The sequence below is a fragment of the Candidatus Saccharimonadales bacterium genome, from assembly GCA_035317825.1.
Classification (GTDB): Bacteria; Patescibacteriota; Saccharimonadia; order Saccharimonadales; family Saccharimonadaceae; genus DATHGB01.
On record DATHGB010000012.1, the window covers coordinates 1 to 47,908 of the forward strand.

Consider the following 47,908-nt stretch of genomic DNA (forward strand, 5'->3'; position numbering starts at 1 on the left):
TGAAGACATATGAAAAAACAAAAAATATCTACGAAGCGCCTATTAGGTTATCGATTTCTAGCCTACAGTACAGACTTTGTTATTTTGATGATAATCGTGATGGGAGTTCAATTTGGATTTAGTTATCTGACGGATGGAGTCGTTAATAATAACCTTACGACATCTTGGTCTATTTATGCTTGGGTGCTAGGAACCGTGACTCTACCGGTGTATTTATATTTTATCTTATCTGAATACTCGAAAAAGCACGCCACAATTGGTAAACGTCTGTTCGGGTTAAAAGTGGTATCAGACAAGAATGGTGTTACGCTATGGCAATCTTTTATACGAAACTTCATAAAAGTGATTATTCCATGGGAAGCTACGCATATTGCACTACTTTTTCCAACTCCTATCTTAGCGAACCCGACGAGTAGCGAATTTAGAGTAGCCCTCTTTGCGCCGTATGTTATATTTGCCATTTACGGAACATACCTCCTTATCACCAAGGGTCGAAAAACACTTCACGACGCGGTGGCCGGAACAAATGTCCAGTACAATGTGAAATAGCGTCTATACCATCCAATTGAACCTCGCTTAAACCTTTACCGATTCTAGCCTTTTATCATCAAAAACAACTAAATCGTGAAATTTCGTGATAGCAATATGGTATTTTTCTAGTGCAGAAGTCGTTGTCAGCAGAGTTTGAACAAAATCTGCTCCTCCCGACCATAGAAAAAGTCCGGCATTATACCGGACTTTTTCTATGGTTTTGTTACTGGATTTGCCTTAATCAAGCGTACAAGCGACGTTGGAAAGTCCAAGCGCTGCACCGGTTGCAATGTTGCTACAGTAAACAATGTTGCCAAATTGAACGGCTGTCGATACGACGTTAAATCCGTATCCACTAGCGTTCACATTTGCAGTGTTTGCTTTAAATGCGTTGTTTGCACCCCAGCCAGCATACACACTGTGTACCTGGAAACCATCGACAAGTGTATTTGTACCTATGTTGTTTTCGATTAGGTAGTAGTTGCCTTTGGCATCAATCCAAGAGTCAGCACTGTTTTGTCCAGAAATCGAACTGCCCTCGAATGTATTGCCTGCAATGTATCCGCCAGTTGATCCTTCTTTTAGATCAATGCCTTCAGCTGTGAAGTCTGTAAAAGTATTATTAAGAACGATGTTACGGTCAGATTTGTCAGGCTGGCCACCTGTGTACGTACCCCAGTTAGAGTTGGCGCTTCCGATGTAAACGCCTTCGCCGTACTGCGCTGATTTTTTACCTGTACCTGTGATTTCGCTATCACGGATAACGTTATAACGAGAAAACGCGCGGAAGTGAACCGCTTCTTGACCGACATTACTTACTTTCATATTGTTAAGAAATACATGGTTGCTACCATCAAGGACGATGCCTTTTGAAGCATTAGCAACGGTAAAACCATCAAGGTTCCAGTAGTCTGCGCCGTAAAGGTACAGTCCGTAGCGGCCACCAATACCGTTACCGTCGATGATCGCGTTACGAGAACCTTTTAACGTAATCGGATTTGTTTCCGTGCCATCTACTGTTGCTGCAAATGATCCGGTGTAATTACCTGCGACCATAGAACTTGCATATATACCGTCAGCCATAGTAATCGTGTCGCCAGGCTGCGCGTTAATGATTGCTGCTTTTAGTTCGGTTGAGTTTGTTACCGCAACTTGACGGCCAGTGCTTGGTGTCATTGTTGGGTCTGAGGGAGTTGGCAAACTTTGGTTTGGATCACTTACTGGCGGCGGAAGTGTCGTAGCCACAGGCGTAGGATTAAGTGTCACTGTTGAGCTTGTTTTGAGCGTTGTCACGTCAAAGGTAGCGTTGCTACTCACTGTGCCGACGCCTACTTTAGCTGCAGCCGTATTAGTATCGGCTACCTTCACAAGATACGTGCTATTTAGATATAGTTTCACTTCCCCGCTCTTCTTGCGAACTTCTACCGTATACGTCTGACCGGCATTAACACGATTTGCATATCCTAAGAGTTTAGTAGGTACACCGTTAGACACCTTGTAAACACCGCTTAGGTAGGTCGCGTCAGCAGTTGAGAAATTGGCATAATAGTAGTTTTCAGCATCAGTATATTCAAATACAAGTGAGAAGTTAGCGGGAGTACCATCGCTATTTGCTATAGGAGTAGCATTTGATTTAAGTGTCCACTCACTAGCGGTTACGGATACATTCTGATCGATAGCTGTGTTTGGTCCATTCTGACTAATAGTAAGAGCGGCGGCAGACGCAGGTGCGACAATACCCAAACTAAAAACAAAAGCACTAAATACTGCAATAATGGACGGTAATTTTTTAAATATTTTCTGCACTAAAGAATCTCCTCATACGTTGATATATTAATAATCTCACAGCTGTTACTTGCTGTAAACGCAAACCGTAAGCATTATATTAGTAAATCATTACGACAGGAGATTTGGGATCATTATAAAGGAGTAGTCCTATATGAACTCCCCCTGTTGCAGCGGCCGGGAATGGTGTTGTTGAGACGGTGGACTTGATAATAATAAGATCACCCTGAGCACATTCAACATTCGCCAAGACACTGGCAGTCGTATCGGTCTCAGAGATAGTCGCGGTAAGCACCGTATCGCCTGTTGATTTTCGAATGGTAAATGTCCGCGAAGCACCGAGCCCGGGTGGAGTTATTAATTTTACGTATAAACCCCGGAGCGTACATGGACCAGGCATCATGAAGCGTGCGCTTTCTGTTGCGTTCCAAGCCCCTAACCCAATACCTAATAATTGTTCGAAGTTAGCCACTGTAGTTGACGGAGCACTCGCCGACCCAAATCCCATAAAGTTCTCTCCTGTATTGGTCGGCGTAAAAGCAACCCCGAATGAAGGCGTGACACCGGACGGTGAGCTCGTAGGCACGGCACGTATCGTCAAACTATCTCCAGCAATAACCGAAACAGTATGAGTCGTATCGCTAGCCAGCGTATTACTGTCAGCGAGAATAGCCTGTAAACCTGTAGGTAATCCATTTTTCATCACCGTTAGTTCGTATGAATTGCCCGAACCTGGCGCGCCCGATGCCTTAACGTATAGATTCGAAAGCGTGCCAGACGTAGGGACAATAACCTGCATGTCAGATTCGGTTGCTGACCAGCCAGCCGCGCTGTTGTGACCTGCCAACATACTGCCATACCGGGTAAGAGAGCTGGACATTGATGCTAAACCTGTTAATAACGGTGCCGATTGCCCGCTCGTATCAACTTGAATGTTCCAATACTGATTACTTGGTACGTCAGGAGTCCCAGTAGGCACAGCTCGCAGTGAAACCGTGTCCCCTGGCGCAAACGAAATTGCATGCGTCGTATCTTCGGCTGATGTTGCTGAGTCCGCAATAATTACCTCAAGTGCCGTTGCGATACCATTTTTCATAACCGTAAACGCGTATGACTTGCCTACGCCAGGGGGTGTATCGATCTGAACGTAGAATCGAGATAGATCCATTGCTACAGGTACGACTAACCGACAGAAAAACTCATTCGATGACCAAGAGGATGGGAATATAGAGTTTAATCGGTTAAACTCACCCGTCCCGCTTGCCGACGGCCCGTTATTATCTGCACCGAATAAAAAACATTTCATATTATGGTATAAACTTTAAGATTATCCCGAGTCCCTTTGCGCCAATACCAGCAACATCGACATCAACAGTGACAAGATCACCCGTAGTAACAGTATCGTTATTGGTGTCCACAACAGCAGGTGTAGCAGCTGTATATGACGTATTTTCGTTAGCATCAATAGTAATAGGCGTCGAAAGCATGTCAGCATTTCCGTTTGTTATATTCCTGATCTGGATTGTAGGCGTACCCGATGTAGATACCGAAGTAACATATGCATCAGCATCAGCGAGGTTCATAGCGTTTAACTCTGCAGAAATCGCAAAGGTAAACTTTCCATCGCCGATCGTAAGGATTGTTGCGTCATCCATCAGCTTCACCTGAACCGTTTTATCGCTGCTGCCGCCACCGCTTGGTGCTGCCCATTTAACACCGCTCGCCTGGGTTGAATCGGCCGTAAGCACATGAGTGTCCGTGCCTACTGGAAGCCGGGCTGGGGTACTTGCAGCCGTGGCAACATACAGATCACCTTTTGTCGTTAAGGTAGATGTATCTGTTTTCCCATTCAAAGCCGTCGTCGTAGCCGCACTGACTGGCTTATTCACGTCACTGGTATTGTCAACGTTGTTAAGGATCAGGTCTGTCTTGACTTGGGTTGGGGTACGGTTAGTCCAGACACCAGCTTTTCGTTGCAGGAGGTCGTCGTTCGTGGGGGTAAGGGCTGCTATGGCAGTAAGGTCTGGGTCTATTGGTTGGATGGTCGTGCCGCTTGCGGCGGTAATACGGCCGTCGGCCCGGGTGTCGGCGGCGGCGTTAAAGTCGGAGATAGTTGAGGCGGTTTGCGTCCCCGTGTGGTTAGCTCTGTTTAGGAGGGCGGCGTCGGAGGAGTTGGCGGTAGCGCCAGTAGCAATGCCAGCGAGTTTGGTTTTTTCAGTGGCGGAGTATTGTTTGTTTGTCGTACCATCGGGTATGTCGTCTTGGGTGGCGGCAGTCCCTGCCGTCACAAGCCCTTTGGCGTCGTAGGTGATTTTGGTGTTGGTGGCACCTGTGATGGCACTGTTAGCTGTGACCTTAGTGGCAAGGCCAGGGACGGTAGGTGATCCCGCTGTTCCACCTAAATCACCAGCGAGTTGAAGTTTCCCCTTAGTGGAGGCGTCAGCATCAGGAGTACCAGCCGAAGCGGTGGCATCAACATATGACTTATTGGCCGCCTGCGTAGGGCTGCCAGGCGTAGGGACGATCGGCGATGCGGTAAACGTTTTAATTCCATCAATGGATTCATTGCCAGTGTTATGAACAACGGCTAAGTCAGCCGCTTTGGATACTAGAGCAGCTGGAAGTCCCGCAACTTTGGCTTGAGAAATAGAAGAAACCTGCGTATCACCAATGCTTCCATCTTGAATCGCATTGGCATCGACTGCATCGGCTTTTAACGTTCCGTCGGTATCGTGCGAGATAGACAAATACTCGTTAAGGATACCTCCCCAAACGCTATCATCACCACCTGGACTTGGAAGACGTGCCATGCTGTTTCGTTTATTCCTTATGCTTTATGTCTGTATTATACACTATACGTTATACATAAAACGATCCTAGTAAGTTTTAAATCGCTTAGTTCATTTTCAATATTTGTAGTTAATTTTACTACCATCACTCTTCCTTGTCCTGAGAAAAGAGCAGATAAAATGCTTTTTATATATACGTGATGCTTTCACAAAAATGTTAAAATTAACTTGTAAATTAATGGGAGGGCAAGATTTATGAGAATGAAGAAATCAATTTTGATGCGTGCCATTACGAGCCTGTGTCTTGTGATCGGACTATGCGTAGGGTTAATACCCGCCGGAACAGCATCTGCCGCAGACCGTAACGACTTTACCGGGGTTCGTTTTTGGAACCCACATCTATGTATCCTAGTACACAACGGTGTCTGGGAATCGTGGCCAATCGCTACCGCGGCAGCCTATTTTGACTCTAGTGGCGTCGTAGATATAGTCGTTCGCAAGGAAAGCCAAGGAGGATGCGGCAACTATTGGCCGTTCCAAGTATTACATGTTCGACAGGCCAACCTAGGGAATAATACGTGCGGAACACATGGAGGAACAGGGACACCTTACCCGTCAACTGATCACCCATGGAATCCCTACTATGAGTACGTCTATGGCTACCCGTCAGGTGTCGGTGGGCATGCAACACCTTCCATGACGCTTAATTCGGGTTGGTCCGCATGTTATAACTCGAATATACGACTCGCAAATACTGCTTCACAGAGTATAGGCAACGCACTCGGGCTTAGCCGATTATATGAGGCAAAGTCTACACCAACGGTAATGCTTGACTCTGATTACAATAACGCACGCACGCCTTGGGCAACCGCTTATGATCGAAACAATCTTTACGCTCTTTACTACAGACTATAGTTAATTTGTAGCGTTTCAACTTTAAAATACCTCGCAACTTTAGCGAGGTATTTTAATTGCATTATTTTAATGATATGTTATAATTTATCTGAGAGTTGATTCCAATAAGGAATCTGCGCATCGCACGGAAGGTTTCATCATGACCTTGCATTTGTTCGAACCGCTCCCGATCCAGGATGAGGACTTCGTCCCGGCCGAGACCGGCAACGAGTGGCCCTTCGGCTGCTTCGACGGCTCGGCCAGTGATCCCGGTCCGGACGACGAGCACGGAACCGACGGCAACAGCGGCGAGGACCGGAAGGCCGAGGACGGTCCCGATGGGCCGTACGACCGGACCGGCAACGAGTGGTTCTGCGAGCCCGACGGGCTGCTCGTCGCAGCCTAACCCTCAACAAGACACGCTACGCACCACCCCCGCGTAGCTGCGTCGCCGCATCTTGGTGATGCTAACGCCAACCAAGATGCGAAGAACCCCCGACCGCCACAAGCGGTCGGGGGTTCTCTCATATTCTGCCGTTCTAACCGAAAGGATTCGCACGCACTGATACGCTAGAATAACGAATTCTCCTGGTTCTAAAGAGGAGATATTATCCTTAAAATTGCAATCCTATTCTTATTCCGTCATAGTAAAAAATGAAATAAGGAGGTGTTATGAGTCAGAAAAAAGGTCAAGATATATTTACCCGTTTTACAAGTAATGTCGCTTCAATTTTGGGACATGCATGGGTGTTTGCATCAGCCCTACTTATACTTATCGTGTGGGCAGTGACTGGTCCATTACTTGGGTTTTCGGACACGTGGCAATTAATTATTAACACCGGAACAACGATTATTACTTTTTTGATGGTGTTTATTATTCAAAATACGCAAAATCGGGATAATCTTGCGATGAATCTGAAGATGGATGCACTGATGCAGAAAGCCGGCATCACTGCAAGCGATTTGATGGAAGCCGAAGACAAAAGCGATAAAAAACTTGAACATGAGAGAAAGCGCATGCGACGCAAAGTAAGTAATAAGACTGGGGAAAGTAAGAAGACACGTAAGAAATAGGCCGGCAATTGTGCTCGGTACTACTTATGTATATACTTAGCTAAAAGAACCTAATGACAAACGAGCTGGAAATATGTTGCATATAGACAAGCCACGCCACTTTCCCGTAAAAGGCCTTATAGTGACTATTGTTGCACTTCTTTTTGTGATCGTTGGTGCGTACATTTTACTACTTGTTCTTACACCGAATATACCGTTCCTATATTCCTCGCAGCCGCTTAACGTAAAGGCTATGGGCTCACCTAAAGTAGGGGTGAATAAAATTATGATACCTGGAATTGGCGTCGATATACCGTATGGATCTAATGGACAAGCTTCACTTGACAGTGGTGCTTGGTGGCGCTATCCAGAGCGTGGTGATCCAGCAAAGGGCGGTAATTTTGTTATTGCCGCACACAGATTTAGCATTCAACCAACCCCACGTGAAACAGCTATTAAATCACCCTTTTACCACTTAGATAAAGTAAAAGTGGGCGATCCAATTATTGTTGATTTTCAGGGCAAACGATATGGATACAAAATAAGCAAAGCATACACGGTCAAGCCTAGCCAAACAGAAATCGAAGCACAGACAGATAAGCCTAAAATGACATTATATAGCTGCGAGCTAGGCGGATCTAGTGCTGGACGTACCGTATTTGACGCCGAACCAATGGGCGAAATAACCGTCCAATAGAATTATTTACCTGTGAGCGAACGTGTATTTTCAAGGTATTGTTGAGGATTCAAGCCATCGACAATATCCGCAGCCCTAATAAGGTGTGGGGCGCCTCGACACAATTCCCTAAATTCCTTTGGAGAAACCCATTTTGCTTCGACAATCTCATGCATATCTGGCGTAGCGGTAGCATTAACATTAGTTGCCATAAATAGAAAATGGACAAAGTCCTTCCTGTCATCTTGAGGATGGTGATAGACAACATCTACGAATTTGATTTGACTAGATACGAGAGAGATATTCACCTCTTCTTGAAGTTCGCGTAGAGCTGCCTTTTGCGGCGACTCGCCTTCGTCAACAACTCCGCCAGGAACTGACCAATGGTCTTTGTAAGATGCTTTTACAGCGAGCATCTTGTTTTCCTTATTAACACAAATCATAGCCGCACCACATGGTTTTGCAGGTAAATTATTATGCCAGTTAGCTTTTTCCTCAGTTGTAAAAGGAGTAATAGCCATAGTATTTACCTTCTACTTAGCAAATTCAATTGCGCGGGTTTCGCGGATGACATTTACTTTGATCGTTCCAGGATATTGCATGGTGCTTTCAATCTTGGTTGCAATGTCGCGGGCTAGTTTGATAGCAGATAAATCATCGATTGCCTTTGGACTCACGATAACGCGGATTTCACGACCAGCACTAATAGCGTAGGCTTTGTCAATACCCTTAAAGCTAGTTGCAACATTTTCAAGATCGCGCATACGTTCAACAAAGTTTTCAGCGCTGATGTTCCTAGCACCTGGACGAGCAGCTGAAAGTGCATCACACACACGGACAACTAGCGCTTCTGGAGTAGTTGCTTCAATATCGTCATGGTGAGCTTCGATTGCATGGGCAATGTCTTCACTCATGCCATATTTACGGGCAAGTTCCGCACCGATGTGGTGATGTTTTCCTTCGATTTTATGCGTCACCGCTTTGCCAACATCATGAAGCAATGTCGCGATTTTAGTCACACGAACATTCGCACCAATTTCTTCAGCAATGAGTCCTGCCATATGCGCCATTTCGGTACTGTGCATCAAAACATTTTGACCATAGCTTGTACGGAATTTCAGCTCACCAAGTAGGCGAATCATTTCCTTTGGAATACCAGCAACACCGACTTCGCGGGCTGCATCTTCCCCTGCCCTGGTAATGTCTTTATCAATTTGTTTCCCGGCTTTTTCGACAACTTCTTCGATGCGGCCCGGGTGAATACGGCCGTCTTTCATCAGCATTTCAAGTGTTAACCTAGCAACCTGGCGGCGAATTGGATCAAAGCTAGATAGGATAATCATACCTGGAGTATCGTCAACCAAAATATCGACGCCCGTTGCACGTTGCAGTGCCTGAATATTACGTCCTTCTTTGCCGATAATACGGCCTTTCATTTCATCATCGGTGAGTTTGATTGCAGTCACCGTGCGCTCAGCCGTGACTTCACTAGACATGCGCTCCATAGCCGTTACCAAAATTGTTTGCGCACGTTCTTCAGCATCTTCCATGGCGTCGTGCTGCAATTTTGTCACAAGTCCGACAAGGTCTTCCTTGATGTCACGCTCTGTCATTTGCATTAATTTGTCGGCAGCATCGGCTTTTTTAAGCCCTGCGATCTTTTCAAGTTTTTCTTGCTGGCGGGTACGGATATCCCGAATTTCGTTCTTTAATTCTTCGACTTCGCTTTCGCTAACGCGCAATTTTTCGGCTCGCCTGTCGATTTCATCGAGTTTTTTATCAAGGCTAACTTCTCGGTCCGCCAATCGGTTTTCGGTTTTTTTCCATTCTTTTCGACGTTCGTTTTCAAGCTCTACGGCTTCATCTTTTGCCTTTAAGACAATGTCGCCCGCTTTTGTTTTCGCCTGCGCGATTTCTTTTTCTGCTTTATTTCTGCCATCGGTTAGCCGGCGCTTCTCGTAAACGACTGTTCCGCCTACGCCAAAAACTACCCCTAGAACAGCGGCAATTAATCCCTCTATCATAAATTGTTCCTTTCTCCGAGGACCAATCCTACTTGTAAAGACAAGACGTATCTGTTACTAAATCAAAATGAGGACTAGTCTGGAAATTTCAAAAAGTTTCGTGAGAGCCTAAATCATAGACTTCTTTTATTGTAGCTCTTTTTACCTCAACCAAGCAAGCTTATTTGCGCGGTTTTGTGATATGGGCGTCACTGCCGTACAGAGGAAGAACAATCTGATCGTTTTGGCCAGACTGTAGTTTGATAATAACTTGGTCTCTCCATGTTTCGCCCTCTCCACCTACAATCGGAATTGCCAAACTATCGGCCATGGTATTTAAAACCGTCAGGCCAATTCGAAGACCCGTAAAACTGCCTGGTCCGCGAAATACGCCTATTCCAGAAATATCCGTAAACGTTTTACCATTTTTTTGTAATTGTTCTTGCAAATAGTTAAGCAGACCTCTAGCCAGCGTGCGGTCCGCTTGCCATTCGTCGTTATAATGCCAGTCACTATCGACAAGCATAATTTTACAGACAGGAGTGGACGTATCGAGTAAAAGAATCATACAAGCGCCTTTACGAGCTGGGTACTTTTTTCACCGCCAGCCGACAACATAACCTTGCGAGAGTTTTCGGTTGGAGAAGTAATCTGAATTGTGAGCCTATCGGCCGGTAGTACGCCGCTTACGATCTCGGCCCATTCAATCATCGTAACGGAGTGAGGATCATTAAGTGTTTCGTGCAGCTCGCTCGTCATAATTCCCGCATCATTCAGCCGATAAAAGTCATAGTGTGCTAACTGTAGATTATTTGCCGCCACGTACACCCGGCTAATGGTAAAACTAGGGCTTTGTACGTCTTCGTCAACGCCAAAGCCCTTCGCAATTCCTTTGGCAAGGGTCGTCTTCCCAGCACCGACATCACCAACAAGCTCAATAATTTCCCCACCATTAAGAAGCGCTCCGAGCCGAGCACCAAACTCCTTCATTTCGTCTTCACTTTCGGTAGTGATTGTCATCTTAAACATTATACCCGTTTATAGCGCGTTTCATCTAGCGTTTTGTCATTTTCCCAGGTACAATGGAGCGTAAGCAGTATGCGTATTTCAGATATTACTATCGAAAAGTTGCTCGAGCGCAGCGGCGTGGTCAACGCAGAGCAAATCGCCGTTCTTAAGGAAGAGAGCGCTCGTTCAAGACGCTCTTTGCAAGACCTTGTTATTCAAAATGATCTTATAGACAACAAGACACTCACGAAACAATTTGCCGAATATGCACAAATACCTTTTGTCGAACTCGATCCGGCCCAAATTCCACACGATGTTTTAAATAAAATCCCAGAACGTATTGCCCGGCAATACAACACGGTCCTGTTCAAGATTGATGAAGACGGCACGATGCATCTGGCAATGGACGACCCCGACGATGTTCAGGCTGTCAGTTTTATTCAAAAAGAAATCGGCGAAAACACTAAAATTTATATCGCAACACGCGATAATATTCTTTCTTGTCTTGAAAATTACCGAGGTGATGTCAACCAAGAACTAAACGCAGTTATTAATATTCAACGTGAAGACAAAGGTGACAACCAAACAGTCACTGAAGCCGATGTTGCTGAAGATTCGCCGATTGCCCAAACCGTAAACCTTTTGCTTGAATACGCCATTCGTAGTAATGCCAGCGATATCCATATCGAACCCCGCGAAGAATTTGTTCAGGTCCGCTACCGTATTGACGGGGTACTAAAAGAGGTGAATCGCCTACCCCGAAATGTTATTGGCGCGCTGACGAGTCGCATTAAAATCCTTTCCAACCTTAAAATTGACGAACGTCGCGTACCTCAGGACGGCCGTTTCAAGATTAAAATTGCGGGGAAACAATACGCTCTACGTGTCAGTACACTGCCTGTAGCTGATGGTGAAAAAGTCGTTATGCGTATCTTGGATGAATCAAACCAAGCTATCACGCTCCAGGACCTTGGTTACTGGGGACACTCCCTGGAAGTTATCTCCGAGGCTATCACCGAGCCAAACGGCATGGTTCTCATTACCGGACCGACAGGATCGGGTAAATCTACCAGTCTCTTTAGTGTCCTCACCATGCTTAATACGCCCGACGTTAATATTTCAACGATTGAAGATCCGGTTGAGTACAAAATCCCAGGAGTGAACCAAACACAAACCAACGTAAAGGCAGGTATGACCTTTGCCAGCGGGCTGCGCGCGCTCCTTCGTCAAGATCCGAACGTTATCATGGTTGGTGAGATCCGTGACGGCGAAACTGCCAACTTAGGCGTGCAAGCGGCACTAACCGGACACCTTGTTTTTAGTACGCTGCACACCAATAACGCAGCGACATGTCTGCCTCGACTTCTCGACATGGGGATTGAACCCTTCCTTATCGCCAGCACGGTTAAAGCCGTTGTGGGTCAGCGTCTTGTCCGGCGTTTATGCACAAATTGCCGTCAGACCTACACGCCGACCGCTGATGAGATAAAAGCCATTACTCATCTATTCAACCTCCACGACAATCAGGATTTTGGGCACATTCATGATCTTGAAGAACAAGCGCAGAAACAAGCTGTCGGTGGGGATACGCCCCTTGGCACATCCGAAACAACGATTACAAACCTATGGAAAGCCGCGCCTGAAGGCTGCGACGAATGCAGCCATACGGGATACAGAGGCCGTATTGGTATCTACGAAGTCTTAGGAAACACCGTTCCTGTTCAAAAACTGATCGTCGCTAACGCAACCAGCAATCAGATCCAAGACCTAGCAATTGCCGAGGGAATGGTCACTATGCAAACTGACGGACTCGTCAAAGCACTCCGCGGTAATACAACAGTCGAAGAAGTCCTGAGAGTGACTAAAGAATAGTCATGCCTAAGTTTATTTACATAGCGACAAACAGCCTGAATAAATCAATTACCGGCACACTTGAGGCAGCCGACAAATCAGCCGCTATCGCGGCAATCATCAAACAAGGCATGCGGCCTATCAGCGTCAAACCTGGATCAGGTGGCGCCAAAGCATTTAGCTTTAACGATTTTCTGGGTGGCAATAAGGTAAAATCCGACGACCTTGTTATGTTCACACGCCAGCTCAGTGCCATGGTAAGTGCCGGTGTCCCCCTTCTTCGTGCGCTTAGCTCCCTCCAACAACATAGTGAAAGCCCGGCTCTTAAAAAAGTACTTGCAACAGTCATTAAAGACGTAGAGGGCGGCGCACCTCTGGGTGATGCTTTAACAAAGTACCCTAATACCTTTAGCGATGTTTACGTGAACATGGTCCGTGCCGGTGAAGCCGCAGGTATTCTAGATGAAATTTTAAAGCGACTAGCTTTGCAACAAGAAAAAAACGCGACGATTCGTAAAAAAGTAAAAAGTGCCATGACCTATCCGATGGTTCTGATTTTTATTACCGTTATCGCCTTTTTTGGACTTATGATATTTGTTATTCCACAAATTGGTAAAATCCTCAAAGACCTCGGCGGACCTGATGCGGAGCTGCCGCCGCTAACACAAGGGATGCTGTCGATCAGCGGATTTATAACCAGCTATTGGTATATTGTCTTCCCCGCGCTTATTGCCGGCGTTGTCTTTTTGGTTCGTTACATAAAGACGCCAAAAGGTAAAAACCAATTTCATCATCTTATGTTAAAAATGCCCGGAGTTAACACTATTGTTAAAAAGCTAGCCGTCGCCCGTTTTGCGCGCACCTTCTCGGCATTAATGGGTGCGGGTGTCGCCGTACTTGAAGCCCTGACCGTCACGTCGCGGGCAGTAGGAAATGTCGTCTATGAAAAGGCTCTTCTTGATGCAGCCGAAGCCGTTAAAAATGGATCAACCCTTTCGTCGGTCATTGAAAAGAACCCGCTGTTTCCAGCCATCGTTGCGCAGATGCTTTCTGTGGGTGAAGAAACGGGTCAAACTGATATCGTCCTCGTCAAAGTCGCGGATTTCTACGAAGAAGAGGTCGACGTAGCCATCGAAGGCATCAGTTCGATTATCGAACCGGTCATGATCGTTCTTATGGGTGGAATGATCGGGTTGATCGCAGCGAGCGTCATGGGCCCGATTGCCGGCCTTGCTCAAAACGTCAAATAGGGGTGGAAATACCTGCCAAAACAAAGTGCTCATGGTATACTATTAAGCAGTAATCTTAGTGGGCATCAATGGCAAAATTATTCTATAAAGACAAGCCAATTATCGGACTTGATATCAGCCAAACCGGTATCAAGGTCATGGCTGTGGACCCAAAAAAGTGGTCCGTTTTAGGATACGGTTCGATTGATCTTGACCCGGCCAAGGTACAAGAGTCACTTGATAGTGACGATACGTATCTGAGCGAAAATATCAGTTTGTTACTAGGCGAAAAGCTCATCGGGGAACTACCTAGCAATCATGCGATTATCGGTATCCCTACAAGTCGAACTTTCTCCCGGACGTTTACCGTCCCGGCAAAGGCAGAGAAGACTCTCGCGGATGCCGTCGAAATTGAAGTTGATCAATATATTCCTATCCCTATGAGCGCGCTTTACGTGGATTACGAAATCATCGAGCGTACCAAAGAAAACCTGACTATTATCATGTCCGCCGTTCCAAAAGTATTAGTAGACAGCTGTATGGCCGCATGTCTTGCCGCCAATCTAAGGCCAATCATGATAGAGCCTGGAATCAACTCCGTCGCCCGCGTTCTTGAAACAACCGAGGAAGGACACTTGCCTACCTTGATTGTTGATATTGGCCCAGCAAGTACGGATATTGCCGTCCTTGATGGAGGTGCTATTCGCGTGAGTGGGGGTGTCGGTATTGGTGGAAATACGTTTACGCTCGATATTGCTAAAAAGTTAAATGTTGCGCTTGAAAATGCCCATCAGCTAAAAGTCTTAAACGGACTCAGCACGGGCCCTAGGCAAGCCAAAATAAACGGCGCGTTAGGACCTAGCCTGCAACGAATCGTCACAGAGATCCGTAAGGTTATCCGTTATTACAACGAACGTCTTAACGATGACCGCAAAATCGAACAGGTCCTCGTCGTAGGAGGTGGTAGCAACGTACCCGGTATTGGAGACTACTTCACCAACGAGCTCGTCATGGCTGCGCGAGTCGCAAGCCCTTGGCAGAAACTTGATTTTGGTAAATTACCTCAACCTAGCAAACAATTCCGCCCTCGTTACATAACTGTCGCCGGCCTTGCGAGTGTCAACGAGAAAGAGGTCTGGAAATGATCAACCTTTTACCTCCAGCCAATAAACGTCAGATAAGAGCAGGTCGCAGCAATACGCTGCTTGTCCGCTATAATTTCTTTTTGCTTGGCGCGTTAGGGTTTCTTTTAATCGCAATCGGTTTTGTTTACTTCTACCTCGTCAATACGAAAACAAGTGCCGAAGCGGTAGTCCAAGAAAACCAGACAAAAGTTACCGACTTCCGACAAGTTGAACAAGAGGCAAACGAATTTAAAAACAACCTCGCCGTCGCTAAACAAATTCTTAGCAAGGAAGTTGTCTATACGAAAGTCATCCTCGAAATCGCCGCACTGATACCAAAAGGCGTCGTGCTTGATAACCTTAATCTTGATGCCAAGACATTCGGTACTGAAACAACTCTGACGGCTCGTGCCAAGACTGTTGATGACGCAATTGCTCTTAAAAACTCGTTCCAAAATTCACCATCCTTTTCTAATGTCCATTTTCAAAGTATTGCCACTGCCGAAGCAGGAGGTACATATCCTATTAATGTCAGTTTAAACGTTACTATCAATAAGGATGCAGCCAAGTGAAAAAACGTCAGTTAACCGCTACCGCCCTACGCCTTATCTTAACGACTAGCCTGTTCGCTACTGCAGGAATTGGCATTGCCGTGTTCTCAATAGCCGACAAAACGTTAAAAGGTACCGCGGTAGCAACCAGCCATTCTGTTGCCGACGCCAGTGCAAGCCAAAATAACCTCCAGAACCTACAAAAACTCCAACAAGACCTTATTAATAAAAAAGATGTTGTCACACGAGCAGAAAGTATCGTGGCCGAAAGTCGAAGCTACGAGTATCAAAACCAGATTATAAATGACCTTAACGATTACGCCGCCCGAGCTAAGCTTAGTATTACCAACATCACCTTTAACGCAGCTGCTGCGGCAGGTGGCGCGGCAACAACTCCCGCGACGCCAGCTCCATCAACGACAATCGTTAACGGTGTGAAATCAACGTCCGTATCAATTACCCTTAAAAATCCTGTCGACTACATTAGTATGCTCAAGTTTATTAAATCCATCGAGCAAAACCTTACTAAAATGCAGATATCGAACATTGCCCTTTCACAGAGCACAGACGGCCAACCCGGCATTTCCAGTGATACATTAAACATTGAAGTATATATTAAGTAGGAATTATATGAACATATCTCTTACCAGTATTAAAAAACTCATCCTCGCATTACTTCATCGTTTTCACGCTATTATCTTTGTCGTTGTAGTTGTTGGCGGCTTGGCCGCAGTAGTACTTTTGCTTAACAGTATTATCGTGTCGTCTAGCGAACAAGGCGACTATGTTCCCCCCGGCAGCAATCCGTCGTCATTCGACCAAACGACAATTGACCGTATCGAGCAACTAAAAACCCGTACTGATTCGACAGCACCTCTTGATCTTTCGAAAGGTCGGACTAATCCTTTTGTTGAGTAGTTACACGAAAACGTTTATACTAAAAGTATGTTACTCGCTGGATCTCGACTCATAGACGCACCCGTTTTGGGATTACAGACAGGCAGCGAACTTGCAAGGACTAGCCGCCCTATTATCGACCCTGCTAAACTTGAAATCATCGCCTATGAAGTAAATGGCCCGCTCCTTGACCTTCACCCTTCACTCCTGCGGGTCGCGGACGTACGAGAGTTTAGCGATATTGGTATTATCGTCGATTCAAGTGATGAATTTGTCACGCCTGACGATATTATTAAGCTTGATGAAATATATAAGCTTCATTTCGATATTGTTGGTATGCGTGTCATTGATGAAAAAAGGCGAAAGCTTGGTAAGGTCAGTGCCTACACTATTGATACGACTGGCTTTTTAATTCAACAACTAAGCGTCAAACGACCTCTTCTAAAAAGTTTGAACGACACAGAACTTTTGATTCACCGGTCGCAAATTACCGAGATTAACGATCATGCGATCGTGGTCCATTCACAGGCAAAAATTCCTCAGCCTGCTATACCTTCGGTTCGCACCGCATATGTTAACCCATTTCGTAAAAGCGCGAACGCGGAACAAATTGATCAAAAATAACTTTATTCTTCGCTTTCGGCAAGAGCCTGCTTTATATCGTCATAGCTAAAACCCTGCCTAGCTAAATATTGCATGAGTTTTTGTGCGTCCGGATAGCGCGCGCGCTTCTTGGCAATAACCTTCTGTAATTCGTCTGTATCATTTCTAGGGGATTGGTCAACAAAGTGTTCGATAATTGATGATTCGACACCCTTGCTGCGAAGCTCGGATATAATCTTTCTTTGACTGGCACCTTTTGTAAGATTGCGATTCTCTACCCAAAAACGCGTGAATTTTTCATCATCGACATAGCCTTTTTCGAGCAAACGATCAAAAACTCGATTTGTTAGCTCTACACTGACGCCTTTTTTAATTTGGCCGGTCTTCGTTCTGGCGTCGCGCGTCTTACGATATAGATAGTCACGAACTTCACGCATACTATGAGGCCGCATCAGGCTATATTCGAGTGCTCTTGTGTATAATTTTCCAAATTGGCTCTCGGTCTCTAGTTCCAGTAGTTCTTCGTCGGTATATTCTTTGCCTATGCGAATACCTAGATCGGCCACCTGTAGAATATCCAGACTGAATCGATACTTGCCGTCAACCATCACGTTGACGCGGTCCCTGTCTTTCTGCTGTGCGGTAATGCCAGTGATCTTCATTGTCTCAGTATAGCTGATATACTAAAGGCATGACAAAACCCAAACAAACATCAAAGGCTAGCTGGAAAATGAGTAGCGCCGAACCACCTACGTCTAAATACACGGCTTTTTACCTCATTTTACTTATTCTTACCACAATAAGTGCTATATTTGGCCTCACTGGGTTTAGCGGAATAGGTGATTCCCTACGCTATGTTCACGATGCCCCGATCCTAACCTGCATCACGTTTGGTCAGTATATCACCACTCTATTGATGATAGCCGGGGTTGTATTTCTTTATAAAAAACAAAAGGACGGTTTGTACCTTTTGTTTGGCGCATATGCCTTCACTATCATCACAATGACGGTCCTGCCCTTTGCATCCGATCCAATTATCCTTGAGACAGCCAGACAGCTTACTATCCAAGAAGGTGCTAAGATTAGCATGCAGGACGCCGAAACTTTTGCTCGTATTGCCTTGAATATTATCGCTGTGCTTAACATCATTTCTAGTCTTCTCTTTGCCCTATTGTGGCAGCTTGCCTGGAACAAGCAGGCCAAGAGGGATTCTCTCGTTAAATAAAAACTACGGGTCTCGTTACGAGACCCGTAGTTTTAAAGTGAGCGCACCAAGAGCTTTTTAGGCGGCTTCTTCAGCAACCTTTACGCGAACCTTTTTGTCGATCTCCGCAAGAACTTTAGGGTTTTCTTTCAGATAGACTTTGGTAGCTTCACGGCCTTGGCCAATTTTGGCTTCGTTATAGTCGAACCATGCGCCAGCTTTGCCTACAATGCCATGCTGGACGGCTAGGTCAAGTACGTCACCAGTGCCCGAGATACCTTCGTTATACATGATATCGAATTCGGCAATACGGAATGGAGGGGCAATCTTGTTTTTCACCACCTTCACCTTAGTCCGGTTACCTACTATATCTTCGCCCGATTTAATCTGGCCGGTGCGGCGGATATCCAGTCGGACTGATGCGTAAAATTTAAGCGCATTACCACCCGTGGTCGTTTCGGGGTTGCCAAACATAACACCAATCTTCATACGAATCTGGTTGATGAAGATGACGGTTGTTTTGCTTTTGCTGATAATACCAGTTAGCTTACGGAGCGCCTGGCTCATCAAACGAGCTTGGAGACCCATATGGCTATCGCCCATTTCACCGTCAATTTCAGCCTGAGGAACCAGGGCTGCAACCGAGTCAACGACAACAAGATCAACAGCATTTGAACGAACAAGCGTTTCAGCAATCTCTAGTGCTTGTTCGCCGTTATCCGGCTGTGAAACAAGCAGGTTATCCGTATCAACGCCTAGTCGCTTTGCATAGGCTGGGTCAAGTGCGTGCTCTGCATCGATGAACGCCGCTGTTCCGCCGGCTTTTTGCACTTCAGCAATAGCATGCAGGGTTAACGTTGTCTTACCTGAACTCTCAGGTCCGTAAACCTCAATGATACGGCCTTTTGGATAGCCACCACCAAGGGCCAAGTCAAGGCTCAGTGCGCCCGACGAAATTAATTCGACATCTACTTTGTGCGCTTCACCTAATTTCATAATTGACCCATCACCAAATTGTTTGGTGATTTGATCCATTGCAAGACCAAGTGCTTTTAGTTTGCCTTCATTGGTCGTTGATTTTTCAGCCATTTCTGGTTTTTCAGTCTTTTTAGCCATATTCTCCCTCTCTTATCTATATCTATTATACGCTAGAGTTTGGCAAAATTTGCTATAATGGTGACAATGAAACACTCTAAAGGATTTACCGTTATAGAGCTAATCGTCGTGATTGCCGTAGTTGGCGTCACCGCAGCTCTTTTACTCATACAGAAAAACAACCTAGCCGCAACCGAGCGTGATGATAACCGAAAAATTGCGATCAACGCAATGTATTACAACCTTGAAGAAGTATTTTTCGAAAAAAACGGCTACTACCCTACCACCATCGACAGTAAGGTACTTCGTGCAATGGACCCTGGTCTTTTCACTGATCCAAATGGATTCAAAGTAGGAGACAAAGATTCAAGTTACCGTTATGAACCTACGAACTGCGAAGACAACAAATGTAAGGGTTACTCACTTCGTACAAGTCTTGAAAAAGAAGCAGATTACGTTAAAACGAACCGTTAATCTACGACCGGACGGCCATTCTTGAACGCCTCAACGGCATTATTCAGCGTAGCTATTTCTCGCTTGGGATTAGAGACATAGTTAAAGCGGTAGGTTGTTTCATCACCCTCGGTGCTGAGGCGGATCGAGCCGTAATCCAGCATAGATTGTATCAATCCATTCTGACGATAACTCGCGTCTTCGATATTAGACAAACTAACCGTCTGTTCGTGTTTTGAGAACAGGCTCGTTTGAATCTCTTGAATAACACTTTCGTTCGTAAGGAAGAAGCGGTTGTTTATATATACCCAAACAGCAATATATCCACCAATCAAGAAAAGAAGCGTCAAAAGGCTGCCGCTAAAGAAAATCGAAGCATACGATGGAGGGTTAAGAACTCCTAGTGATTCGACAATCAGTGGGTAATTAATCATGAGCGAAAGAACAAGAGCAACACAAAATACCGTCAAACCCACAGGCAATACCAGTCCGATTGGATGACGACGCACCGCGCTGATAACGAACTCTTCATCGCTAAGGTTAAGCTGCGGGTAGCGACGCATAGAATCTTCATGCCTTGCTTTTACTTCCGGGGTTATTTCAGGCTTTTCAGGAGATACCGCTCGGGTCATATGAACAACTTGTGGTGTTGAGGTAGGAGGCGCGGCATACAGTGGGCGGCCCTCGCTATCATAGGCGACAGGCTCTGGAGTTTGATCACCCGCTACCGGCTTTTGAGGCTGAGGAGGAAGATTGGGCGGAATTGGTGGAGGTGGGTTCTGATCCATACAGTTATTATAGCAATTCTTGCTGGTTTTCGGCTGGTTTTCGGCCGAGGTGAACGTACGCTTTTGCTGTTACTCGACGACCCCGAGGGGTACGCTCAATAAATCCAAGCTGCAAAAGATAGGGTTCGTAGAAATCCTCGATTGTTGTCGCTTCGTCACCGGTTAGGGCCGCGATCGTATTAAGTCCTACGGGATTATTACCATAGTTATCAATGATACTAAGCAGCATATTACGGTCTGCGGGGTCTAGCCCTAATTCATCGATCTCCATCATTTCAAGTGCTTTGGTGGTCGTAATCGTATCGATAATACCGTCGCCATTAACATCCGCGTAGTCACGAACGCGTTTTAGCAAACGGTTAGCGATACGTGGCGTCAAGCGTGCGCGGGTTGAAAGCATCTGGGCAGCTTCTGCGTGAATTTTACTCTCTAGAATTCCTGATGACCTTGCAATAATCTGTGATATTTCCCCAGGGGTATAAAATTCATGACGGTAGATATGGCCAAAGCGGTCTCGGAGAGGAGCGGTCAACGCACCAGTTCTTGTCGTTGCGCCAATCACCGTGAACCTAGGCAAATCAAGGCGCACACTTCGCGCAGCTGGCCCTTTACCGATAACGATATCGAGTTTAAAGTCTTCCATCGCACTATACAGTACTTCTTCGACGGCATGGCTAAGCCTGTGAATCTCGTCAATAAATAACACGTCGCCATCGTCTAAGTTTGTCAATATACTCGCAAGATCGCCTGCTCGCTCAATCGCCGGTCCTGCAGTAACGCGAATATTTGTTCCCATTTCATTAGCGATAACGGTTGCCATTGTGGTCTTGCCTAGTCCTGGAGGGCCATATAAAAGGACGTGATCAATAGGCTCGTTACGTTTTTTGGCCGCGTCTATCGCTAATTTTAGGTTCTTTTTCAGCCGTTCCTGGCCAATGTATTCCGAAAAGTTCTGCGGACGCAGGGTCACTTCAATTTGCTGCTCATCACTATCGTCGTCGTGGACGCTTGTGTCTACAATCCGTTCTACTGCCATAATTCGTGCCTATTCATTATTTACTTCTTAGCGCCTGCGTTACCCGGTCAGCTGTTGAAAGATCAGTCGAGATGCCCTCCAGAGCTCTTGTGGCGTCATTCAGGTTATAGCCGAGTGCCATTAACGCTTCGAGTGCTTCATCGCTATGTGCAAGCTGCTTCGATGCGCCTTCGTTACTCACATTAGTTCGGATCGCTAGGCCGACTTTGTCGGTCAGATCAACGACCACACGCTCTGCAATACGCTTGCCGACACCGCTTGCCTTGGTTATAAACGCGCTATCAGCATTTGCAATCGCATTGCGAACCGTTTCGCTTTCACCTAAACTCAAGATTGAAAGTGCAGCCTTTGGGCCAACACCCTGCACGGTAATAAGCATTTCAAACAGTTTTTTAGCCGCTAAACTTGTAAACCCAAAGAGTTCCTGCGATTGTTCTCGAATATGGTGATGCGTGTAAAACTTCACTGGCTCGTTAAGAAGCGTCTGCTCGAAGTCGCCAAGCGCAACAGCAACTTCATACCCGACACCGTGAACATCAACTATTATCGAAGAATTAAATTTTTCAGAGGCAACCCCAGAGACATGTGCAATCATATCTATTATTATGACATACTACCGCGCTTTACGAAGCATTACGGATTGATAGGTGGAATAACAGGAGTTGTTGGGGTCGTACCTCCCCCGCCAGTTCCCGGATCTATTGGCGTGGTTGGAGTTGTGGGTGTCGTCGGCGTTACTGGTGTCTCTGTTGTCGGTTCTTCTTCTTTAGGTTTTTCTTCTTCCTTCTTTGGAGGTGCTACTGGCGTACATGTCGCTGTTGGCAATCCCCAGGCAAGGAAATACTCGTTATATGTGCCGTTACCGCTACTTGAGGCAAGCCCGCCATTGCTATAGCAGACAGCTCGCTGTACAACTCCAGACGGCGCTGGGAATTTCGTGTCAGCAACCCCCTGCAAACCCTGTTTCATCGTATTCACCCAAATCGGTCCGGCCATTCCCGACCCACCGTTAAGCATGGCATGGTTATCATTATTCCCTACCCATACGCCGACTGCTAGCTGCGGCGTATAGCCGATTGTCCAAGCGTCGCGCTGATCATCTGTTGTCCCCGTTTTAACCGCCGCCGTTTTGCCGCTCACTGTCAAAGACGAACCGAATATCGGGGCACGCGCACTATTATCAGACAAAATATCCGATATTAGGTACGCGCCTTCTTTACTGATAACCGTTTTGGCCTTTTCGTTGGCTTTGAAAATATTATTATCGTACTTATCGTTCACTTGTTTAATGATTGTCGTATCGTACTGCTGACCCTGATTGGCAAATGCCGCATACGCGTTGGTCATTTGCATCAGAGGCACTTCTGCGGTTCCAAGGGCGAGTGCTAGGCCATAGTTTTTATTGCTATCAATTGTTGTAATACCCATTGTTTTGGCTTGTTCGATCGCTGTATCGATACCTACTTTTTGCAGTACTTTTACCGCTGGAATGTTGAGTGATCGTGCCAAAGCGTTCCGTACCGAGACGTTACCGCTAAACGTTCGGCTAGCATTTTGCGGGCTATAGCCGCCAAAATCAGTCTTTACATCTTGCAAGATTGTCGCAGGCGTAATGATATTATCCACGAGCCCGCGACTGTAATAAATAGGCTTAAAGCTAGACCCAGGCTGGCGTGCTGTTGTCGCCATGTTCACCTTACCCCAATCCGTATTGTTCCAGTCTGCGCTACCCACGAGTGCCCGTACCTCACCCGTTGTCGGGTCAACGGCTATCCCGCCTGCATTTGAACCCCCGTTTCGCTGAATATAATTCATGTGATTGGCGATATTATCAGTCAATTGTTTTTGAAGCGTTAAATCAAGGGTTGTCTTTACCTGATACCCTGAACGTGCAACGTTGTCTTCCCCGTACTTTTTATATAGTTCGTCTAATACCATCTGCGTGAAGTGCGGTGCATTGTTATTGGCCGTATCAGTCATCGGTTGGTAGGCTAATACTTCGGCTTTAGTCGTCGCCTTCTCAGCTTCGGTAATATACCCGTTCGTCACCATTCGGGATAGTACGGTATTCTGACGCTCGGTTGCGTATTCAATATTGCCAAGGGTAGGGGAGTAGTTATTTGGTGATGGCAAAATTCCAATGAGCATTGAACTTTGCGCAAGGTCCAGGTCTTTAGCCGACTTTCCAAAGTATGCCTGTGCCGCGTCCTCTATGCCAAATATGTTCCCTCCGAAAAAGGCCGAGTTCAGATACATTTCAAGGATTTGATCTTTACTGTACCGCTGCTCAATAGCAATTGAAATCGTCAGTTCCTGGTATTTTCGCAGGAATGTCTGCTTTGTGGTTAGTAGCGTATTCTTTGCCAGCTGCTGCGTCAAGGTGGATCCCCCACCTGTCACCTGCCCAGCTAAAAGATTGCCGTAGAGAGACCGGAAAATACCCGTGACCGAAAAGCCATCGTGTTTATAAAAGTCTTTATCTTCAGCTGCTACAAGTGCATGCTCGACGTTATCAGATATTTCACTTAGTGGAATCATCTTACGATGCTCGGCGCGACCAGTTTCGTAAAAGACTTTGCCATTTTTGTCCGTTAAAACAATTCCCGTGTTATTTCGGTTCATCAACCGTTCTTGATCGGCAATATCGTTGTAATAAAATGCGTAGGTGAATAGGGGAGTCAGCGCTAGAAATAGAATGACGGGTGCCGCAATAACGGCAATCTTTTTCTTTTTTGACATTTTGCTAAACCAGCGCCAGTGACGCCGGGTTGTTCGTTTTGCTTTTCTGACAGGTGATACCTTTTTGGTATATTTTCCTTGACGGATCATATGATTAGTATACTACTTTCAAGCTTAAAATTGCCCCACCCTGCATCGGTATGACATATCTTCATACTGCTACTTATTATCTCATATCGGTAGATTATTACAATTTCCATACACGAGTATAGTACTGGGATTGACTTTTACCAATAAATATGATAAAATAAATACACTTCTGTTCGCTCCTAGCAAGGAGAAGAGATGGCGTACCTTACTGAAGCAGAGCAACTCGAAATAGTGAGAAAAGTGCTCACAGGTGACTTGCGACGCGATGACTTCGCGACGCGGCCTCTCTGGTCACTTCCCACACTGACCTATGTAGGCGTCGCTATGACGCTTGCTGGGCGGTACAGGATCAACGACGACAATCAGGTCTGCGTACCCCTCCAGAAGATTCTCAATGAAGTCATTCTGATGGGCTTCGAGGAGGTGGAGAAGGAGTACACCAGGGACGAGTACGAGGACTACCAACTACGCGAATCGGTAAGGCGTCTCAAGCTTTGCCGCAGAGCACCTCAGGGTAGTCGTCCCTACCAAGTAGTGCTCGACCCGTCGCCCGCACTTCAATCCCTCATCGCCGAGCACCAAGACAGCCCAAAGATCGAAGACTTCTTCAGAGACATGGCTGAAGGCTTCGCGCGCCATGCAGGCTGGAAGATGAGGCGTGAGATGCAATTTCTCCAGCGAGAGCAAGAGGAGAAGCGGCTACGTCTTCAAGGGCCGATGACCCGTGAGGCGCATCAGCTTGTCGCGCGGTTCAAGGAAAAGTACGGTTTCGACGGCCTTGCTGCTCTACGCGCTCAGCTCGACGAAGCGCAAGAGCAACAGTAAGACGATCATCGTGAACAGAAGAAGCCGCATTCCCTGCACCTGCAGGGGAAGCGGCTTTTTCGCCTTTTAGACTACTGCATTTTAATCATAAACGCGCACATAATTGCGGCGGCAAGTGCATCGGCGCAGTCATCGGGTTTTGGCACGTCTTTTAATCCTAGCTGGATTCGCACCATTTCTTGTACCTGCTTTTTATCAGCCTTGCCATACCCTGTAATTGTTTGTTTGATTTGAAGGGGAGTGTACTCTTCGATTTTTAGCTTTGCCTGCTTGCCTGTTAACATTGCAACGCCACGGGCATGCGACACGCTCATTGCGGTCGTCACGTTTTTAGCAAAAAACAGTTGTTCGATTGCCATAAATTCGGGCTTGGTTTCTTTAATGATGCTGGTAAGCTCTAGGTATATCTCCTCTAGCCTATCCGCAAGGGGAGTGTGTGCGGGTGTCGTAATAACACCCGCTGTCACCAGCGTCGTCCTCCCTGCCTTGGCGTCAATAACGCCAAACCCCAAGATTCCAGTACCCGGGTCAATCCCAATGATTCTCATAGTCTTAGTATACGATAGTTACTTGTTGTCATGCATAACCACAAGCTCTGCTTAAAATACCTGTCATAATTAAATATAGCTGGAAATGAGTTGAGGCTTCTAGCTTATTCTGCAGGTTCGACCGTAATGTCGGCATTAGTGTGAACGTTTACGACGTCGTCTAGCTCATCAAGCGCATCAAGAACTTTAAAGGCTTTTCGCGCTGTCTCTGGATCACTAATTTCAACAGGAGCATTAGGAACGTATTGCAGTTCGGCTTCTTTCACTTCTAGACCTGCGTCAATGAGTGCTGTACGCACTTTGGCTAGATCTTTTTGCTCAGTGTACACGATCACTTCCCCGTCTTCTTCAACGGCATCTTCTGCACCTGCATCGAGAATGGTCAAAAGCGCGTCTTCACCGCTCGCGGCAACGCGAATAACGCCCTTTCGCGTAAATTGAAACGCTACGCTGCCAGGTTCTGCCATGCTTCCGCCATTCTTAGTAAAAGCACTGCGCACTTCTGGGTAAGTTCGGTTTTTGTTGTCAGTCGCTGTTTCAACGATGATACCCATGCCTCCAGGCCCATACCCTTCATATGTTGCCTCTTCCATGACGGCGGCGTTCTTGTCGCTTACACGATCGATGGCACGTTGAATATTATTGTTAGGCATATTCGCCTGTTTAGCCTTCTCAATTGCTAGGGCTAATGCCGAGTTCATTGTCGGGTCGACTCCACTACGAGCCGCAATAGCAATCTGATTACCAATTTTTGTAAATACAGCACCACGCTTGGCGTCTTTTGCACCTTTTTCACGCTTAATTGTTGACCACTTGCTGTGTCCTGACATAAAAAATCTCCGTTAAGACCTGTATCGTTTTCTTTATTATAACAGATGGAGAAAGGTTATTCTACGGAGTTTAAAGACTCCAGAAGCAAATCAATGCCCATATAGGAATATAGGACCTGTAAGACTTCGAGTGGTCTTGATAAAGTTGTTTACGGAATTTTGGAGTTTGGTTATATATTGAATATCTCTTGTATATATTTAGATATAAGAGAAAGAGAAAAGAGATTAACGGTAGTAATTAAAAAAGATAGCTACAATACCGGTATTGTAGCTAATGCGCTTCTAATTTTAGTTAAATCGCAATGCAGCTATCCCGTCTGGGATAGCAAAAACAAAAGAACGAACCTCGAAAATGAGATTCGTTTCACATGATTGACCGAAAAGGCTCGAACCAATGTATTTCTAGACGAAATCAGTAATATGAATCTTAAATACGTGTCATCCGGTAATTACTAATGTTCGCATACGGACTTATTACCGGTGCGGTCGTACAGTTACCGTTGAGCGTGTTCGTCTGCGCACTACCTTCTAATCGATAGACAATCAGATACATCTGGTTAAAGCCCGCTCCGCATGAGGTCGCCGCATTATTAGAAAGGTAAGCGTAATTGTAGCCGACTGGTGTCAAAACGTTGACATTTGACGTACTGGTTGGATCGGATGGCACGTTGTTGTCCATGTATGGCTTCAGTGCAGTCACAAGTGTTTGCCAGCTAGCATCTGCCGTTGTATTCCAAGCATTGCTCATTACCGTTGCGCCGCCACTGGTTGGGTATTTATGATTATCCAAATAATACAGCTCCAGGCCCTTGGCAAGCTCAGCAATATCGTTCTGTCGCCTGCTATCCCGCGCACGCCCTTGGCTGCCGTTATATGCAATGATGCTAATTGACGCCAAAATACTGATGATAACAATAACGACTAAAAGCTCAACCAGAGTGAATCCTTTAGTATGAATCTTTTTTAGGTTGCCCACCTGCATAATACCTACCAGTATACTGTTTTTATAAAAGATATACAAAAGCTCATTAAAAATTCCGGACGTTGATCTAATTCATAAAGAGATACGAAAACAGCGAAGTAATTTACTTAATGCCCAGTAGTAGTTATACAATATCTTTCCAATAGCAAGTGTAGTCACCACCTTTATTAAAGCCGAGCTGTTCATAGCGACTGTCTAGCTCACTTTCGCCAACTGGTGAATAAACTAGTACTTGTGTATGCCCTCTTTCTTTTAATATGCCAAGGGCCTTGTTAATGAGTTCGGCAACAACCGTTTTATCATTACCAGCTACAGCGAAGCGGAATAACCATGCTACGCGTCCATCATCAATTAGCGAAACTGTGCCAATCAGACTGGCATCGTCCTCTGCAAGTAAAATTGCATCTGAGTCAGCTTCGATTTTTTTGCGTAAACGTTCTTCACCGTCACGAGCTTCATCGAATTGTCCTCCATACAGCGAACTATTTTCATATAAGGCTCTCAATGATTTGTAGTCTGATGGCTGATAAGTTCTTATATTCATGGACTCATTATAGCTGTTTATAATTTCTACCCCAATAAAACAAAAACGCCACTATATTAGTGACGCCTAGTCTCATCTTTGAATGATTTCATGGAGGGTCCAGTGGGGCTTGAACCCACGACACCCTGCTTAAAAGGCAGGTGCTCTAACCAGCTGAGCTATGGACCCGAATTGTGAATGCTATTAGCGAGAAGCTAACTTATAAAAGATAGCATTTTAAAGGGTAGTTTGTCAATGTTTGCTAGGTGATTTAGACCGTCCAGGCGTCCTGGTTAAGAAAACATCGACAATGGCGAGTATCAGACCGGCAGTGATAATTAAGGTCCTGTGTTCTACCATGTAGTCATACACAGTTTTACCTACGCCCTCGATCACGAGCGCCGATCCTAATGAATCAAGTAGAAGGGCAGTGGCAAAAAGAGAAAATGCGAGCGCGCCACCTATTCGCTGCGGCAGTGATTTGTACGTTGGCCCGCTTACTAATAAGAGTAATGCGGGTAGTAATGTAATTGCGGCAGCAACAACACTTTGAAGCGGCGGTTTGACTAGGACAAAACCAGCACTGGCAACAACAGGCGTTACGTCCCCTGTCCAGGTTGTAGCTAGCATCGACCCGGCAGCAAGCGCGAGCCCCAATACGCCAAAACGTCGTTTCGTAAAGAAGGTAAGAGCAAATAGGGAAGCGATGACAATTAAAAATACGATAACAAAACTCATAACTTAAAGCCTCCTTCTAGGTGGTTTTCGTCAAAGGCCGCCTGCCCTCCTATTTTAATTGATTTCTTGTCAGCCGTACCGGCCAAAACCTCAACAACGTACCTGGCATCTTCTTTCGATATAAACTTTTCGTACGGGTAGCTTTCGGGTGGGGCGTTTTTAACGATATGGACCACTTTTTTATCTTTATCTAGCCAGACGATATCTATTGGATAGTTCATGTCTTTCATCCATATCGCCCACTTCCCGTCCGTTCCAAATACAAATAGCAACGCCTGGTCGTCGCGTAGTTTAGGAGTCTTTGAAAGTCCCTTTTCTCGTTCATCAGGCGTCCTGGCTACGCTCGTCTTGAATACTCCATCACCCATACGAAGCGTCGTACGGGGTTGCAGCTGCGGCCACAAGATATAAAGTCCAGCCGCACCCACAAGAATGAGGACAAACCCTACAAGCATCCACGAAAGAAGCGGGCTTCTTCGTTTGCTCATTGCCGTATGCCCATGTATACCATAGGCATTATTATATCAGGTAAGTGGCTAGGCGCCGATTTTGTCTTTTTTGTTGCGGCGCTTAGCGTTTAGCTCGATATATTCGATGATTTTTTCGGCGACATTTCGACCCGTAATAAGTTCAGGCGTTTTTAGGCTGGCAGACGAATTAACCTCGAGTACGAGTGGTCCGCGTTCAGAACGCATCATGTCGACACCGCAAATACTGAGCCCCATGGCTTTGGCAGCTTTAACAGCTGTTTTCGTTTCTTCGTCAGTAAGCTTTACTATCTTGCCTACACCACCTTGGTGAGTGTTAGAGCGAAAATCATCATCAAGGCTTTGACGAACAATGCTTGCCACAACTTGGCTACCAACAACAAACGCGCGAATATCCGTACCTGCAGATTCTTTAACAAATTCCTGTACCAAGAAGTTCACACCCTCAACATAGAATGCCTGCATTACGGCTTTGGCCGCTTTTGGAGTTTCGGCAAGTACAACACCATTTCCGTGGGTGCCTCGAGCAACTTTGATGATTAGCGGCGTACCGCCCGCAAGTTCAACAACGTCTTCAAAGTTAGCGGTTTCGCGAGCGAACACGGTTTTTGGGATTCCAACGCCAGCTTTAGCTAAAATCTGATATGCACGCAGTTTGTCGCGTGAACGCACGATCGCAAGTGAGCTAGCGGTTGAATAGGCACCTTGTGATTCGAATTGGCGGACAACAGCAGTCCCGTATTTCGTATAACTTTGCGCGATACGTGGGATAATCGCATCAAACTGACCAAGCGATTCACCTCTATATCGAATAACCGGTTGATCTTTTTCTATAGAGATATAACATTGTGCATAGTTAATAACGCGCACGTCATGTCCGCGCGCTTTAGCTACTTCTTTTAGGCGCTTCGTCGAGTAATTTGCATTACCTTTTGATAAAATTGCGATTTTCATAATATGTATTATCAACCTTTCAGTAATGATTGCAATTGATTAAACCTTGTCTCATCTAAAGCATTCAGCGAACGAGGTCCGTTCTGGACGTCAACGATGAATTTACCTCTCAACGTATTTCTACCGACAAGAATCGGGTAGGCCTGCGTTGATCTATCCGCCAAAGTACAGAATGTCTTGATACGGACGCCTTTAATTTGAACTGTTAGCGGAACCCTATACCTTTTTTGTACATGTCCGTTGGAGCTTGCGACCACTATCTCGGTATAGGTCGGTTCAACGATAACTTTTCCTGTATAAAACGGGCTGCTTTTCCCAAAAAGTATATATTCCAGTCCTGCCTCTGTTTCTTGAACATAACTAGCCCAAATTGAGGACGTTCTTGCTCCAGTGTCTATTCTAGCAGGTACTTTTTTTAATTCGTCGCGCACAAGCCACACATACTCCGCTCGACCGATTTTTTTCTTTTTATCCATAATGTGTTATATTATAACATACCGAGGTATAAAAGTAAATACCTTACATCTTGACTTATACTCTGTTATCACCTATAAATAATATGTGAAAACAATCTTCTACGTAGGAAAACCTTATCTACATCGCGATGCATTACTGCGGTTAAAATCAGCCGGCTATACGCTGGGCATACTGCACGATATATCTCTCGTACTAAAAAACAAAGATATTTTCGATCACATCATTGAGCTCGATTACTCATCCGAGCGCAGTTTTAAAAAGTCACTCGAGGAAGCAGCCGACGTTCCGAAAATTGACGGGTTACTGTGTCCGTACGAGAACTACATTGTCTTTAAAGCAATTGCCGCAGAAACATTATCCCTCCCTTCTTTATCGATAGACTCCGCACGTGCTTGCACCGATAAATACCTGATGAGAAGCCGTTTTTTACGATATAACACCGCAATAACCCCGGAATTTACATTTGTTGACTCCGAGCAGCAGCTGCTTGATTTCGCGGAGAGAGTTGGCTACCCTCTCATTTTGAAACCCACAAATCTGGTTAAAAGCCTACTCGTAACCAAGTGCTCCACTAAAGACGAGCTTTTACTCGCCTATAAAAATACTCTGGAGCAAATTAATGATATTTACATCAAGCTTCATGTGACAAATCGTGCTCCCGGTCTTATCCTAGAAAAATTTATCGAGGGTCGTATGTGCTCAGTGGCGGCATTTGTCGACCAAGATGGTACACCCCATTTTTGTGATGGTATAGTCGATCTCGTCACCGCACAAGACATAGGATATGATGATAACTTTCTGTATGCCCGTAAACTCCTCAATGATTTTGATCCGGTACTCAAGGCAAAGATTTTTAAAGTCGCGAGAGAGGGCATCGCTGCTCTTGATATGCGTTCATCGCCAGCACATGTCGAAATTATTTATAACGACGCTGAAGTTCAGCTCGTAGAAATCGGTGCGCGAACCGGAGGCTACAGGCCATTTTTATATATGCAAAGTTACGGAATCGATATGCTAGAACAAGAAGCGCGCAATGCGGTGGGTGATCAACCTCGTATGAACGGCGTCTTTAAAAATTACGCAGCACTGTATGAACTTTTTCCGCGATCGAGAAGTACTTTCCTAAAACTTGAAAATTTACAGCCAAAGACAAGCTATGCATACCTTCATGAAGTCGCACACCCTGGTGACGAAGTGGGATGCGCAAAAGACGGTTACAAATCACTGGCTATCATTGGCATTGCAGACCCGGATATCGCTTCTTTCACGGCACGTAGTAATGCTATAGAAGATATACAGGTCGTGACCACATGAACATCGCGCATGTCGTTCCGTACAGCATAAAATTTCCACTTGATTCACATAATGGAAGGTACGATTGGGTTTTACAGTTGGCGAGCTTGCAGACGCAACGCGGACATACGGTGACTATCTACTGTAACCCTGGCTCGGCTATTGATAACATACGCACCGTTGGCATTGAGCACGCGACCGAAGACAAAGAACATAATAATCTAGAGACCTTCCGCGCTGCGCTACGCAATAATCACGACATATATCATAGTCATTTTGACGACTTACACTATAAAGTAGCCCACGAGACTACAAAGCAGATTGTATTCACGCAGCACTGGTGGCCCAAAGACAGCGTAATAAAACTGGCAGATTTGAACCCCAAGAATGTTTGGGCGGTTCCACCTACGCAATATATGTATGATTTTGATATCCAATCAGGTATTAGATCAAAAGGTTTTATTCATCATGGCATTGATCTTGAATTGTTTCGCGTCCGTCATGCTCAGAAGAATAACCGTCTTCTGTTTGTCGGCCGCATCTCTCCAGAGAAGAACCTTGAGACCGCACTTGCTGTTTCAAAAAGAAGCGGCATCGGACTCGATATAATTGGAAAGGTCGCCGAGAAAAATCTTCCGTATTGGAATACCTTACAGTCATACATTGACGGAGAGCAGGTTCGCTACTTAGGACAAAAGAACCATCAAGAGCTGGTCGGATACTACGCCTCAGCGCTGGCTGTCATATTTCCGGCGGACATTCGAGAAGCTTTTGGACTCGTCGCGATCGAGTCCCAGGCATGTGGAACGCCGATCATTATGAAAAGAGGCGGCTCTCGCAAGGAACTCGTCGAAGAAGATAAGACTGGTTTTTTATGTGAGACCGAGGATGATTTTACTGCGGCGGTTCAACGTGCGGACACGCTACAGGCTTCTGCTTGCTTTGAGTTTGCGAAGCGATTTGACATACACACAATGGTAGAAAAATATGATAATTTATACAAAGACCTACTGGCTATCTAAAGTTCGTAGGATACTTTCCTTCATTTAGAATATGCCACGCTTTTTGGCATCATCAAATTGCCCTAGCAGATCTTTTTGCTTTTTTGTAAGTTTAGTCGGCGTATCGACAAGAATACTGACAATATGCGCGCCTCGTGAGCTACTGCGCATGTGAGGAACACCGTGATTAGACAGCTTGAAGTCGGTACCGCTCTGTGTACCAGCTGGAATTTTCATTCGAACATTGCCGTCCACTGTCTCAACTTCAATTTCGGTCCCAAGAGCCGCATCAATCATACTAATATGCTCCTCGGATAGAATAATATCGCCTTCGCGGGTGAACTTTTTGTGAGCTTTTACCCGGATATGCACGTAGAGATCACCTCTTGCGCCCCCACCAATTGCTTCGCCGCGCTCTTTTAAGCGAATCGTCGAGCCATCATCAATACCAGCAGGAATTTTAAGCGTTACCGATTGTTTACGACGCTGTGTTCCCTTACCTCTACATACAGTACAGACTTTTTCGGGTACTTTACCTGTTCCCTTACACGTTTCACAGGTAACAGCTTGCTGAATCTGACCAAAGATCGTATTCATGACACGAGTTTGCTGGCCAGCACCTTTACAGGTGGGACATGTTTTCATACTGTGACCAGGCTCGACCGTTGTACCATGGCAGTGTTCACATTCGTCGTCCATATCTAGAACGATTTCTTCTTCAACACCGAATACGGCTTGTTCAAATGTTAGCGTTAAGCTAGTTTCAACATCACGACCGCGTTTTGGTCCGCGTTGTTGCTGGCCACCGCCACCAAAGAACTGTCCGAAAATATCACCCAGGCCACCATCCCCGAAGTCAAAGTTAACGTTTTGGCCGCCAAATCCTTCGAACGGATTGCCACCACTTGCGCCACCACCATTACCGCCAACTCCGGCGTGACCGAACTGATCATAGCGTTGGCGTTTTTGCTGATCTTTTAAAACTTCATATGCTTCGTTGATTTCTTTAAACTTTGCTTCGTCACCACCTTCTTTATCAGGGTGGTGTTGAACAGCAGCCTTTCGGAAGGCTTTTTTAATTTCATCTGCACTGGCGGTTTTTGATACGCCAAGGACTTCGTAATAATCGCGTTTGCTCATCTCTATTTATGATACAAAATTAGCACTTGCATGTCTAGAGTGCTAAGACTTTACCTATGACTAATTCAGCCTTGGTCAAGATAATCACGAAGTCGTTCCATGTGTAAAATATAGCTTCTTCTAGAGTGAGCGATCAGTTTAAGCATCTCTAGTTTTTTGAGCTCGATATTCGTTGTTTCGCGCGTCAGCCCAAGTGAATCAGCGATCTCTTGTTGGGTGACCGAGATCTTTAAGTGGTTGGTAAATTTGTACGATTTTAAAATCCCCCCCAGTTGATCGGCCATGTACAGAAGCGTAAATGCCACTTTATCACTAGCTCTTGATTGTTCGAGGGCATGAATCCTAGATATACTCGAAAGGAGAATTATCGTCATCTTTACTTGGCGGTTATACATACTTTCCGGATTAGCATGGAGATGTTTTGTAAACTTTTGATGGGGCACTAGACGAACGGTGCATTTGGTAAATGCTTCGTAAAAATACTGTGATTCTTCGATTAGTCCAAAAGCAAACCCTACCGGGAAATCTTCATCTTTGCGACCAATTGACACAAGACGTTCGTCACCAGTCTTCGTAATACTATACGTTTTGACGAGACCCGACTCTATGACATAGACGCATTTTGGACGCTCCCCTTTTAGGAGAATCGTTTCGCCTTTCTTGAAGGACTGCTGAGGATAGTGAGAGATAAATTGTTTAAAAGTGTCCATGCCCTTAGACTACTTTCTTGAATTAATGCCTGAAGCGAGCTACAAATATCGCTCCCGAGGGCTTCTTATCTCTTTATACACCCGTTGTAAAGATTACGCAAGTCTACTCCTACGGGTTAGTCCTACTGCCATTGTTGCGAGAATACTAAGGAATAGAACTGTCAATAAAATCGCAAGGAATGGATTCATACCACGCGTAGCTGATGTGGTTTTAGGTACTTGGTTTTGTACAGAATTATCCGTAGTTGTTATTCCAAGTACTTCGGGAGCAGCTTGGGTATCCCCGCTGCTGTCATCTAGTATCGGAGTCTCCGCTGAACTCTGCTGGTTAGATGAAGTTTTGGGCACGAATCCTAAGCTAAATGGTGGTGAAGCCTCCTGTCCGGCATCGGTTGGTACAGGAGGAGCTGATGAAGCTGGTTGATCACCGCTGGCCGTATCGACACCAAAGCTTCCGTCCCAATGACCAAATACGTTGATGAACAATATGCCAAACCAGTCAGAAAGGCCGAAGCTACTCATATTAACGTTTAGGATGTTAGCCGAAGCCGTTGCATTGCCACTCGACGCGTTGCCGGCACTTGTATTGCCCGTCACGCCAGCATTACCCGAGTGTGCCGTAACATCAATATTATTCGTAATCTGACTGTTGTTGTTTGCCGTTATGTCTTGGCCGCCATTACTATCCGTTACGCCGCTACCTAGCATCGCCGCCGTCGCACCAGGGGCGTCCACGATAATCCCCACCCAAGTTCCAAGGACATTCACGAATACCAGTAGACTATTGCTTGCAACTACTTGGTGACCTGAAAGATTAAGGATAGTTAGGTTAGTTGTTGCCGTCCCGGTTGTTGCTTGCCCTGCAGACGTGTTATTGGTAACTTCAGCCGATCCACTCGTCGCGCTCAGTTGTACGTTGTTTACGATAGACTGAGTGTCATTCGACACCACAGAAGCGGATGCATCTTGTGCATTACTAGCAAGTAGTTGAGGAATAAATTCTGGTGATATAAGTATGTCGCCGTTCAGATTACCGTAAATATTAATCGTTCCAATAAATGATTTATTTGCTGCAATAATTGAATTGATAAGGTTTATAACATTTGCAACTGCGTTTGCACTACCTGTTGTTGCGTTCCCGGCACTGGTATTGCGGTTAACGTTAGCATCGCCGCTACCAGCATCGACCGAAACGTTATTTGTTATAGCCGCGGAATTATTAACCGTAGTTGTCGCATCAGCATTTGATTGCTGCGCCGATAAATCGCCAATCGCTGACGATAAAGTAATATCACCCGTTACGTTTCCGTAGATGTCGGATGTAAAATGAGCAACGCCGACCGTGTCACCCCCTACGGTAGAATGTACCGTGCTCACAGTTGTTGTCGTAGCAGCTGCATTACCACTTGTTGCGTTCCCGGCGCTGGCATTCGCTGAAACACCCGCGTCCCCTGACTGCGCTACCGAAGACGTATCGTTTTGAATATTCACACCGGCATTCGATGTACCCGTTGAGGTATCGGTTGTCGATGTCGAAGGTTGTTCATTAGTCGTCTCGGGATCTGAAGGTACAATTTGCGTATTTTCTGGAGGTGGTGCTGGTGTAGATTTAGCCTTGTACGTACCTGATTGGCTATCATATTCCCATGTGGTCGTATTCCAGTGACCCGTTATCGGATCATAGGTATATGTTGGACTCGGCGCAGCATCAAGTGCCATTGCCGTCAAAGGATATCCGCCAGCTATCACTACCACGAGCGCATAAGATATACATACTCGCATGATACGTTTAAACTTTTGCATGGCGGCCTCCTTTTTTAACCAAATAATTTCATCCGTGGACGGGGAGAATATGTAGTCGTATCCTCCCCGAAGCTCAAACACCCTGGAAAATTATCATGTAGACAAATAACCAAGAGTTAGTTTTTAAGGTTCACCGTCACACTTGTTGAGTTAGTGTTCGATACATTGCCAGATGTGGCTGAGCCACCAGTCGTGTTATCCTCAACCTCTGCTTCACCAGACGTAGCCGTTTGGCTTGTAGAGCTTGAGATATTGAAGTTATTGTTGTTTTCAACCTTCAGTTTATTGACCGTCTTAGACTTGACGACATTCGTAGAATCAGGACCGGTTTGCGTAATAGATCCTGAGTCACTGCTGCTGTTCCCGCCACTACCCAAAGCTCCAGTTGTGGCAGAATTATCGACTGTTAAACCAACGCTCATGGCATTTGCCTGCGCTACCGTACCGCTCGTAGCGTCTCCACCAGTCGTATTGCCTTCCGATGAAGCTTCACCAGAAGATCCATTCTGAGACGTTGAGCTGTGAAGATTTAGGTTATTATTATTTTTAACCTTTGCCTTATTGATCGTTTTACTCTTAACGGCATTATAAGAGTCGGGGCCGGTATTCGTAATTGAACCCGTTGCGGCTGATGCGAAACCACTAAGACCAACTACAAGACCCAGTGATAATAACGTGGCACCTACTGATTTTTTGATTTTCATTTTTGACCTCCTTTATTCTTATTGGTAGATTAGTTTTTTCGGGTGTTCGCCCGACCTCAGAAAATGGTGTCATTCCTAGGGTCGTCCGACCACATAGATGAATCTCTATTCAGAATTTTCTATGGTCGTCTCCTGCTCACTACTCATATTTAATTGAACACTCGTGGAAGAATTAGACTGATTATCGGTTGTGGATGAAGTATCAATAGACACGTTTAACTTGGTCTGCCCGTCATCGCTTTGAATTGTTTTATGAATAGAGCCGTTTGGCGGCAACTGTATTGATTGATTGTTGATACGCACAGTAGAAGAAGACCGGCTTTGATCCGGCTGCGCTGAGGTGTTTGTGCTGGTTTCTACGATATCTGACTGGTTGGCTGAGGTTTTTGAATTTGCGGACGGAAGCTTAATGTCAACCGGTTGAACTTTATCATAGGAAGTCTGAGTCGCTTTACTTGAGTGTAAACTTAACGGTGCTACTGTCGCGAACAACGCGAATGCACCTATTGCCCACATCGTTCTGTGCACTTTACTAGCAAAAAGATAAGGAATAGCGATCTTCAAACGAGTGATAGATGATGAATAACTCCACATGTTAACCCCACTTTCTCTCCAATCAAAGAATATCTTTAAAAAAACGAACGGTATGTGAAGATTCTCACATATAGAACGTTTTACATAAGCTATCTAACGGTTAATTAAGAAGTGAGGTTTTTGCAAATAGAAAATTAGTTTAGCCTTAGCACCATTTTTAATTTTAATAAGATGCGTGTGTTGATGCTTAACCGAACGTGTAATACTGCCCATGCCACGAGCGTATACGTTATAGCCTTTTGCTTCATACTCGCCTGCAAGGCTCATCAAGTCCAGCTTCTCTTGATCCGTAAAATCATTTAATGATTCGACATGCCGCTTAGGCACAATCATAAGGTGGTCAAGCACTGCGCGTCCTTCAAACACATCATAGGAAACCCGATTAAAAACAACCTGCATCGTGTCGTTACTTTCAGCCTTTTGTTCGTGAGTTATATTGTGACAGAACGTACACGAAGTACCTTTTTGCTTGTCGTCTTTGTTTTTCTGGGCATATTTCTTGTAGGTTTTTCGGTAATGATACATATTCTTTTAAAAGTGTTTGCGAATATGGCTAAAACTAAAGTCCCAGTTCGCATCAGTCTTTTTATGTGGATTAAAGATATTTTGCGGATCGTAAATATGCTTCATCTCTTTCATATAGCCAAATACAGTCGGTCCGTACATCCGTTCCAGCCATGGACCACGAATAAGTCCGTCGTTGTGTTCGCCCGAGACTGATCCACCGTAGTAAAGTACGCGCTCGTTAACTTCTTTCATGGCAGGTTCTAATTTGGCACGTTCACTTGGCTCTTCAATCTTCATAAGTGGAATAACGTGGAAGTTACCGTCGCCTAGATGCCCAGCGATTGTTGCAAGAAGTTTGTACTTTTTAATTATCTCGCGAAGTTCCGGCAAAAATTCAGTCAGCCTAGCTGGCGGTACGACAAAGTCGTCGATAAAAGGAGCAGTGTGCTTGTCTTTTACCTTTGATCGAAGCAAGTTAAAGCTTTCACGGCGCATCAACCAAAACTTACGTGATTTGGCTTCGGTGCCGTCCTCTTCCATATAGGTGAAATGGAATCGTTCAAGGTCTTTCCTGGCCGTATGAATTTTGTGCTTCACTTCGTCAACGGTGTCACCCGTAAATTCAATCAATAGAATTAGCTTTGGCACACCCTTGAACAACATTAATCCATCAGGGATAAGCTGGAGTGCAAGCTTGATCCAAGACCACAGTCCAAGCCGGGTTAAAAAGGCAAAGAAGAACTTAAAGCTCAGCCACAAAGTATTGTCATCGAAACACTCAAAAGTGGCGGGTTTATGCGACAGAACCGCTGGAATCACGTCACCAAGCTCATCGATTGTGTGCATATAACAAACAAGCGTACCCGAATGCGGTGCTTTTGGTACTAAACGGAACTTGATATCCGTTACGATCCCTAAAGTCCCTTGAGATCCTACAAATAATTTAGTCAAATCAAAAATACCCGTATCGCGTTTCCAAACGTTCCACAGATGATAGCCCGTAGAATCTTTGCTGACTTTAGGAGCAGCTGCCTGAATTTCGTCGTAGTGCGTGTCGAGAAGTTCGAACGTTCGACGATACAAATCGCCCTCGTAGTCGTCCTGTCCCATCTTGGCATTGAGCTCATCACGGTTTAACGGACCGATCGTATATTCATTACCGTCGGCAAGGATTACTTTAAGTTCCGTCACGAAGTTATCGGTTTTGCCATATTCAAGCGACTTTTCACCGCCCGAATTATTGGCAACCATTCCACCAACTGATGCCAATTCACGACTGGCCGGGTAACTAGGCATAAGGCTGCCTTGCTTGAATGTCTCTACCTCGAAATCCTTGTACATCATCCCTGGCTGAACGTGCGCGGCAGTCGCACTCGCCTCGTACAGTTGATTCATGTGCTTACTGACGTCCAGAATGATAGATTCGTTGACTGCGCCGCCCGACATGTCGGTTCCCCGTCCTCGCGGTGTAATATTTAGATCAGGATGTTCAGCCTTGTTGTCGTTGACAAATTTAACGGCTGCTTTAATATCATCGCTACTTGAAGGAAATGCAACGACCTGCGGACGTAATTCAAATAAGCTTGCGTCGTGACTGTAAAATTCCAATGTTTCAGCTGAAGTATCGACCTCACCCTTAAAGATCTTCGAGAGTTCTGTTTTTATATCCATATTCTCCAACTGTAACACTTTTTAAGAGGTAAGCGCAAGCAAAAAGGCTAGGGATCGCTTCGCCGGGACATAATATCCAGGCGAAGCGATTTGGTCTATAGCAGCCTGACGTTTTGCGAAGCCCATTTAAGCGCGTCAACTGCTTGCCGGCGTGCTACGAGCGAATGCTTCGGCGGTCGCTCACCATGCCACCATTGACTCCAAAAAGGGTCGTTCGGGTTGAGACATTCCAGGTTGTCCTGATGCCTTAGCGTCCCATCGATGAAACTAGTGTTTCGCTCGATGTAAACCAGGTCATAGCCAGACTTTTGCAGCGCCTTCAGGCTGGCGACATTCCCCTGGTACACCGCTGACATGATTCTGTGCAGCCCCAGATGCTGGAATGCATACCAGGTACGGGCTTTGTGGATACTGCTCGCGATCCCCTTACCCCAGTACTCGTGGCGGAAGATCATTGAACCGCTGGTTGCTTGGTGGATATGGTTTTTGGTTATGTCAAATAGCGTCGTGTCACCAATAAGGATACGTTCGTCACTCTCGACGACATATATCCCCCACGTTAGGCTCTCTTTCTCTTCCCTGATACGCTCAAACCATTCCTGTTCATCTTCCAGTACGGGTGCAGAGCGGCGGCTGAGATAGCGGGTAACGCTTGCCTGTTGCATGCCGGGGTTGATAAACTCCGGCATGTTGTCTTTTGTAAGCGGCGCAAGTTCGACCTTTAAATCGCCTACTTGTAGCTGCATGATTGGTCCAAATGCCATGATCATGACCTCCTTTTAGTTAATCGGTCTCTTTTGAGACCGGATGAGCCTCCGCCTGGGAAATGAAAAACCTCCGAGACCGGAGGCTTATCTAGTGTCAAAAATAGTATGTGTTAAGAGAAAAGATAAGCCATGCCAAAAGAAATGCCGCCGAACGTGCCGTCCTTATTCATTTCAGATTGGTATGATTTACAAGTGATCATAAGTTATTTATAACACATGATGTTTATGTTAGCAAACAAAATATTGTTTATTCGTCGTTTTTCACGCTATACTGACCATAAGATGAAATTCTTTATTCGAAATATCGGCCGTATTGTTGGAACGCTGCGGGCAGAGAAACGACAACTTGTTAACCGCTATTTTACCAAGATTCCACGGCTAGAAGGTAGCGCTGCCGAAATTTGCCGTCAGATCGTTGAAAAACTATGGGAAGGTGATTTTTATCGTACAAGCCTTGGCCATTTCGATTTTTTCTGGATGCGCGACTTTGGAACGGTGTCCCAGTCACTTGTGAATACTGGCTACAAAAAACATACCCTACATACGCTTAGATGGGCACTGCTGCACTACCGTCGAGCTGGTAGGGTTACGACATGTATCGATAAAGCCGGTAACTGTTTTGAAGCCCCAGGCCATGCCGTCGATTCGCTACCTTGGCTACTACACAGTCTCGTTGTAAGTAACTATGATCTAAACATGTCTGAGCGGAAGTTTCTCGCGGGCGAGCTAGACCGTTACTGCAAAAAATACCTTGATACGGCTGGGTATGTACGGCCAATAAAGTTCGCCGAGATGCGCGATGCGGTTATATATGACCGAAGCGCCTATGCTGTCACGCTAATCGCCCGCATGGCATATTGCGTTGAGGTGCTCCAGCTTCAAGGCTTTCCTTATGAGCTACTGCAATACCAAGAAGAATTACTGAGTCGTTATTGGAACGGGCAATATTTTAATGCAGACCGAAGGACAAACGCGTTCAGCGCGGAATGCGCGCTGTTCCCTTTCTTCCTAGGGGTCATAGACGACGAAGCAATGGCAGGGGTGACATTCGACTACATTAACCAAGAAAAACTGAACGAACCCTTCCCGCTTATATACACAAAACAACCTAAAGCCTTTCAATACCATTGGTGGATGACCAAGCCTTTTATGCCAAACTACCAAGAGGAGACGCTATGGAGCTGGCACGGTGTGTTTTATTTGCATCTTCTAAAACGCTACGGCCGGCCAGAATACAAGCAGCAGCTCGAGAAATTCTCAAAAGGTATGATTGAAAAACATGGCTCTTTCCCCGAGATGCTGAACAAAGACGGCAGTTGGTACTACGCACCGATCTACAAGGGTGACCCTGGCATGGTGTGGGCCGCGCTATATCTTGAGTTAGCGTGAGGCAGGTGGTTTTATCGTAACTATGTTAATTGAGGGGTAAATAACTTTTAAAAAGTTAACGATATTGATAGAAATATCCAACCTTTGAGAAGCTTCATTTAAATCCCAGTAGGCAATATCATCAAACTTCTCAGGTTCAGCGCAAGCTGGAACATCTGATCCAATAATCTCTGCCACGAACCATGTGTAGTTCCAATTAACACCGTCATCCACAAAACGTGCATCCCCGATGTTCTTTAAAACACGCACGGTAAGTCCTGTTTCCTCAAGAGTTTCCCGTCTTGCTGTTTCTTCTAACGTTTCGCCGTCTTCTTGTTTGCCACCCGGTAATTCCCATTGAGTCAAGCGAGGAGTATTTCGGTGAATAAGCAAAAGCTCGCCTTTCTCGTTAAAAATAACAGTTCCGGCGAGCTCTTTCGTTTTCATAAAACGATTAGCCTATTTTTCGTCTTTCTTTTCGTCGACGACTTCACCTTCAACAGGTTCGTCCTTTTTGTCATCTCCAGAGGCAGGTGCTTCCTCTTTTGCTGCAGCTTCGTACATCTTCGCACCGATTGGCATGATGGCGTCATTTAATGCTTTAGCGGCGGCTTCTAGTTCTTCTTTGTCTTCAGACTTTTCGTGCTTTTTAGCCTCTTCGACAGCGTCGGTGATGACTTTTTTGTCGTCATCGCTGATCTTGTCTTTGTATTCATCTGGCATTTTTTGAGCATGGTAGATAGCGTTTTCTAGAGTATTACGAGCATCAACCGCTTCACGCTTTTTCTTATCTTCATCAGCGTGGGCTTCGGCTTCTTTTTGCGCTTTTTCAATGTCGTCTTTGCTCATATTGCCACTGTCTTGGATGGTCACTGAGTTTTCTTTACCAGTTCCCTTGTCTTTAGCGGTAACATTCAAGATACCGTTCGCATCAAGGTTAAAGGTAACTTCAACCTGAGGAACACCACGAGGTGCAGGCGCGATGCCGTCTAAGATAAAGCGACCAAGTGATTTGTTATCAGTAGCCATTTCTCGCTCACCCTGAAGCACGTGGATTTCAACTTGTGGCTGGTTATCAGCAGCAGTACTAAACGTTTCAGATTTACTGGTAGGAATAGTGCTGTTACGTTCGATTAGTTTGGTTGTTACACCGCCCATTGTTTCGATACCAAGTGAAAGTGGGGTTACATCCAGTAGAAGTACGTCTTTGACGTCACCCGCAAGCACACCACCTTGGATAGCCGCACCGACAGCAACGACTTCGTCAGGGTTAACACCCTTTAGCGGGTCTTTGCCGAAGATTGATTTAACCTTCTCTACGACTGCTGGCATACGTGTCATACCACCAACAAGGACGATTTCGTCAATGTCACTTGCTTTTAGACCAGCGTCTTTGATGGCCTTTTCGACAGGTTCAACGACCCGGTCGATGAGGTCTTTTACTAGGTCTTCAAGCTTACTTCGAGTCAGTTTGTATTCGAAGTGCTTTGGACCATCGGCGTCAGCCGTAATAAACGGCAGGTTGATTTCAGTTTCGGGAGTACTTGAAAGCTCTTTTTTAGCCTTTTCAGCTTCGTCTTTTAGACGCTGCATTGCTGCTTTGTCACCCTTAAGATCAATGCCTTCGTTTTGTTTGAATACGTCAAGGAAGTGATTAACGATACGGTTATCGAAGTCTTCACCGCCAAGATGCGTGTCACCATGAGTTGACTTCACTTCAAATACGCCATCGCCAAGTTCTAGAATGGATACGTCAAACGTACCGCCACCAAGGTCGAATACAGCGATCTTCTCGTCTTTTTTACCTTCTAGGCCATAAGCAAGCGCTGCGGCGGTTGGCTCGTTAATGATACGCTTCACTTCAAGTCCAGCAATCTTACCAGCGTCTTTGGTAGCTTGGCGCTGGCTGTCGTTAAAGTAGGCAGGTACGGTAATAACCGCTTCGGTTACCTTTTCACCGAGGAACGATTCTGCATCAGCCTTGATCTTTGAAAGAATCATTGCAGATACTTCTTCTGGCGTATACTCTTTGTCGCCCATCTTCACAGCAACGCCATCGCCCTTTTTGACGATTTCGTATGGCATAATGTCATGATCTTTTTGGACTTCGTCGTCACCAAACTGACGACCGATAAGGCGCTTAACACCATAGATAGTGTTTTTAGCATTTGTCACGCGTTGGCGCTGTGCGACTTGACCGACAAGACGTTCGCCGTTTTTGTTGATCGCAACGACACTTGGAGTCGTGCGATTGCCTTCGGCGTTGGCGATAACTTCTGGTTTACCTGCAACCATGTACGCAAATGCGCTGTTTGTAGTACCGAGGTCGATTCCGATAATTTTACCCATTAATTTGCTCTCCTTTTACTATGAATCATTTGTAAATATCTATCATTATTTTAGCACTCTAGTTGTTAGATTGCCAATATATTTGATTGTAATAAAATTAGCACTCTATGTCAACGAGTGCCAATTTTACATAAATAAATGCAAGACAACCGTATTACTGGCTCAGGTTATGACAAAAACAAGAATTTAACTTGCTTTTGGCTGATCTTTTTTGCCGCCATAGACAGCACTGCCATATCCAAGGCTTTGCTTGTTTTTAGACGAAGTGCTCAGACCATTCATTGTCTTAACAACAACAGCAGCTCCTGTGATTGCTGCGATTCCAACACCGACATGCTTAAGGAAGTCTAAGCGGTTCATCGGTTTTTTTAAGAGAGAATCAACTTCATCTTTCATCATAATGATCTTGCCTTTTTATTTTGTTTTTGTATACACCAAGCTTACGTAATACGGTTACGCTTGTCAAGAAATTTTATCCTCGCATTGGGCCAAAATCACTAATAAGTGGGCGTCGGTTTGGAACTTGCAACTGAGGTTGAGAGCGCGGGGTAACATTTATGACCGGGGCTGAGGGAGCAGCAACTGAGGCGTGGTGCATTGGGGCTACGGGTCGAGATGAACGCACGACCATACCGTCAATCGATACAACTTTTCTTCTTAGTGGCTGCTGCGGAAGAGGTGGAGCTACAGTACTCTCAGCTGCAGCAACAACTGGTTTGGGCGTAACGGCTAGGGCTGGAGCTTTTACTTCATTATCAATTGGGGCTGGTTGAATGACAACTTCATTCCGAGCTGCCTTTTTTTGCACTTTGCGTGCTTTTCTGATCGAAAGCAGTACGGATATTACCCCAAACTGATACACGATAATGATTGGTACTGCAATAATCGTCTGACTAAGCGCATCGGGAGAAGGTGAAATTATCGCAGCAGCTATAAATGCACCTACAATTATGTATCGTTCCGAATTCAATAACCCCTTTGGCTTAATCGGACTGATCCAGTGCCAAAACAGCAAAAGAAGCGGCAGTTCAAAAAGAAGGCCGATACCAAACACATAGCCCAGTACGAAGCTCAAGTAGGATTCTGCCGTTAACGATGGTGTTACGTAACTGCTTGCAAACTCCGTTAAGAATCGTAACCCGCCTGGTACGGCATAAAGGTAGCCGAATGTCGCACCCATCGCCATGAGGATAGTTGCCGCTAGGACAACTTTAAGCGGTAGGTTTCTTGCCCGTGTTGGAATGGCAGGTTTTAAGAACGCGTAGAGCTGATACATCAAAAACGGCAATATTAATAGGATAGTCACATAAAATGTCACCATAAAGATGAACGAGAAACCACCCGTAGGTGTAAGATAGATAAGCTTTTGCCCGTTTAGGGGCTGCATAATTAATTTTACGAAAAAATCATGGTATGTGTATACCAGAGTACCCGCTACCAGTCCAACAAGAATAGACCAAAAAAGCCGTTTTCGAAGTTCACGAATGTGCTCAGTAAATGTCTGTACTACGTGACTTTCGACTGCCCGATTAGGCTTGGTTGTTTGTATCTTTGGTTGGGACTGATGTCTTCTTTTCTTCCTTAGAGCCATCACTCACACCCTTTCGCAACTCTTTGATTGACGTACCAATACTTCGCGATAGTTGCGGTAATTTGCTTCCACCGAAAAGCAACAAAATAATTGCTAGGATAATGATTAGCTCTGGCGTGCCTAATCCTAGAATCTCCCCAAAATATGTAACTGATGACATCTTGTCTTCCCTCACTTGCGATAACGCTATGCTTACTATATACTGCTACTATAAAGCGTAAGAAGTAAAAAAGCAAGAATCTAATCGAGATATAAACATGAAACTATCACCATATACGGCAGCAACTTACAACTGTAATGCGTATGGTGCTGGCACATATAGTAATGGCGCGACATGTTCAACCGGCGCCAACACATCCGGAGGACTCGCGAATACTGGTGTCGATTTCTGGATTCCGCTAGTCCTAGGTGCTGTCCTGCTCATCGGAGGTATTTTTCTTCTGATTCGCCGTATGGTTCGTAGCGCTAAATAGAATTTATTTCTTACTTACCTTTACCATAGCGTGACGAACTGGGCGTCCGTTAAGAGTGTACCCGGCTTGTAATTCTTCGGCAATAACTTCCTTCTCACCTTCTGCTTCTTCGTCAAACTGGATGGCTTCATGCAGGTCCGGATTAAAATCCGTACCGGGTGTTGACTCGATTCGTTTTAAATTCAAATTTTCGAGTGATTTTTCAAGATTTTTCGTAAGGGATGCGATTCCATTTGCCCATTTGTTGTCTTTTAGCTCTTCGGGCATATAGGTAACAGCCCGTTCGATATTATCAATCACGGGGAGTAACTTTAAAATAGCGTTCGCTTGTCCCCCGTCGCGGGCAGCTGTTTTTTCTATCTCGACACGCTTTCGATAGTTCTCAAAATCCGCTCTTGTGCGCTGTAGATCCTGAGTTAGCTCGAGAACTTGCCGTTCAAGCTCTTCTTGTTTTTTACTTTTTGCCATTATCTATAAAACCTCCTCTAACATTGCTCCAGTGTGACGGACAAGGCGCATAACCCTGCCATAGCTTTGCCTGGTCGGACCAAGCACGCCGATATAACTTCGATCTGAATATGGTGAACGGAAACGACTAATGATAAGTGTTGCACCGCTTGTCTTGCCAATAGGGTTCTCTGCTCCGATATAGACATTGAGCGGTTCATTTGGTGCAGCTTCACGAAGCCATGGCTCAAGGTTATCTAGTAACCGTGCGACCGCCTGCGCGTGGGTACCGCTCATAAATTCGGGCTGCGAAAACAAGTTTCCCATGCCACTCATATATAGTTCGTCACCGATTGTCGCAAGTCCTAGATTCTGTGTTAAATCTACCAGACTATCAACGGCACTACGAATTGCCCTATCCGCTCGGTCGCCATGAGTGTTCACTCGTGCATCAATCGCTCTCGCACTGCGATCGAGTTGTGGCACCTCGTTAATTTGGGCTTCAGTGAGTGTGTTTACATAAAATCTATAGCCTTGGTCCGTAGGAATACGACCGCTACTTGTGTGAGGCTGCGCTATAAAGCCCATTTCCTCTAATCGAACCATCTCGCTTCGAATTGTCGCACTTGAAACACCGAATAACTTCGCCAGCGTTACGCTACCGACAGGGGCAGCAATCTCGGCATATTGTTCAATAATAGTCGCTAGAATGGCAATTTGACGATC

55 protein-coding genes and 1 tRNA gene are annotated in these 47,908 nt (G+C 45.5%); 19 read left to right on the plus strand and 37 right to left on the minus strand.

All coding sequences use genetic code 11. The features are described 5' to 3' along the window. The first annotated feature begins 9 nt into the window (after positions 1–9). Positions 10–549, plus strand: a complete 540-nt coding sequence (locus VK497_02340; protein HMI09214.1) for an RDD family protein — start codon at positions 10–12, stop codon at positions 547–549. Positions 550–768: 219 nt separating this feature from the next. Here the strand turns inward: VK497_02340 and VK497_02345 are convergent, their stop codons facing one another. From VK497_02345 to VK497_02355, 3 genes are all read right to left on the minus strand, one after another. Next, the gene (locus VK497_02345) at positions 769–2,337 is read right to left on the minus strand and encodes a right-handed parallel beta-helix repeat-containing protein (GenBank protein HMI09215.1); all 1,569 of its coding nucleotides are present in this window, start codon (positions 2,335–2,337) and stop codon (positions 769–771) included. 79 nt (positions 2,338–2,416) lie between these two features. Then, positions 2,417–3,484, minus strand: a complete 1,068-nt coding sequence (locus tag VK497_02350; GenBank protein HMI09216.1) for a hypothetical protein — start codon at positions 3,482–3,484, stop codon at positions 2,417–2,419. Positions 3,485–3,623: 139 nt separating this feature from the next. Continuing rightward, the gene (locus VK497_02355) at positions 3,624–5,126 is read right to left on the minus strand and encodes a hypothetical protein (GenBank protein HMI09217.1); all 1,503 of its coding nucleotides are present in this window, start codon (positions 5,124–5,126) and stop codon (positions 3,624–3,626) included. A 240-nt stretch (positions 5,127–5,366) separates the two neighbouring features. On the opposite strand from VK497_02355, the gene VK497_02360 reads away from it, so the two are divergent. The 4 genes from VK497_02360 to VK497_02375 all read left to right on the plus strand — a co-directional run bounded on the left by VK497_02360 (position 5,367) and on the right by VK497_02375 (position 7,749). Further along, a complete protein-coding gene (locus VK497_02360; protein ID HMI09218.1) occupies positions 5,367–6,020 on the plus strand; it encodes a hypothetical protein in 654 nt (217 codons plus the stop codon). Between the two features lie 139 nt (positions 6,021–6,159). Beyond that, the gene (locus VK497_02365; GenBank protein ID HMI09219.1) at positions 6,160–6,405 is read left to right on the plus strand and encodes a hypothetical protein; all 246 of its coding nucleotides are present in this window, start codon (positions 6,160–6,162) and stop codon (positions 6,403–6,405) included. 266 nt (positions 6,406–6,671) lie between these two features. Then, positions 6,672–7,073, plus strand: coding sequence for a low affinity iron permease family protein (locus tag VK497_02370; protein HMI09220.1), 402 nt, complete (start codon positions 6,672–6,674; stop codon positions 7,071–7,073). 73 nt (positions 7,074–7,146) lie between these two features. Beyond that, positions 7,147–7,749, plus strand: coding sequence for a class E sortase (locus VK497_02375; GenBank protein ID HMI09221.1), 603 nt, complete (start codon positions 7,147–7,149; stop codon positions 7,747–7,749). Positions 7,750–7,751: 2 nt separating this feature from the next. Here the strand turns inward: VK497_02375 and VK497_02380 are convergent, their stop codons facing one another. From VK497_02380 to tsaE, 4 genes are all read right to left on the minus strand, one after another. After that, positions 7,752–8,249 (minus strand): NUDIX hydrolase, encoded by a 498-nt coding sequence (locus VK497_02380; GenBank protein ID HMI09222.1) that lies wholly within the window; start codon positions 8,247–8,249, stop codon positions 7,752–7,754. Between the two features lie 12 nt (positions 8,250–8,261). Continuing rightward, a complete protein-coding gene (gene rny / locus VK497_02385; GenBank protein ID HMI09223.1) occupies positions 8,262–9,752 on the minus strand; it encodes a ribonuclease Y in 1,491 nt (496 codons plus the stop codon). Positions 9,753–9,912: 160 nt separating this feature from the next. Then, positions 9,913–10,299 (minus strand): tRNA (adenosine(37)-N6)-threonylcarbamoyltransferase complex dimerization subunit type 1 TsaB, encoded by a 387-nt coding sequence (tsaB, locus tag VK497_02390; protein HMI09224.1) that lies wholly within the window; start codon positions 10,297–10,299, stop codon positions 9,913–9,915. Continuing rightward, positions 10,296–10,751, minus strand: coding sequence for a tRNA (adenosine(37)-N6)-threonylcarbamoyltransferase complex ATPase subunit type 1 TsaE (tsaE, locus tag VK497_02395; protein ID HMI09225.1), 456 nt, complete (start codon positions 10,749–10,751; stop codon positions 10,296–10,298). Before tsaE ends, tsaB begins: the two co-directional genes overlap by 4 nt. 78 nt (positions 10,752–10,829) lie before the next feature. On the opposite strand from tsaE, the gene VK497_02400 reads away from it, so the two are divergent. The 7 genes from VK497_02400 to VK497_02430 all read left to right on the plus strand — a co-directional run bounded on the left by VK497_02400 (position 10,830) and on the right by VK497_02430 (position 17,015). Continuing rightward, positions 10,830–12,611 carry a GspE/PulE family protein gene (locus VK497_02400; GenBank protein ID HMI09226.1) on the plus strand — a complete coding sequence of 594 codons (1,782 nt, stop codon included), beginning with the start codon at positions 10,830–10,832 and terminating at the stop codon, positions 12,609–12,611. Positions 12,612–12,613: 2 nt separating this feature from the next. Then, entirely contained in the window at positions 12,614–13,840 is a 1,227-nt protein-coding gene (locus VK497_02405) for a type II secretion system F family protein (GenBank protein HMI09227.1), read from the plus strand. A gap of 68 nt (positions 13,841–13,908) precedes the next feature. Beyond that, entirely contained in the window at positions 13,909–14,964 is a 1,056-nt protein-coding gene (gene pilM / locus VK497_02410; GenBank protein HMI09228.1) for a pilus assembly protein PilM, read from the plus strand. After that, positions 14,961–15,515 (plus strand): PilN domain-containing protein, encoded by a 555-nt coding sequence (locus VK497_02415; protein HMI09229.1) that lies wholly within the window; start codon positions 14,961–14,963, stop codon positions 15,513–15,515. Before pilM ends, VK497_02415 begins: the two co-directional genes overlap by 4 nt. Next, complete coding sequence (locus VK497_02420; protein HMI09230.1) at positions 15,512–16,117, plus strand: hypothetical protein; 606 nt, start codon at positions 15,512–15,514, stop codon at positions 16,115–16,117. Before VK497_02415 ends, VK497_02420 begins: the two co-directional genes overlap by 4 nt. A gap of 7 nt (positions 16,118–16,124) precedes the next feature. Then, on the plus strand, positions 16,125–16,412 hold the full coding sequence (locus VK497_02425; protein ID HMI09231.1) for a hypothetical protein: 288 nt from the start codon (positions 16,125–16,127) through the stop codon (positions 16,410–16,412). Between the two features lie 27 nt (positions 16,413–16,439). Continuing rightward, positions 16,440–17,015, plus strand: coding sequence for a hypothetical protein (locus VK497_02430; protein HMI09232.1), 576 nt, complete (start codon positions 16,440–16,442; stop codon positions 17,013–17,015). Between the two features lie 2 nt (positions 17,016–17,017). Here the strand turns inward: VK497_02430 and VK497_02435 are convergent, their stop codons facing one another. Further along, the gene (locus VK497_02435; GenBank protein ID HMI09233.1) at positions 17,018–17,656 is read right to left on the minus strand and encodes a RecX family transcriptional regulator; all 639 of its coding nucleotides are present in this window, start codon (positions 17,654–17,656) and stop codon (positions 17,018–17,020) included. Positions 17,657–17,685: 29 nt separating this feature from the next. Here VK497_02435 and VK497_02440 point away from each other — a divergent pair, with 29 nt between their 5' ends. Continuing rightward, positions 17,686–18,219: a hypothetical protein gene (locus tag VK497_02440; protein HMI09234.1), complete on the plus strand. Its 534-nt coding sequence runs from the start codon at positions 17,686–17,688 to the stop codon at positions 18,217–18,219. Between the two features lie 57 nt (positions 18,220–18,276). Here VK497_02440 and recA read toward each other — a convergent pair whose 3' ends face one another. Further along, positions 18,277–19,314, minus strand: coding sequence for a recombinase RecA (gene recA / locus VK497_02445; protein ID HMI09235.1), 1,038 nt, complete (start codon positions 19,312–19,314; stop codon positions 18,277–18,279). A gap of 66 nt (positions 19,315–19,380) precedes the next feature. Between recA and VK497_02450 the strand changes: the two genes are divergently transcribed. After that, the gene (locus VK497_02450) at positions 19,381–19,767 is read left to right on the plus strand and encodes a type II secretion system protein (GenBank protein HMI09236.1); all 387 of its coding nucleotides are present in this window, start codon (positions 19,381–19,383) and stop codon (positions 19,765–19,767) included. On the opposite strand, the gene VK497_02455 is transcribed toward VK497_02450, so the two are convergent. The 4 genes from VK497_02455 to VK497_02470 are packed head-to-tail and all read right to left on the minus strand — an operon-like array spanning position 19,764 to position 24,399. Next, positions 19,764–20,534 carry a PH domain-containing protein gene (locus VK497_02455; GenBank protein HMI09237.1) on the minus strand — a complete coding sequence of 257 codons (771 nt, stop codon included), beginning with the start codon at positions 20,532–20,534 and terminating at the stop codon, positions 19,764–19,766. The genes VK497_02450 and VK497_02455 overlap by 4 nt on opposite strands. Positions 20,535–20,541: 7 nt before the next feature. Then, complete coding sequence (gene ruvB, locus VK497_02460) at positions 20,542–21,570, minus strand: Holliday junction branch migration DNA helicase RuvB (GenBank protein ID HMI09238.1); 1,029 nt, start codon at positions 21,568–21,570, stop codon at positions 20,542–20,544. Between the two features lie 16 nt (positions 21,571–21,586). Next, the gene (gene ruvA / locus VK497_02465) at positions 21,587–22,165 is read right to left on the minus strand and encodes a Holliday junction branch migration protein RuvA (protein HMI09239.1); all 579 of its coding nucleotides are present in this window, start codon (positions 22,163–22,165) and stop codon (positions 21,587–21,589) included. A 38-nt stretch (positions 22,166–22,203) separates the two neighbouring features. Next, on the minus strand, positions 22,204–24,399 hold the full coding sequence (locus VK497_02470; protein HMI09240.1) for a transglycosylase domain-containing protein: 2,196 nt from the start codon (positions 24,397–24,399) through the stop codon (positions 22,204–22,206). A gap of 195 nt (positions 24,400–24,594) precedes the next feature. Between VK497_02470 and VK497_02475 the strand changes: the two genes are divergently transcribed. Continuing rightward, positions 24,595–25,224, plus strand: a complete 630-nt coding sequence (locus VK497_02475) for a hypothetical protein (protein HMI09241.1) — start codon at positions 24,595–24,597, stop codon at positions 25,222–25,224. Between the two features lie 71 nt (positions 25,225–25,295). On the opposite strand, the gene ruvC is transcribed toward VK497_02475, so the two are convergent. The 9 genes from ruvC to VK497_02520 form a co-directional block, all read right to left on the minus strand. Then, positions 25,296–25,772, minus strand: coding sequence for a crossover junction endodeoxyribonuclease RuvC (ruvC, locus tag VK497_02480; GenBank protein HMI09242.1), 477 nt, complete (start codon positions 25,770–25,772; stop codon positions 25,296–25,298). Positions 25,773–25,876: 104 nt separating this feature from the next. After that, on the minus strand, positions 25,877–26,602 hold the full coding sequence (locus tag VK497_02485; GenBank protein HMI09243.1) for a YebC/PmpR family DNA-binding transcriptional regulator: 726 nt from the start codon (positions 26,600–26,602) through the stop codon (positions 25,877–25,879). A gap of 427 nt (positions 26,603–27,029) precedes the next feature. Next, entirely contained in the window at positions 27,030–27,578 is a 549-nt protein-coding gene (locus tag VK497_02490) for a prepilin-type N-terminal cleavage/methylation domain-containing protein (protein HMI09244.1), read from the minus strand. Positions 27,579–27,708: 130 nt separating this feature from the next. After that, positions 27,709–28,128 carry a hypothetical protein gene (locus tag VK497_02495; GenBank protein ID HMI09245.1) on the minus strand — a complete coding sequence of 140 codons (420 nt, stop codon included), beginning with the start codon at positions 28,126–28,128 and terminating at the stop codon, positions 27,709–27,711. Between the two features lie 91 nt (positions 28,129–28,219). Next, positions 28,220–28,296 (minus strand) — tRNA-Lys (locus VK497_02500). 63 nt (positions 28,297–28,359) lie between these two features. Further along, entirely contained in the window at positions 28,360–28,845 is a 486-nt protein-coding gene (locus VK497_02505; GenBank protein HMI09246.1) for a hypothetical protein, read from the minus strand. Beyond that, positions 28,842–29,333, minus strand: a complete 492-nt coding sequence (locus VK497_02510; protein ID HMI09247.1) for a DUF192 domain-containing protein — start codon at positions 29,331–29,333, stop codon at positions 28,842–28,844. Before VK497_02510 ends, VK497_02505 begins: the two co-directional genes overlap by 4 nt. A gap of 48 nt (positions 29,334–29,381) precedes the next feature. Further along, positions 29,382–30,287 (minus strand): RimK family alpha-L-glutamate ligase, encoded by a 906-nt coding sequence (locus tag VK497_02515; protein HMI09248.1) that lies wholly within the window; start codon positions 30,285–30,287, stop codon positions 29,382–29,384. A gap of 11 nt (positions 30,288–30,298) precedes the next feature. Next, the gene (locus tag VK497_02520; protein HMI09249.1) at positions 30,299–30,763 is read right to left on the minus strand and encodes a RimK/LysX family protein; all 465 of its coding nucleotides are present in this window, start codon (positions 30,761–30,763) and stop codon (positions 30,299–30,301) included. An 85-nt stretch (positions 30,764–30,848) separates the two neighbouring features. On the opposite strand from VK497_02520, the gene VK497_02525 reads away from it, so the two are divergent. Next, positions 30,849–32,078, plus strand: a complete 1,230-nt coding sequence (locus tag VK497_02525) for an ATP-grasp domain-containing protein (protein ID HMI09250.1) — start codon at positions 30,849–30,851, stop codon at positions 32,076–32,078. Continuing rightward, positions 32,075–33,079 carry a glycosyltransferase gene (locus tag VK497_02530; protein HMI09251.1) on the plus strand — a complete coding sequence of 335 codons (1,005 nt, stop codon included), beginning with the start codon at positions 32,075–32,077 and terminating at the stop codon, positions 33,077–33,079. The genes VK497_02525 and VK497_02530 overlap by 4 nt, the downstream gene beginning before the upstream one ends. A 24-nt stretch (positions 33,080–33,103) precedes the next feature. Here the strand turns inward: VK497_02530 and dnaJ are convergent, their stop codons facing one another. The 8 genes from dnaJ to VK497_02570 form a co-directional block, all read right to left on the minus strand. Next, the gene (dnaJ, locus tag VK497_02535; protein HMI09252.1) at positions 33,104–34,198 is read right to left on the minus strand and encodes a molecular chaperone DnaJ; all 1,095 of its coding nucleotides are present in this window, start codon (positions 34,196–34,198) and stop codon (positions 33,104–33,106) included. A 65-nt stretch (positions 34,199–34,263) separates the two neighbouring features. Next, complete coding sequence (locus tag VK497_02540) at positions 34,264–34,908, minus strand: Crp/Fnr family transcriptional regulator (protein HMI09253.1); 645 nt, start codon at positions 34,906–34,908, stop codon at positions 34,264–34,266. A 93-nt stretch (positions 34,909–35,001) separates the two neighbouring features. Beyond that, complete coding sequence (locus VK497_02545) at positions 35,002–36,711, minus strand: hypothetical protein (GenBank protein ID HMI09254.1); 1,710 nt, start codon at positions 36,709–36,711, stop codon at positions 35,002–35,004. Positions 36,712–36,827: 116 nt separating this feature from the next. Beyond that, the gene (locus VK497_02550) at positions 36,828–37,415 is read right to left on the minus strand and encodes a hypothetical protein (protein HMI09255.1); all 588 of its coding nucleotides are present in this window, start codon (positions 37,413–37,415) and stop codon (positions 36,828–36,830) included. Positions 37,416–37,520: 105 nt separating this feature from the next. Next, positions 37,521–37,931 carry a hypothetical protein gene (locus VK497_02555; protein HMI09256.1) on the minus strand — a complete coding sequence of 137 codons (411 nt, stop codon included), beginning with the start codon at positions 37,929–37,931 and terminating at the stop codon, positions 37,521–37,523. A gap of 171 nt (positions 37,932–38,102) precedes the next feature. Then, on the minus strand, positions 38,103–38,534 hold the full coding sequence (locus tag VK497_02560) for an HIT domain-containing protein (protein ID HMI09257.1): 432 nt from the start codon (positions 38,532–38,534) through the stop codon (positions 38,103–38,105). 6 nt (positions 38,535–38,540) lie between these two features. Further along, a complete protein-coding gene (locus VK497_02565) occupies positions 38,541–40,187 on the minus strand; it encodes an FAD-binding oxidoreductase (GenBank protein ID HMI09258.1) in 1,647 nt (548 codons plus the stop codon). Positions 40,188–40,282: 95 nt separating this feature from the next. Further along, on the minus strand, positions 40,283–40,951 hold the full coding sequence (locus VK497_02570; protein ID HMI09259.1) for a GNAT family N-acetyltransferase: 669 nt from the start codon (positions 40,949–40,951) through the stop codon (positions 40,283–40,285). A 285-nt stretch (positions 40,952–41,236) separates the two neighbouring features. Here VK497_02570 and VK497_02575 point away from each other — a divergent pair, with 285 nt between their 5' ends. Further along, on the plus strand, positions 41,237–42,343 hold the full coding sequence (locus tag VK497_02575; GenBank protein HMI09260.1) for a hypothetical protein: 1,107 nt from the start codon (positions 41,237–41,239) through the stop codon (positions 42,341–42,343). Here the strand turns inward: VK497_02575 and VK497_02580 are convergent. The 5 genes from VK497_02580 to tatA all read right to left on the minus strand — a co-directional run bounded on the left by VK497_02580 (position 42,335) and on the right by tatA (position 46,422). After that, entirely contained in the window at positions 42,335–42,769 is a 435-nt protein-coding gene (locus VK497_02580) for an NUDIX hydrolase (GenBank protein ID HMI09261.1), read from the minus strand. The genes VK497_02575 and VK497_02580 overlap by 9 nt on opposite strands. 12 nt (positions 42,770–42,781) lie before the next feature. Beyond that, positions 42,782–44,671: a molecular chaperone DnaK gene (dnaK, locus tag VK497_02585; GenBank protein HMI09262.1), complete on the minus strand. Its 1,890-nt coding sequence runs from the start codon at positions 44,669–44,671 to the stop codon at positions 42,782–42,784. 186 nt (positions 44,672–44,857) lie between these two features. Beyond that, a complete protein-coding gene (locus tag VK497_02590) occupies positions 44,858–45,070 on the minus strand; it encodes a hypothetical protein (protein HMI09263.1) in 213 nt (70 codons plus the stop codon). Positions 45,071–45,143: 73 nt separating this feature from the next. Further along, positions 45,144–46,262, minus strand: a complete 1,119-nt coding sequence (gene tatC, locus VK497_02595; protein HMI09264.1) for a twin-arginine translocase subunit TatC — start codon at positions 46,260–46,262, stop codon at positions 45,144–45,146. After that, positions 46,201–46,422, minus strand: a complete 222-nt coding sequence (gene tatA, locus VK497_02600) for a twin-arginine translocase TatA/TatE family subunit (protein HMI09265.1) — start codon at positions 46,420–46,422, stop codon at positions 46,201–46,203. Before tatA ends, tatC begins: the two co-directional genes overlap by 62 nt. A gap of 97 nt (positions 46,423–46,519) precedes the next feature. Here tatA and VK497_02605 point away from each other — a divergent pair, with 97 nt between their 5' ends. Then, the gene (locus VK497_02605) at positions 46,520–46,735 is read left to right on the plus strand and encodes an LPXTG cell wall anchor domain-containing protein (GenBank protein HMI09266.1); all 216 of its coding nucleotides are present in this window, start codon (positions 46,520–46,522) and stop codon (positions 46,733–46,735) included. A 3-nt stretch (positions 46,736–46,738) separates the two neighbouring features. On the opposite strand, the gene VK497_02610 is transcribed toward VK497_02605, so the two are convergent. Further along, positions 46,739–47,203 carry a nucleotide exchange factor GrpE gene (locus VK497_02610; protein HMI09267.1) on the minus strand — a complete coding sequence of 155 codons (465 nt, stop codon included), beginning with the start codon at positions 47,201–47,203 and terminating at the stop codon, positions 46,739–46,741. Between the two features lie 3 nt (positions 47,204–47,206). Beyond that, on the minus strand, positions 47,207–47,908 hold a 702-nt coding region (locus tag VK497_02615; protein HMI09268.1), incomplete at its 5' end, for a transcriptional regulator.

Bases quoted from the DNA above. Each gene is read 5' to 3' on its own strand.
- VK497_02340 (HMI09214.1), top strand. From the start codon at position 10: ATGAAAAAACAAAAAATATCTACGAAGCGCCTATTAGGTTATCGATTT.
- VK497_02350 (HMI09216.1), bottom strand. From the start codon at position 3,484: ATGGATCTATCTCGATTCTACGTTCAGATCGATACACCCCCTGGCGTA.
- VK497_02355 (HMI09217.1), bottom strand. From the start codon at position 5,126: ATGGCACGTCTTCCAAGTCCAGGTGGTGATGATAGCGTTTGGGGAGGT.
- VK497_02360 (HMI09218.1), top strand. From the start codon at position 5,367: ATGAAGAAATCAATTTTGATGCGTGCCATTACGAGCCTGTGTCTTGTG.
- VK497_02365 (HMI09219.1), top strand. From the start codon at position 6,160: ATGACCTTGCATTTGTTCGAACCGCTCCCGATCCAGGATGAGGACTTC.
- VK497_02370 (HMI09220.1), top strand. From the start codon at position 6,672: ATGAGTCAGAAAAAAGGTCAAGATATATTTACCCGTTTTACAAGTAAT.
- VK497_02375 (HMI09221.1), top strand. From the start codon at position 7,147: ATGTTGCATATAGACAAGCCACGCCACTTTCCCGTAAAAGGCCTTATA.
- VK497_02380 (HMI09222.1), bottom strand. From the start codon at position 8,249: ATGGCTATTACTCCTTTTACAACTGAGGAAAAAGCTAACTGGCATAAT.
- rny (HMI09223.1), bottom strand. From the start codon at position 9,752: ATGATAGAGGGATTAATTGCCGCTGTTCTAGGGGTAGTTTTTGGCGTA.
- tsaB (HMI09224.1), bottom strand. From the start codon at position 10,299: ATGATTCTTTTACTCGATACGTCCACTCCTGTCTGTAAAATTATGCTT.
- tsaE (HMI09225.1), bottom strand. From the start codon at position 10,751: ATGACAATCACTACCGAAAGTGAAGACGAAATGAAGGAGTTTGGTGCT.
- VK497_02400 (HMI09226.1), top strand. From the start codon at position 10,830: ATGCGTATTTCAGATATTACTATCGAAAAGTTGCTCGAGCGCAGCGGC.
- VK497_02405 (HMI09227.1), top strand. From the start codon at position 12,614: ATGCCTAAGTTTATTTACATAGCGACAAACAGCCTGAATAAATCAATT.
- pilM (HMI09228.1), top strand. From the start codon at position 13,909: ATGGCAAAATTATTCTATAAAGACAAGCCAATTATCGGACTTGATATC.
- VK497_02415 (HMI09229.1), top strand. From the start codon at position 14,961: ATGATCAACCTTTTACCTCCAGCCAATAAACGTCAGATAAGAGCAGGT.
- VK497_02425 (HMI09231.1), top strand. From the start codon at position 16,125: ATGAACATATCTCTTACCAGTATTAAAAAACTCATCCTCGCATTACTT.
- VK497_02430 (HMI09232.1), top strand. From the start codon at position 16,440: ATGTTACTCGCTGGATCTCGACTCATAGACGCACCCGTTTTGGGATTA.
- VK497_02435 (HMI09233.1), bottom strand. From the start codon at position 17,656: ATGAAGATCACTGGCATTACCGCACAGCAGAAAGACAGGGACCGCGTC.
- VK497_02440 (HMI09234.1), top strand. From the start codon at position 17,686: ATGACAAAACCCAAACAAACATCAAAGGCTAGCTGGAAAATGAGTAGC.
- recA (HMI09235.1), bottom strand. From the start codon at position 19,314: ATGGCTAAAAAGACTGAAAAACCAGAAATGGCTGAAAAATCAACGACC.
- VK497_02450 (HMI09236.1), top strand. From the start codon at position 19,381: ATGAAACACTCTAAAGGATTTACCGTTATAGAGCTAATCGTCGTGATT.
- VK497_02455 (HMI09237.1), bottom strand. From the start codon at position 20,534: ATGGATCAGAACCCACCTCCACCAATTCCGCCCAATCTTCCTCCTCAG.
- ruvB (HMI09238.1), bottom strand. From the start codon at position 21,570: ATGGCAGTAGAACGGATTGTAGACACAAGCGTCCACGACGACGATAGT.
- ruvA (HMI09239.1), bottom strand. From the start codon at position 22,165: ATGATTGCACATGTCTCTGGGGTTGCCTCTGAAAAATTTAATTCTTCG.
- VK497_02470 (HMI09240.1), bottom strand. From the start codon at position 24,399: ATGATCCGTCAAGGAAAATATACCAAAAAGGTATCACCTGTCAGAAAA.
- VK497_02475 (HMI09241.1), top strand. From the start codon at position 24,595: ATGGCGTACCTTACTGAAGCAGAGCAACTCGAAATAGTGAGAAAAGTG.
- ruvC (HMI09242.1), bottom strand. From the start codon at position 25,772: ATGAGAATCATTGGGATTGACCCGGGTACTGGAATCTTGGGGTTTGGC.
- VK497_02485 (HMI09243.1), bottom strand. From the start codon at position 26,602: ATGTCAGGACACAGCAAGTGGTCAACAATTAAGCGTGAAAAAGGTGCA.
- VK497_02495 (HMI09245.1), bottom strand. From the start codon at position 28,128: ATGAATATAAGAACTTATCAGCCATCAGACTACAAATCATTGAGAGCC.
- VK497_02505 (HMI09246.1), bottom strand. From the start codon at position 28,845: ATGAGTTTTGTTATCGTATTTTTAATTGTCATCGCTTCCCTATTTGCT.
- VK497_02510 (HMI09247.1), bottom strand. From the start codon at position 29,333: ATGAGCAAACGAAGAAGCCCGCTTCTTTCGTGGATGCTTGTAGGGTTT.
- VK497_02515 (HMI09248.1), bottom strand. From the start codon at position 30,287: ATGAAAATCGCAATTTTATCAAAAGGTAATGCAAATTACTCGACGAAG.
- VK497_02520 (HMI09249.1), bottom strand. From the start codon at position 30,763: ATGGATAAAAAGAAAAAAATCGGTCGAGCGGAGTATGTGTGGCTTGTG.
- VK497_02530 (HMI09251.1), top strand. From the start codon at position 32,075: ATGAACATCGCGCATGTCGTTCCGTACAGCATAAAATTTCCACTTGAT.
- dnaJ (HMI09252.1), bottom strand. From the start codon at position 34,198: ATGAGCAAACGCGATTATTACGAAGTCCTTGGCGTATCAAAAACCGCC.
- VK497_02540 (HMI09253.1), bottom strand. From the start codon at position 34,908: ATGGACACTTTTAAACAATTTATCTCTCACTATCCTCAGCAGTCCTTC.
- VK497_02545 (HMI09254.1), bottom strand. From the start codon at position 36,711: ATGCAAAAGTTTAAACGTATCATGCGAGTATGTATATCTTATGCGCTC.
- VK497_02550 (HMI09255.1), bottom strand. From the start codon at position 37,415: ATGAAAATCAAAAAATCAGTAGGTGCCACGTTATTATCACTGGGTCTT.
- VK497_02555 (HMI09256.1), bottom strand. From the start codon at position 37,931: ATGTGGGCAATAGGTGCATTCGCGTTGTTCGCGACAGTAGCACCGTTA.
- VK497_02560 (HMI09257.1), bottom strand. From the start codon at position 38,534: ATGTATCATTACCGAAAAACCTACAAGAAATATGCCCAGAAAAACAAA.
- VK497_02565 (HMI09258.1), bottom strand. From the start codon at position 40,187: ATGGATATAAAAACAGAACTCTCGAAGATCTTTAAGGGTGAGGTCGAT.
- VK497_02570 (HMI09259.1), bottom strand. From the start codon at position 40,951: ATGGCATTTGGACCAATCATGCAGCTACAAGTAGGCGATTTAAAGGTC.
- VK497_02575 (HMI09260.1), top strand. From the start codon at position 41,237: ATGAAATTCTTTATTCGAAATATCGGCCGTATTGTTGGAACGCTGCGG.
- VK497_02580 (HMI09261.1), bottom strand. From the start codon at position 42,769: ATGAAAACGAAAGAGCTCGCCGGAACTGTTATTTTTAACGAGAAAGGC.
- dnaK (HMI09262.1), bottom strand. From the start codon at position 44,671: ATGGGTAAAATTATCGGAATCGACCTCGGTACTACAAACAGCGCATTT.
- VK497_02590 (HMI09263.1), bottom strand. From the start codon at position 45,070: ATGATGAAAGATGAAGTTGATTCTCTCTTAAAAAAACCGATGAACCGC.
- tatC (HMI09264.1), bottom strand. From the start codon at position 46,262: ATGGCTCTAAGGAAGAAAAGAAGACATCAGTCCCAACCAAAGATACAA.
- tatA (HMI09265.1), bottom strand. From the start codon at position 46,422: ATGTCATCAGTTACATATTTTGGGGAGATTCTAGGATTAGGCACGCCA.
- VK497_02605 (HMI09266.1), top strand. From the start codon at position 46,520: ATGAAACTATCACCATATACGGCAGCAACTTACAACTGTAATGCGTAT.
- VK497_02610 (HMI09267.1), bottom strand. From the start codon at position 47,203: ATGGCAAAAAGTAAAAAACAAGAAGAGCTTGAACGGCAAGTTCTCGAG.